The organism is Thermobaculum terrenum ATCC BAA-798, assembly GCF_000025005.1.
GTDB lineage: Bacteria > Chloroflexota > Chloroflexia > Thermobaculales > Thermobaculaceae > Thermobaculum > Thermobaculum terrenum.
Genome location: NC_013525.1, coordinates 1373185 through 1430855, shown reverse-complemented (window position 1 = coordinate 1430855; position 57671 = coordinate 1373185). Strand labels below are relative to the sequence as shown.

Sequence of the window (57671 nt, the reverse complement as noted above, 5' to 3'; positions counted from 1 at the left end):
AGCCACACCTCTCGAGCAGGCGCTCGTTACCAAGCTTATCTACAAGTCCTTCCAAATAGCTAACGGCCCTGTAAGCTAAAGGAAAGTAGTATGGTGAAGGGTGGAAAGTAACTCCAGGGGCGACGATACCTGCACCTGCAGGTGTGGCAGCTCCCTGTTCCATGGGGTCTATGATCGTTGGCGAGTGGCCCATCTCCGCGAGGAAGTAAGCGCATGCGGCCCCGACGACACCGGCGCCTATGATGGCCACATCGCTACTGAGTTGCCTCATGCTCCTGTGCCTCCTGGCGAGTAGCTTCTGCCAGCTTCTTCTTGAGCTGTGCTATCTCACGACGGGCTGCTGAGATCTCTGCATTGAGTTCATCTATCCAGTCAGGGTCTGTGGCCGCCTGGAGCCTGTCGAGGTTGTCGGCGACGCTTTTCGAGAGCACGTCTATCCTCTGGACGATCTTCTGTATCTCCTGCTGATTCATGTCCCCTCCCAGCGCTGTTACCAAGCATAGTCAGCTTGAACTCTGTCCATTATAAACTAGTCGCACTGTCACGCTAGTGCTCTCATAGGATACCCTATATACACCCTAACAACCAGGTATGATGGCAAGTATAATGCAGATGGATATGCTGGTTCCCCGCGTTAAATCTTGTTTTCCAGGAGGTTGTGAAGTTGGATACTCGACGTTTGGGCAACACAGACATGATGATCACTCCTATAGGATTCGGGGCCTGGGCGATCGGAGGTGGTGGTTGGGCTTCCGGTTGGGGGCCTCAGGACGACAATGAATCCATAGCTGCTATCCACAAGGCTCTTGATCTGGGCATCAACTGGATCGATACTGCTGCTGTCTATGGTCTCGGCCATTCTGAGGAGGTAGTTGCAAGGGCCCTAGATGGCATCTCTGATAGGCCTTACATCTTCACCAAGTGTGGTCTTGTGTGGGACGAGAGTGGGAGGATCTCCAACAGCCTTAAGAGAGATTCTATTCGTCGTGAGCTGGAAGCGAGCCTGCGGCGCCTGCGTGTGGAAGTGATCGATCTATACCAGATCCACTGGCCAAACCCTGACGAGGACATAGAAGAGGGTTGGAGCACACTGGCAGAGCTGCAGCAGGAGGGTAAGGTACGCTATATAGGTGTTTCTAACTTCAGCGTGGAGCAGATGCAGCGGGCGATGCGCATCGCGCCTATCTCATCCCTACAGCCACCTTACAACCTACTCAACAGGAGCATCGAGAAGGAGATACTGCCTTTCTGTCAGGAGCACAATATAGGAGTAATTGCCTACTCGCCAATGGCCTCTGGCCTGCTCACAGGTAAAGTGACTGCCGAGTGGGTGCGCAACCTGCCGGACGATGACTGGCGTAAACGCAGCCCTGAGTTCAACGAACCGAGGCTCTCACGTAATCTGAAGTTGGTCGAGAAGCTACGAGAGATCGGTAGCCGTCACGGGAAGTCCCCGGCCGAGGTAGCGATCGCCTGGGTGCTGAGACATCCGGCTGTAACGGGCGCGATAGTTGGAGCACGTAGGCCCGACCAGGTGGAGGGCATTATCGGTGCTGCCGATTTCAGACTCTCTCAGGAGGAACTGGATGAGATCGAGCAGTTCCTGACCGAGCTTGACTCTGTAGCTCAGACCCAATAGATCACGGAGGAACATCTCATGCCTAAAGTAGTCGTGACAGGCGGTAGTGGCAAGGCCGGCAGAGCGGTCGTTAGAGACCTCCTGGAACATGGATATGAGGTGCTAAGTGTAGATCTGGTGCCGCCAGCTGAGAGGCTTTGCCCCTCGCTCGTGGCCGATCTAACTGATCTTGGCGAGACCTACGATGCCTTCAAGGGCTATGAGATGGTTGTGCATCTGGCGGCCATCCCCGCTCCCGGTATTCGCACCGACGAGGTAACATTCCGCACTAACACGCTGAGCACCTACAACGTCTTCTCTGTGGCAAAGGATATAGGCATGTCCCGGGTAGTATGGGCTTCCAGCGAGACCACTTTGGGGTTGCCTTTCGACCGCGAGCAGCCAGCATATGCGCCTATAGATGAGAACCACCCTCTATATCCGGAGTCTAGCTATGCCCTGTCGAAAGTGCTGGGCGAGGAGATGGCACGGCAATTCAACCGCTGGACGGGTATCCCATTCATAGGACTGCGCTTCTCCAATATCATGGAACCCCAAGACTATGCGCAGTTTCCTACGTTCTGGGATGACCCAACGAAGCGAAAGTGGAACCTTTGGGGCTATGTGGATGCTCGAGATGTTGCTCAGGCATGCAGGCTGGGATTGCAGGCAGATATCAATAGTGCCGAGGTGTTCATCATAGCTGCGGCCGATACCGTCATGAACCGTCCAAGCAGAGAGTTGCTTGCCGAGGTATTTCCCAACGTGCCGCTCCACAAAGAGATAGGAGATTTCGAGACGCTGCTCTCGATAGATAAGGCGAGGCGCATGCTGGGCTATGATCCTCAGTACTCATGGAGGCAATATGTGGGTTTGTAGAGGGGGGCTCCAGAGGAGTATGGGATCTCCCTCTACCTCATACCCTTTCCTTTTGCTCGGTGTAATCTCGGTAGCTAGAAGTTCTTCGTTGAGAGGGACAAACCGTGTTAGGGGGAGGGAGGAGCCCTATCTATAGGGGGCTCCTCCCATATCTTGCCACCCCTTCATCTCTTTGCTACACTTTGTGTGAGGAAATTTGTGCCCGTAGTTCAGTTGGATAGAACGCTTGGTTGCGGACCAAGTGGTCGGGGGTTCGAGTCCCTCCGGGCACGCCACTCCATACCAGCCTGCTACTTAATCTCCGCTTGCTAGTAGATCTCTGCCCGCGTTACTGACTGCTTCAGCGCCCACTTCACGATCATGATCACTCCAAACGACACGCACAGCAGGATCGCTGAGAGCACCACTGCTGATTCCAGGTCGATGTTGAAGCCAAGGTAGATGGCGATGGGGATAGTCTGCGTGCGCCCTGGGAAATTGCCCGCGAAGATGATCGTCGCACCGAACTCCCCCAGTGCCCTGGCCCATGTCATGATTGCTCCACTGATCATCGCTACCCTTGCCATCGGGAATGTGATGCTCCAGAACAACCGTAAGGAGCCCGCCCCGTCCACCATGCCCGCCTCCTCCAGTGAGCTGTCCACCGATGCGATCCCGTTCATCGTCGCTCGTATATAGAAAGGGGCTGAGACGAAGGTTTGCGCGAGCACTACCGCCAATGGGGTGAATGGTATCTGCAAGCCCAAATCGGCAAGCCGCTCCCCCAGGATGCCATGTCTGCCGAATGTGAGCAGCAGGGCGATGCCAGCAGCCGAGGGGGGCAGTACCAGCGGCAGATCGATCAGGGTGTCGAGCATCTTCTTACCGCGGAAGCGATAACGCGCCATCAGATAGGCCAGCGGTGTGCCCAGCGCTACAGTCACACACGTAGTGGTTATTGTAGTGTAGGCGCTTAGCGCTATAGCCATCGATACCTGTTGGTCAGTAAGGTACGCGATCACTTCTTCCAGTGGTGCCTGAGCTACCAGCGCTATCATTGGAATCACCAGGAAGAGCATCATTGGAGCACTGGCGATGATGAGTGCTAGGTGCCTCGGATACCATGACCTTCGGTCTGTGCTCGGTGTGCATGCTACCTCGCTCGTACTGGTCTCATTGAGCTGCGTCTGCATCATTTCCCTGCTGCTCACTTGGTCTTGCCTGCCGGAATGAAGCCGTACTGTTTCAATATAGTCTGTCCCCTAGCCGAAAGCACGAACTCAACGTATTGCCTTGCGAGATCACCGTGCTTGCTATTTTTGACGATGGCTATGGGATAGCTGGCTGTTACGTTGTAAGCATCCGGGATCTCTATGGTGCTTACTTTGTCTCTGGGAGCTGTGGTTGCATCTGAACTGTAGACCACTCCTGCGTCTGCCTCACCCAAAGTCACTTTCTGCAGCACCGCCTTGACGTTATCCTCATACGATACTACATTGGCTAGTACTTTCTGCTTGAAATCATTTCCCAGTTGCGGATCACGGGATGCTAGATCCAGAAACTGCATCGTGTAATTGCCGACTGGTACTTCCTGGGATGCCAGCACTACCTTCACTCCAGGAGCTGACAAATCCTCAAGAGACCTTACCTTTTGGTCATCTCGAGGTGTGACCACCACCAGATGGTTGCGGACGAAAGTTCTGGGGCTGTCCTTCTCTACCAGTCCATAGTCTATGGCCTTCTGCATGTTCTTCCCGTCGGCAGATGCAAATACGTCAGCGGGTGCTCCTTGGTGCATCTGTTCCACCAGGTCCTGTGAGCCGGCAAAGCTGTTCACCACTTTCACGCCTTGATGGGCAGCTTCGAACTCTTTACCTATCTGAGTAAATGCACCAGTCAGGGATGCGGCAGCAAACACAGTCAGGGTCTGCGATCCGCTGCTTGATGAGCCAATCCCGCCTGCCCCGCATCCCAGCGCCAATACTAGCAACGCTGACAATAGCAGATACCTAAGCTGAGAGCACATCTCCTCCCTCCTTGCGGTTTATCATCTCACGGCAGGTGCTCAGCCATTCCATGATCGACCTCACCTGCTGCCTGCGGAACTCGAGCACCATCTGTTCATAGGTATCAACACCCGAGTGAACACTTTCCAAATCGCTCAACCACCTGCGGCACTCATTGTGCTGGGCGGCTATTAGCTCGCTGGCCGTTCCCTTGCGTGTTGCAAAGTACAGCTTGGCAAGAAACGTCAGTCTCATCTCCCTGGGCTTCCTAACGGGCTCGTACATCCATCGCGTGAAGGTCTCACGTCCTTCCCTCGTCAGGGCGAGCATCTTGCGCGGAGGCTTGGCATCCTGAGGCTCCAGCCAGCTGGTTAGCAGTCCCTCTTCTTCCAAGCGACCGAGTAGTGCGTAGGTGTGCCCACGCTTGATCCTCCAGACGTGTGATAGGGGGCTAGCTTTGATTAGCCTCTGATGCATCTCGTAAGGATGTGCAGGACTGTCCTCCAGCAAGCCCAATAGCGCGTACTCTATAGATAGAGGTTGTCTACCATAGTGGGCCATAAGTTCTCCAATACTTAGTAGTTAGACTTTTACTATTCAAACTTTGAATACAGTTGTGGCATGAATATATCCTTACTCAGCCAGTAAGTCAATACCCTAAAGTAGCTGCAGGCTGAGTAAGCTAGGTAGCACTATTCCTAAAGGTTGAGGGATTACAGCAACTCTGTAGTAAAGTACCTATGTGCAGCTATAGGGAGTGCCTGCGGAGGAAGAACCCCATCCACCCAAGGATAAGTCCCACTGCTGCGGCGACGATCGTGGCGCCCACTATCGTGAGCAGCACGGAGATACGTTGGCCCGTGAAGTTGGCGTCTGTGAAGCCGACCTTCATAGCGAACACGGTAAACCTAAGGGTCTGCATAGCTAGCAGCGGGGCTACTACGAAACCGGCAGCCACCGCGCCTGCAGCTAATGCTCCTCCCAGCCTGATGCTTGTGAAATAGCCGGCTAGGATGGGCATCACTATCCATATCAACAGCACGGCCCATGATGCTAAGGCTGGAGCTACTGTGCCAACTATGGGGGTAAGCACCAGCATCAACACTAGGCTAATGGCACCGAAAAGTAGCCCCATCCCTATACCTCGGGCTATACCTGACTCGCCCCTGGCCCTTATAGCAGTCATGACACTACTCCTTACACTTTTTCTACAGATACGTCCGCATAATACGTTCCATGAGGTCATATGTAAGAAGGCATAAAAATAGGGGGAGGTACGAGTACCTCCCCCGTGTGCTGGTGCTGCTAGGACATCAGCTTCTTGGCGATCTCTGCCAGCATCTCGGGATCGTATCCCGGGGCGAACTCCTCTGGCACATCATTTAGCTCAGGAATCTCACCTCCAGCTGGAGGGCCATCTACCACCGTCAGCTCACCACCGTCGGTGGGGTGAGTACCGGTCCAGATGCGTGTGACGTCCTTGTAGTCCTCAGGACTGAACCTGTACAGAGTCCTGTGTATGCCCTGCTCCTCGAACTTTCTGGCCTCAGGGAACTTGGCGTTCTCGATGTTGGGGACAGGCAGCATCTTCGTCACGTTTACACCTGTGAGCGTCTCGAGAGCTTTGGCATAAGCTACCTGGTGTACTCCACCCCTTACAAGCAAGTAACCGAGCATCTGCCGAGCCACGGGATTGTCCGTCATCTCGTATACACGCAGCTTCTGGAGGCGTGCGCCACACTCCAGGAAGAAGTTATGCAGCAGATCCAGGACCAGATCACCGCTGGCGAACACATAGTCTCCTCTCCAGGCTTCACCCATAGAATTGCCCACCAAGGCAGTCTGGCCGTTGACTATGAAGTGGTGGACGTTGCGGTAGTTCACCGCGGAGCCCAATGGCGCGTTCACGGGCTCGTCCGTCTTGGTGGAGCCTGTAAGCATCATATTGATAGTGGCTGCAACCAGCTCTATGTGTCCTAGTTCCTCAGTGCTGATGTTGGCTATAAGGTCGTAATATGGCTTAAGCTTCTTCTTGCCTCGAAAGTTGAAGGACTGATAAGTGTAGTTCATCAACGTTGACATCTCACCGAACCTGCCACCTAGCAGCTCTTGTACAGCGGCGGCGGCGTTAGGATCGGGATGCTCGGGTTGCGGTAGTTCCACCTGTAGCTTGTCTATCCTCAGATACATGCTCTCGCTCTCCTTTCTTAAGTGGTTTATATTTTGCCTTCAGAGGCCAAGAACCTGCGCTGCAATCTACATACCAGTAAGGGTATCTGAAGAAGAAGTGGAGAACATGTATCATCAAAATTTATGGACACTATAAGAGATTTAGATAGATTAATATCTTAAGTGAGTCCATTCGTAGCTAGAATATAAGGTCAGGCTAATACTTAGCGGCTCAGGTCATAGTAACCTTACTGTGTTATTACTAGCGATGGGGCTGCCGACTTTCCCTCTCCCTGCAGACTCGGCAGCGACCGAAGATTGCAAAGTGGGTAAGCAGGGCATCAAAACCATACTTCTGATGCAGATCCTTCCTCAGCCCCGCAAAGATCTCATCGCTTACCTCCTCTACGTGTCCACAGGACTGACATATCAAGTGGTGATGCTTGGCTTTATCGACCGGATGATACTGCACTCTGCCACCGCCGAGGTCGGTCTGAGTCACGAATCCCGCGTCGCGAAGCACCTCCATCGTCCTGTAGACCGTCGAGAAGCTGATATGTGGATACCTGCTTTTGACATGCTCGTACAGCTCTTCTGCAGTCACGTGATCTTCACTGGAGAGCACAGCCTCCAGGATCATGAGCCTCTGTGGCGTAAGCCTGTATCCCATTTCCTGCAGACTTTGAGCTGCCTTCTCTACAGTAATAGTGTCCGACACCCTAAGTACCCCCTATGCGACTAATAGCATTTCAATCATAACAGATATCCGATAGTAAATGCAAATGGATGCATATAATAAGCCGACCCATCAGCCCCATACTATTGCACAAATCTCCTTGATTCTGATATCCTGTAGAAGACAGTGGATGCGTTGGCATTGTTATTGCGAATTTTTGCACTTATAGATAGTATAGTTTGAGAGGCACATATCATGTATGGTGCGTATACTGTAAACGACCCAATCATCAACCTCGACAGGGCAGGTACTATAGAGTCGCCTTTGGACCTCATCGGCAACACGCCTTTGATCAGGTTGCGAAGCTTCGAGCGTGAGCTTTCTCCAGGCGTGGAGCTTTACGCCAAGGCCGAGTGGTTCAACATAGGAGGCTCCGTCAAGGACAGGCCTGCTCTGCGCATCATAGAGGATGCTGAGAGGGACGGCAGGCTCACCCATGACAAGATACTTATAGACTCCACAAGCGGTAACACGGGTATTGCCTATGCTCTGATCTGCGCTGTCAAGGGATACCAGTGCGAGATCGTCATGCCTGAGAACGCCAGTGAGGAGCGCAAGAGGATAATCGCCGCCTATGGGGCTAAGATTATCTATACCGATCCTTACGAGGGCTCTGATGGGGCCATTCGGTACGTGCGGGAGCTTGTCGCTAGGAATCCTGAAAAGTACTTCTACGCCGATCAGTACAACAACCCTTCCAACTGGAGGGCCCACTACGACACCACCGCTCCCGAGGTCTGGGACCAGACCGGAGGGCGAGTGACACACTTCGTGGCTGGGCTTGGCACTACTGGCACCATGACGGGCACCGGCCGCCGACTGAAAGAGCTTAACCCCGAGGTGCAGCTCATAGGTGTGGAGCCTGATGCGCCGTTTCATGGTCTGGAAGGGCTCAAGCACCTGGAGACGGCCATCGTACCAGGTATCTATGATGCCAGCGTCATAGATAAGAAGGTCGGCGTGAGTACAGAGGATGCCTACGAGGCTGCTCGGCAGCTGGCCCGACAGGAAGGCATCCTGGTTGGGCCAAGCGCCGGGGCAGCTCTGAAGGCAGCGCTTGATGTAGCACGCACCCTCCGTCATGGGGTTGTGGTTGTGCTCTTCCCAGATTCTGGCACAAGATATCTTTCCACCGAGTTGTGGAGGCTTCAGGGTCCAAGATAGTATCATTCTCTTCAAGAAGATTTTTGTAAAGACCATACCATCAAGGGGGATAACTCATGGCAAAGGTTGAGGTTCAGATACCAGGTCCTCTAAGGGTACATACTAACCAGCAGACCAAGGTAGAGGCATCTGGTAGTAATGTCTCAGAAGTATTGGCTAACCTGGCTGAGCAGTACCCAGGACTTAAGAGCCAGCTGTACGAGGCAGATGGCTCTGTTAGGAGGTTCATTAACCTCTTCGTCAATGGTGAGGATGTACGTGGCAAGCAGGGGCTTGATACTCCTGTGAATGATGGAGATAAGATTGGTATTCTGCCAGCTATGGCTGGTGGTGCCGAGCTCACCCCTGAGCAGGTCAGGAGGTACCACAGGCATATAATCATGCCGGAGATCGGTAGCAAGGGTCAGAGAAGGCTGATCAACTCCAAGGTACTCATCATAGGCGCCGGCGGGTTGGGGAGCCCAGCCGCTCTGTACTTGGCAGCTGCGGGGGTGGGTACCATCGGTATAGTCGACTTCGACGTGGTCGAGATCAGCAACCTGCATCGGCAGATACTTCACGGCGACGCTGATCTTGGACGCCCCAAGGTCGACTCCGCTGCTGATGCCATACACAGGGTCAATCCCACGGTCAACGTCGTCAAACACAATGAGCCGCTGACCTCGGAAAACGCCCGAGAGATAATCCGCCAGTATGACGTCGTGATCAACGGCTCGGACAACTTCCCGACCCGCTACCTGGTGAACGACGTCTCTTACTGGGAGGGCAAGCCTCTGGTAGACGGCAGCATCATGCGCTTTGATGGTCAGGTCACGGTCTACGCACCAGGCTATGGGTGCTACAGGGATCTCTTCCCCACACCTCCACCTCCAGGCTCTGTGCCGAGCTGCGCCGAGGCGGGGGTGCTGGGCGTGATGTGCGGCATCATCGGCTCCATACAGGCCATGGAGGCCATAAAGCTTATAGTAGGCATAGGCGAACCCCTCATCGGACGCATGCTGATAGTCGATGCTCTCAACACGGAGTTCAGAGAGCTGAAGCTGCGCAAGGATCCCAATTGTCCGGTATGTGGTGAGCACCCCACTATCACCGAGCCCATAGACTACGTTGAGTTCTGCGGGGTGCCTCACGAGACTGCCCTCATCGGGTAGTCCCTAAGCTTGGATCGCTGCAAGAGCAATCTTGCATGAGATTTGTTGCAAATGGAAATCAAATCGATAATTGAGGAGGAAAGACATGACCCAATCGGTGGAGCAGACTACTCAGCAGTACGCCAATCCTGACGCACTGGTAAGCACGGAGTGGGTGGCTCAGCACCTCAATGACCCCAACATCCGTATCATTGAGGTGGATGTAGATACCTCGGCTTACGAGCAGGGCCACATTCCAGGTGCCATCGCCTGGAACTGGAAGCAGGACCTACAGCAGCAGCCAGTCCGCGATATCCCCAATAAGGAGCAGTGGGAGGACCTGCTTTCGAGATCGGGCATCACTCCTGATACCACTGTAATCCTCTACGGTGACAACAATAACTGGTTCGCTGCCTTCGCTTACTGGCTCTTCAAGCTTTATGGTCACAATAACGTCAAACTCATGAATGGTGGCCGCAAGAAGTGGCTTGAGGAGGGGCGAGAGCTCACCAACGATGTACCTTCTTATCCTAGGACAGACTACAAGGCTCCTGAACCCACTCCACAGCTCAGGGCTCTAAGGGATGAGGTTATGAAGGTACTTGGAAGGCCAGATGTAGGACTGGTTGATGTCCGTAGCCCCAAGGAATTCTCTGGTGAGCTGCTGGCTCCTGAGAACCTGCCTCAGGAAGGTGCCCAGAGAGGCGGGCATATACCTGGTGCCAAGAACATTCCCTGGAGCACCGCGGTCAACGAGGATGGCACCTTCAAATCTCCTGAAGAACTACGCAAGATCTACCAGGATCAGGGCATTACACCCGATAAGGAGGTGGTCACCTACTGCAGGATCGGTGAGCGCAGCGCCCATACTTGGTTCGTGCTCCACGAGCTGCTGGGCTACAAGGATGTACGCAACTACGACGGTTCCTGGACCGAGTGGGGCAGCGTCGTAGGGGCACCCATAGAGCGCTAGGTAACGGTGTTATGGGAGGTGCGCATCGCCTCCCATAATTACTTTAAAGCTATAGGAGGTAGCGAAGATGCAGTCCCATGATGATCACGCCCACGGCATCGGCCATAGGGTTGGTTATGCATCGCCTGAAGAGGCCCTAAAGGCCCCGAGGGAAGAGATAGTCTATGTTGCCTCTCTGCACACTGGTACAGGAGTTGATGAGCCAGATTTTCTAGCGGTGGTGGACGTCAATCCCGATTCCGATACGTACGGTCAGATAATTCACAAGACATACATGCCCAATAAGGGTGATGAGCTGCACCACTTTGGATGGCAAGTATGCAGCAGCGCTTGCCACACTAACCTCAATCGCCAGTACATAGTGGTGCCCGGATTCCGGAGCACCAACGTCCACATAATAGATGTTATGACCGATCCCCGCCATCCTGAGATTGCCAAAGTGATACCTGGCGAGGAGATCAAACGGAAGACCGGCCTTTCGGCACCCCACACCGTTCACTGCATGCCCGGCGAGGTAGTCGTCATAAGCATGCTCGGCGATGAGAACGGCGATACTCCAGGCGGGTTCGCTGTGCTGGATGCTAAGAACTTCGACGTGCTTGGCAGGTGGGAGGCTAGACCCGGGGAAATACAGTTCAACTATGACTTCTGGTATCAACCTAGGAAGAACACCCTTATCTCTAGCGAATGGGCTGCACCCAAGACTTTCCAGGATGGCTTTAACCTGCAGGATGTCCAAGAGGGGAAGTATGGCCACAGCATACACTTCTGGGACCTATCTGAGAAGAGGGTCGTACAGAGCATCGATCTAGGCGAGGAAGGTTCGATCCCGCTCGAAGTCCGGTGGCTGCATAACCCAGATGCCGAAACAGGCTTCGTTGGCGCAGCCCTTAGTAGTGCCATCTGGCGCTGGTACAAAGAGGATGGTGAATGGAAAGCGCAGAAGGTGATTCAGGTTGAGCCAAAGGATGTCGAGGGCTGGCCTTTCCCGGTGCCGGGCCTTATCACCGACTTAGTGGTCTCTATGGACGACAGATTCCTTTACTTCTCTGACTGGTTGCATGGTGACCTGCGCCAATATGATATCTCCGATCCAGCCAATCCCAAGCTTACAGGACAGGTATGGCTCGGAGGAGTCCTGCAGCCAGTGTACATGAATGGTCGCAAGCTCGAAGGCGGCCCTCAGATGCTACAGCTATCTATGGATGGTCGCCGGCTGTACGTGACCAACTCTCTTTACTCCTCGTGGGATAACCAGTTCTACCCAGAACTTAAGTCTTGGATGCTCAAGATAGACTGCGATCCCGATGGCGGGATGAAGCTGGATGAGAACTTCTACGTTGATTTCGGCACAGCTCGGGCTCATGAGATGCACCTGCCCGGAGGCGACTGCACTACCGAGATCTTTCAATAGTCTATAGAGCTGAATTTTGTATCATGGGTATGATTGGGAGTGCCCAGTCATACCCATGTTTTGGGAGGTGAAAGTGTCCGTATTCGATGAGTTGCTTGCGAATAATCAGAGCTACGCTCAAAGTTTCAATTATGGCGATCTGCCTGCGCCCCCTAGGAGGCATATAGCTATAGTCACGTGCATGGATGCCCGCATCGATCCCATCAGCGCTCTGGGTTTAGATCTGGGTGATGCTCACGTGATACGCAACGCTGGAGGTCGCATTACCGAGGATGTGATAAGATCCCTGGTGATATCTCAGCAGTTGCTTGGCACTCGCGAAGTCGCGATCATCCAGCACACAAAGTGCGGTATGCTCAGCTTCACCAATGAGCAGCTTCGTGACAAGATCAAACAGGATCTAAATGTAGATGCCTCTGGGTTGGATTTCCTACCGTTCACCAGCCATGAGGAGAGCCTGAGGGAGGACATACGCAAGTTACTTGGCTCTGGTCTCCTGGCCAAAGACACGATCATTACGCCTGCCATCTATGATGTTGAAACGGGTAGAATTCATAAAGTTGAAATCTAAGCAGAGGATGTGTTGAGGGCGTATGGTAGAACTACCTAGAAAGATCTACGAAGCTATAGTCCAGCATGCACAGGAAGGTTGGCCTAATGAGATATGCGGACTTATAGCAGGCAACCCCGACCCAATACAGGTCTATAGAGTGAAAAACTCAGCTGAGAACCCTATGGCTATGTTTATCATGGACTCTCAGGAACAATTTAAGGTGATGATGGAGATCGAAGAGAAAGGGTGGGAGCTCTACGGCATCTACCACTCCCATCCCTCAAGCGAGGCGTATCCCTCTCAGATGGACAAGGATTTTGCCCGATTCTATCCGGATGTCCTACAGTTCATATGTAGCCTTGAGGATAGAGATAATCCCAGGCTACGGGCTTTTTACATAATTGATGGAGATGTTAGGGAACAGGGGATTAGAGTAGTCAATACTGAGCCAGGGGAAGAAAAGCCTATAGTTTGCTGCTAGAAACTTTACAGGAGGAAAAGACATGCCTTACCGTCTTGCAAAGGATGAAGAAGAAACTCAAGAACCGTTTGACCGCATACCTCCAGAGGAAGCTTACCGCATGGTCGAGAGCGGCGAGGCCGTCCTTATAGATGTGCGCGAGCAGAATGAGTGGGATGAGGGTCACATGCCCAAGGCCAGGCACGTGCCTCTTCAAACCTTCTTATCAGATCCCACCAAGTATGTATCTCCAGACCAGAAGGTGATATTTTCTTGCGCATCTGGCCAGCGGAGCGCAGTCGCAGCTGAGATGGCAGCCGCAGTTGGAGTCAGGCAGGCCTATAACCTTGAAGGTGGAATCAAAGCTTGGAGTGAGAAGGGCCTGCCGGTAGAGAAGTAACTATAAGGTTAGGTGATGGCAGGCGTTCCCAAATAAATGGGACCAGCCTGCCATCACCACACGGTTTCAAAGTCGTGCTACAATCCTCAAATGGAAAACTTTATCGGCGAAGATGTCACCGTCATACGCGACAGCCTCTACAGCCAAGTTCCGATCGGCGAACACGTACGTGCGCTCATATCTACCCCTCAATTCCTGCGGCTGCAGCGTATTAAGCAGCTTGGCTGGGTCTACATGGTTTGGCCCGGTGCCACCCACACTCGATATGAACACTCCCTGGGGGTGTATTACCTCGCCAGGAAGGCCTTGGAGCATCTGATACGTCTAGGGAAGAACGGTGGTCTAGAGGACCCTCAACCTGGCGAGATCCGAACTGTTCTTGCCGCTGCTTTACTTCATGATATAGGTCACTACCCGTATTCCCACGGCATCGAAGAGTTAGGTCCCCCGGTGCTTCCTCATGAGGAAGTAGGAGCCATGGTGATAGGCTCCACCGATGTGTCGTCTGTACTGTGGGATTGGGGAGTAGACCCGCATCGAGTTATAAGCCTGATAGCCCCTAGCAAATCCCCGGAACATGAGATCAACGGCAGATGGCTAATATACAGATCTTTGCTGTCAGGTGCACTGGATATAGACAAGATAGATTATCTGCCAAGAGATGCTCAGGCATGTAATGTTCCCTATGGCAGGGTGGATACTGAAAGGCTTATAGCGTCTCTGCGTGTCCTGCAATTTGAAGGCTCTCCACATCTGGCTATCACCGACAAAGGTATCAGCGCTCTGCATTCATTGATCCGTGCGCGTCAGGAAATGTTCGATAACGTATACTGGCATCATACTAATCGTGCCTGTATGGTGATGCTACTCAGAGCCGTACAGGACGCTATAGAGGCTGGGGTGCTGTCTTCCGAGGACCTAATAAACCATGATGATTACTCTCTAATAGCTTTGCTGCTTCGTTCGGACATGCCAGATACTACAAGGAGTTTGGTTGAGAGCTTAGTTGCAAGAAGGCTACACAAGCGAGCCATAGAGTTCTCTGTACAAGCAGGAGTGACTTTCCAGCGTCTTAATTCTCTTTTCTACCATCCAGGAAGTCGCAAGGAACTTGAGATCAGACTGGCTAGTATCTTGTCCGAACTTACTGGACTGGAGGTGATGCCCCACGAAATACTGATAGATATTCCTAAGCCTGAGCGTTGGGATGTGGATGCCTTGGTGGTATTTCGCAGGCCACCAATAGGTTTGAATCAAATAATGACCTGGAGCGAGGCCACAGGTATGCGCTCTCACGACCTCTCTGCCTATGAATCCTATCAGCGTAGGATTCGTATTGTCACCACGCAGAGATTGAGGGATAGAGTGTGGACTCTCAAGGACCGGTTAATAGGAGAATTGATGGCTCCGAGTAATAGGCCGGCAAGTTAGAGACTATTGTTAAATACCTTGCGGAGGGCCCTGGAGGTGTTTGAGGATTATTTCGCCCCTATAGCTTCCAAGTACGACCAATGGTACCAAGAACCTCTTGGTAACTATATAGATCAGTTGGAAACTAGTCTGGTTATGGCCCTGCTGGCACCACAAGCAGGCGAGACTATCGCAGATGTGGGAGCAGGTACCGGTAGGTTTGCTGCACAACTTGCTCGTATTGGTGTCAACGTTGTAGCTATAGAGCCATCTGGCCCCATGCGCGATATCGGCGTCCGAACTACTCGAGATCTGTCTGTGCGCTGGATCAACTCAACAGCAGAGCACATGGCGCTGGCAGATAACAGCGTCGATGCCGCGGTTGCAATAACAGTACTTGAGTTCGTCAGTTATCCAGAGATCGTAATCTCCGAGATGAAGCGCATAGTTAGGCCTCATGGAAGGATAGTACTGGGTGTACTTAACGCTCTTTCGCCTTGGGCGGCGCTATACAGATACCTTGGAGATTTGGATATACCTCCCTGGCCACATGCCAAGTTCAAGAGTCGGGAAGATATCGGGAGGCTATTGGGGATAGAATCCGAGGAAGTCAAAGGATGCGTGCACCTGGCGCCTGATGCTCGCCCCCCATTTGATGAAGCGGACAAGGCTGGAGTCAGGGCAGGTAATCAACCAGCATTTTTGGTAGCCAAAAAGGAGGTAACATGAAGGTAACGGCCCTTGTAGCAGTTTATCCCATAGGACAGCAGGACTATACCCCAGTCGATGCGGCTATAGATGCTCTTCGTGAAAGCGGTCTAGAGGTTCAAGTCTTCCCAACGCACTCTACGGTTAGTGGGGATATCGACGCCCTTTTTGCTGGCCTCAAGGCAGCCTATCAGAAAGCGGCCGAGTATGGAGGCACAATTATGACCACGACCGTGACGAATATTTGCCCTGATATGAGTAGATATGAAGGCTGAGAGACCGCGCTTTGATTCTGGGCTTTCAATCTGCTCTCAACCAATGATAAGGACCACAACTAAAACAAAACTAGATCTAGGGATTGGCACTAAACTTCAGAGTGATATAATCGCGTTCAAGCATCAAGAAGAAAAATAGGAGATGAAGCTAGCCTATGAAGATAGTACTTCCACTTGCAGGACTTGGAACAAGGCTCAGACCTCATACGTATACTCGACCCAAGGCACTGGTAAGCCTCGCGGGTAAGCCACTCCTGGCTCACATCATAGATCGTCTCTCCCCTCTGCCTTGTGAGGAGATGATATTTATTACTGGATATCTTGGCGAGCAGATAGAGGAATATATAAAGACTCACTACAGCTTCAACTCTCGTTTCGTGGAACAGAAGGAACCTAAGGGGCAAGCGCATGCTATCCAGCTTGCACGGGAGTGGATAAACGGTCCTACATTCATAGTCTTTGCTGATACCATCTTTGAAACAGATGTGACTAGACTCTTGCAGGTAGAATCGGATGGCCTCTTGTACGTTCATCAAGTAGAGGATCCTCGTAGGTTTGGCGTTACCGTTCTCGACGGCAAGTATGTAAAGAAGATAGTTGAGAAGCCCAAGACCCCTGTGAGCAATTTGGCAATAGTAGGTCTGTATTATTTCCGCTATGGAGAACAGCTAATTGAGGCCATAGATGAGCTAATATCCTCTAACAAGCAAACCCAAGGTGAATTTTATCTGGCGGATGCTATTCAAATAATGATAGATAAGGGTGCTAAGTTTGAGACCGAAGAGATTAACCTCTGGCTCGACGCTGGTACTCCGTCTGCATTGTTAGAGACGAATCGATATCTTCTCAGCAAGCATCCACAGCATGAGTACAATTTCCCAGGTAGTGTCATTAGGTCCCCTGTTTACATCCCGGAGACTGCTAGGATTGAAGACTCCATTATTGGTCCTTATGTGAGCCTGGATGAAGGTGCTGTGGTAAAGTCGTCCATAATTCAGGACTCCATTCTAGGCCAAGAGTGCACAATAGAGTTTGCAGCTCTCTACCACTCTCTGATCGGCAACAGCGCAGTAGTGCGGGGCAGCCATACTACCCTTAATGTCGGGGATAACTCTAGCATAAGTCTTGGACAATTCGATGAACTCTAAGCACTTCTAAAAACTTAGAACTATGTTTATAATTCCGCCACAGGCGAAAGGTGGTGGAAAGATGACCAGGGCTCGATATATCTCTAGCTCCATAGCTTTGTATCTGCTGTGGAGCTTCTTTGTTCTTTACCCCAATCCAGCAATGTTCTTCTCTTCAATCCCAAGGGCTATATCTCCGCCTATCGACGAACAAGCTGTGGCAGATATGGCCTCGAAGTTGCCTGATGATCCGGCAGCTATCGAGAGCGCCGTGAATAGCTACATTCGTTACGAGGTCCCGTGGCAAACCTATAATGTTCCCTGGTATTTTCCTACTGTGAGTGAAGCTTTGGCTAACAGGGCAGGAGATTGCCAAGCACGTATGATCGTCTTTGCTAGCATCCTAGAATACAAGGATATGCCTTACAAGCTGCGTTATTCTCTCGATCACGCATGGGTAGAGTACCCTAGAAAGAAGCCCAACCTGCTTGAAAAGAGGTCCCTTTCTGTCATGGTCAGTGACGGCAAGAGTATGAAGCTGAGTATTCCAAAGCAGGTGCAATGGAAGGAGACTTACAGGATTCGCAAGCAGCTGTGGTGGGATTATATGCCCATGGAGAAGAGGATCCTGATGCTGCTAGGGTTGCCGGTTGTAGTCTTTAGGCGCAAAATCTATGTATTGTTTGGCAGAGCTTCGAGAGCATTTATATCCATGCCTCGTTGGGTCAAGATAACCAACCGCTTGTGATCGATGGGCCTGGGCTTAGAGGGTATGCCATGATCAAGGCGTTTAGCACTCTGATTGGATTCTGTTTTACCTTGTTGGGTGTTATGGGGGCCATACCCGTGATTCATGCTCCTTGGCCTGACTCTGCACCTGACTTGATCATCGAGAATGCCTATGGGTATCTGTTCGGCATTTTACCCAGAAACTTACTCTTAAATGCACTTCATATAATAATCGGAAGCGTCATTTTGTATGCATCCAGGAGCGATTACACCGCCTACATGTCGCTCAGATTCGCGGCAATTATGTTCTTCCTGCTAGCCTTGCTGGGATTGTTTCCCTTTACTGAGACTCTTTTCGGGTTTATGCCTCTCTTTGGCCCCAATGTACTCCTGCATGGTCTTACTGCTATCGGTAGCTTTATCTTTCTGATATCGGTAGATATGCCACATCCAGGTCGTGGTGATAAGTTGATATTCTCAAGATGCCCACAGCTTGTATCCACATTACTTGCGTTTGGGGCTGGCTATTTCCTGGCGGTAACCTTGACAGATCTAGCTTATTGGTGGTCCTCAATGCCGTGGTATATATCACCCGAACACAAGGCATTCTACGTACGATTTTGGTCCGAAGCATCTTTCTGGTTAATACTTGCTGGCGTCTGCACATTTACAGCAGCAACTGTTCTTTCTATAGTACAGACCAAGCTGCAAGGTATTAATAACCTCTATCCATCGATTATTTGCTTGATTGTGGGCGTGCTCAACCTCATGATTCGCATCCCTGATTTCTCAGCTGTGATAATTCCTTGGGGTGTCTGCATTTCCTTGCTTACCTCAGCAGCTGCTATCATAGCCTATGCTCGTCAATTTGGAGCGACAAGATCCAATCCCAATAGTTTATTTGTGGACGGTGTATGAGCCATGTTGAGGCACCCACTTGTGACCTCCATAGTGTCGGCAACAGCTTTCGTGCTCTTGGTAGGTACCCCTACGGACGTTATACCGAATCCCTTATTCACTCGTATGACACCAGTGAGATTATTCGATTACCTGTTGTTGTGCGTGAACGCCTTGCTGTTTGGCATTTGGGTTTATCTCTCTACCAGAAAAGGATGCTCTCTAAACTCCATACACAGGCCAACTATAAGTGCGATGCTCTCCTTCCTTGCGATAGGATGCCCAACATGCAATAAGCTGGTACTGCTCTTGGTAGGTGCAAGTGGAGCCCTAAACTTCTGGGCTCCAATACAACCTGTTGTGGGATCTGTAGCTACTGCTTTAATGGCCTCAGTTGTCATTTGGGAACTCAGGAGATTGAAGGCCCATAGCTAACCACAGACTCTTCTCTATCTAATAGATAGCTATCAACCACAGTAGATAAACTGTCAGGGATATACCTGTAACAGCGCTCAGACGCATTACCTGCTTGTAGTTGCTGATGATTGCTCTCTCGTCGAACCTTCTGGACCAATAAGTTAGGAGGATTGCCTGGAGAGCAGTGCCCGCCAGTGCAATGCCCGCATACCATCCGCTATACGATTTTGCTAGCACATAAGCCAGCAGCGATCCACCAATGGTCTGTAAGCTTATAGCCCATATGAAGCATTTGGCAGGGCCAATGGCCACAGCAAGCGTCCTGTCGCCTCGTTTTGTGTCCTCCTCTATCTGGTATATCTGTGTAAGTGGATATAAACCTAGTATGATAAATATGGCTGTCATGGCTCCTATAGTACCTCTGATCGACATGACACCAGATAAGTCCCCTCTTTCTGCCAGCCATCCTGCTAGGAACACAACTAACCCTTGCCCAAGGCCGATAGCGGTAGTACTGCTCCACGGAGAGCTCTTCAACCTTATACGGGGATGGGAATAAGCCACAGACAAGGCGGCAAACACTATGTATGCCAGAGCAAATCCAGGACTAATCGTACAGGCTATAAGGAAGCCGATGAGCTTGCAAGCCAGTGAAAATGGCAGGAGATATCCACTCACAGGAGGTGGATGAAGCAAGCCTCCTACTGGTCCTGTATCACGATCGTAATAGGAGTTAAGAGCCGTAGCTCCTCCATACAGGAATACGTGCAGCGCTATATATCCGAGGCATTGATCCCAGCCTAAGCTTCCTCCAGCAAGCAACCAACCCCATAGGTATACAGGTGACAGCAGTATCTGGAAGTGCAGCCGCAAATGGACAAACAAATCCCGATAGGGGATTAGAGAAACTGATCTAATCATGATGTAGTTTATCCGACATAATATTACTGACCTAATGATAGATCTGCGATCAGAGGAAAGTGATCGCTAGGGAAGATTGGAGGCTCACCGGTTCGATCGAGGTGGAAACTCCTGATGTACCACCTGGCATTTCCATCTCTTACCAGTATCCAATCTATCCTGCCAGAGTGCGTAGGCTTGCCAGTAAATCTGTGAAACGTGAACCCCTCCTTATCTTCCATGCAACCAGCCTCCAAATAGGCATCCTTAAAGCCCGCATCCATAAAAAGCTTGTACGGTTCGGTCTCGGGGGTGCAGTTGAAGTCTCCAGTTATCAGCACAGGAAATCTATTAGGGACTATAGATTCTATTTGAGAGAGCAGTTTCTTTGTCCCTTCTACTCTTGCAGTGCGGCCTTCGTGATCTAGATGGGTATTGAAGTGAAAGAATCTCAACCCACTAGCTTTATGCTCGAAAAGGCACCAAGTGGCCACGCGGATGCAGGCGGCATCCCATCCAAGTCCCATCTGAGTGCAATCCTCATTGAGCCAGAACCCGCCTGAATTGATCCTTTCCAGCTTATCCTTTTTCCAGTAGATGGCGGCATACTCCCAAGGTTCTCTAGCGCCATACTGCAGCCCAATGTACTTATCGTAGTCTCTCATCTCTTGGTACTTTTGTAGATTACCTTCCTGCACTTCTTGAAAGCCTATGAGATCTGGATTATTAGACAGAATAGTTCTTAAGTTCAGCGATGCTCTATGATCCCAAGCATTCTCACCGTCTTTATGGACAGCGCCTCTGACGTTAAAGCTCATCACTCGTATATCAGCCGACTTGACAGATATGTTTGCCTCCAACTTCTCTCTCCTTGGTGTCTGTCAAAAGCATTGTAACGAAGTTATAGTAAAATGTGCTCGCTCTCATTGGAGGAGGTTATGAATATCGATATTGAGGCTATAGAAAACTGGGTTGAGGAAACTAGACATAGATGGAAAGTCCCTGCCATTGGTTTGGCACTAGTCATCAATGGTAAAGAAGAGTTGCTCAGAGGTTTTGGACAAAGAGATCTTGACCTTGCACTACCAGCAACGGAATCCACTCTGTTCGCTATAGGCTCCTGTACCAAAGCCTTCACTGCTACTGCCCTGGCTTTGTTAGTAGAGCGTGGGCTGATGCAGTGGAATGTCCCGGTCAAGGAGTACATACCGTCATTCGAGCTATATGATAGGGATGCGTCTGCAAAGATCACTCCAGTCGATCTGCTTATTCATAGTTCTGGTTTGCCAAGACATGACCTGGTGTGGTACAGTGCCCCTCAATTATCCCGGAAGGATCTACTGTCACGTCTGCGGTATCTCGAACCTAGTAAAGACTTGCGCGCTGCCTGGCAATATCAAAACCTAATGTATGTTGTGGCAGGCTGCCTGATCCAGGAACTTACAGGAATGACTTGGGAGGATTTTGTTCTCACGCACATCTTGAAGCCTTTGGGCATGAGCAATACCAACTTTTCAGTGCGGGCGTCACAGCTATCGACTGATTATGCTCTGCCCTACGTGCAGGAGAACGAAGCAGTAAGAAGAACCGACTTTTTTGATTTGGATGCTATGGGGCCAGCAGGATCGATAAATTCGTGTGTAAGAGATATGGCTAAGTGGTTGCTATTTCACTTGGGATATTCCACTCATGAGATTTTTGGATCGACAAGCTCCCTGGAAAAGCTGCGTACTCCCCACATGCCCATAAGCACTCCTCCAAGGTATAAAGAACTATCTTATCAGGATTATTGTCTTGGATGGGTATCACAGACTTATAGGGGACGTAGATTGCTTTATCATGGAGGCAATATAGATGGGTTTTCTGCTCTGACCAGCTTCTGTCCCGAGTTAAGTATCGGCCTGGTGGTGCTGTCAAATATGGGGCAGAGTCCAGCTCCACAAGCAATCACTTTTGGTATCTACGACAGGCTTTTTGGTATGAGCCCACTGGACTGGAATGCTAGGCTTGAATCTGAGCAGGAACAGTCTAGGAAAATGACAACTCTGGGGCGCGAGGTCAGAGAAAAGGGCAGGAAGCCTGATGCAGCCCATTCACACAGCTTAGAAGACTATACCGGTACCTATAGCCACCCTGGGTATGGGACCCTGCAGATTTCCCAAGAGGAGGATGGAAGCCTATCAGTGCGCCTGAATGAACTTTCAGGAAAGGGTGCCCACTATCACTATGATACTTTTCTACTAGAGTTTGAGAAGTTACCTAGCCCCTTGCCTGCTACCTTTACAGCTAATTCCAGGGGAATCATAGATAGAGTTAGTATTCCTCTCGAAGCATCTGTCTCTGAGGTAGTCTTCAGACGTCGAGCTGCAGAAGAGTTATACGACCGATCGTACCTGCAGAGCTTTGTCGGTGATTATATCGCAGAAAGTAAGACAGTCGCCGTAACTCTTGATCGAGATGCATTACGCCTTGTGATCCCCGGCGAGTTGGATATATCGATGATACCCGAGAACCTCAACACTTTCGTTGCTATAAACACGTCATCCATATATGCTGAATTTGCCGTGTCCGAAGAAACTACGAGACTTATCCTTGCAGGACCTGAGTGGGCCATTGAGGCGCAGCGCACTACTGCATAGATATTCAGGAGTTGCTTATGAAGCTGGCTATCAGAGAAGGAATGATACCAGGAGACTCTCTACGCAAGAAGCTGGAATGGCTATCAAATATAGGCATAGAAGGTGTTGAGCTGCATGGCGCATCCTTAAGCCTGTCTGTATGGGAGCTTCGTTCAATATTTGCCAACAGCCCCATATCCGTTGCCAACATCTCTGGTACTGCTGACCTGCTCTCTCCGGATTCTGCTGTAAGGAGAGCTGCCATGGATCTTGGCAAGAGGAGACTACACCTTGCTGCTGAATTGGGTGCTACTGGAGTGCTGCTCGTACCTCAGTTCGGGACCAAACCGCTACTGCCTGACCTCTCTCCATATAGGAATGCTATGGAGCTGGAGAGAGAGTTGTTTATAACGCAAATGAGGGAGCTCTCGGAACTAGCTGAGACTGAAGGCACGATTATATTCCTCGAGCCACTCAACCGATATGAAGCACATCTGGTCAACACTCTTCAAGATGCTTGCAACTTGGCTCGGGAGATAGGCCCAAGAGTCAGGATAATGGCAGATTTCTTTCATATGAACATAGAAGAAGCAGATATAGCCCAGAGCATAAAAGCTGCGGCAGACCAAATCGTCTACGTGCACGTAGCGGATAGTAATCGTCTACAGCCTGGCAAGGGACACATAGATTTCACTCAAGGTTTTAGAGCGCTAAAAGAAATAGGATATGACGGTTATCTGGGCATAGAATGCCGTATAGCAGGTGAGCTTGAAGCTGCCCTGCAAGAGTGTGCACACCTGCTTCGAGAATGGTGGCAAGCAGCCTGATTCGAAAGATCTCTGTAATCAAAGAACGGACGGGACGCTAAGGGAATATTATTCCCAGTTTGATCGCTCTATCTGGATGCTCATCTATCAGCTTATATGCCTCGGGAGCATCATCAAAGGGCACTACAGGCTGTATTATCCCCTCAACTCGAAGCTTGCCTTCTGTTAGCCACTTGAGTGCCAGGCTAACATATCGATCGAGATTCCAGCGAGGATATTCCCTCATAGGCAGGCTCTCTGAGCGCGCTGATATGAGCTCAATACGGTTAATGTGGAATTCATCACCCAGGTATAAGCCGCTGGCATCTCTGCCATAGAAAGAGAGCACACATACCCTGCCACCAAATCCGGTTGATCTAATAGCCTGCTGTAGTGCTATAGTGTTGCCGCTAACCTCGATTGATACGTCCACGCCGGAGCCACTCCTGTCTTGGGATGCGCTTCTGTATCCCCCTATAACTCTCCTAGGGGATGTGCCTTCGATAGGGGCGAATGGTGGCGTAAGCTCGCGTATTTTTACTCCGACATCGCCGACTGTCGGATCCAGCGTGACATCGGCTCCCAAGGATTCAGCTAACTTCCTTCTGGTCTCAACGGGGTCTACTCCTATTACCATATCTGCTCCCGCAAGTCGGGCCATCTGTACCGTCATTAGGCCTATAGCACCAAGCCCAAATACTGCCACCCTATCTCCAAGATCTATTCTGGCGTCCCTAATCGCCATAGCCATCACAGCGGGGTCAAGGCATACTAACGCCTCATCGGATATCCCTTCGGGGACTGCATCTACCTCCGATTCATCCACCGTATGCGTCTCGCGTATGGGCAAATGGCCGAATACTCTGTCACCGACCCTAAACCTAGTTACCTCACTGCCTATCTCAGTGACGGTTCCCACTGCCATATTCCCTAGTCTAAATGGGAACCTCTTTAGGCCTTCCTCGGACGATATTGGCTTGACCACGCCTGCATCAGGGTCATATGGACGGTTTGCTTCTGGATCGTTCCTGTACGCTACCAGTTCCGTACCGTGTTTCGGGGATGCGAACTCAGTGCGTATGCGTACTTGCTTAGGACCAAGGGGCGGGTCATCATACTCACGAATAGCCGGTGTTCTGGGCGCAATGGCAATAAGTTCTCTCGGCATGTGCTCCTCCAAGTAAAAGGTGCTACACAGCAATTTATCAGAAAATAGCGTATGACTCACAAGGTGTGGGTTGTCCTAACATGGACTCTTACATCTTAGGTCGGATATTGTGACTTTTCATTTAGTCCTTGCATAGTCCTCAAAGTGTAAGATAGTTTCGGGATATATTTTGGCCTGAGGAGTGTGAGTTGAAAAGGATATTAATTGTGGGAGCCAGCCTGGCAGGTGGTAGGGCAGTGGAAGCTCTTCGTCAGGAAGGATTCGATGGAGAGATAATTCTCGTGGGTGAAGAGGCTTACAGACCTTATGAACGTCCTCCACTATCAAAGGCGTTCATGAGAAGCGAGGTAAGTGAGGATAGTCTCTATCTACAATCTGATCAGTTTTATGATGATAACGAGGTTAAGCTGATACTTGGTAAGCGAGCCGTGGAACTTCACCCTCGCGAGAGAATGCTCGTGTTGAACGACGGCAACAGGATCACCTACGACTCCGTCCTGCTATGTACGGGCGCTACTCCCAAGAAGCTGGAGGTACCTGGCAATGACCTAGAGGGCATATTTTATCTGCGTAGTTTGGATGATGCCGGATGTATAAGATCTGAGGCAGGAAAAGCCCAAAGGGTTGTCCTTGTAGGTTCTGGCTTTATAGTTTGTGAGCTCGCAGCTTCCTTCATACAGATGGGTCTCGAAGTGATAATCGTGGGGCTGCAATCCGCGTTAATGAAGAAAGCCTTTGGGCAAGATATTGGAGCTACATTTACTGAGGTGCACCGGTCTCATGGGGTACAAATACACCTAGAGGAACATGTCACGGGTTTCCGAGGTGCTGGCAAAGTAGAGCAGGTTATCACTAGTTCAGGCAAGAAGCTTGATTGTGACTTTGTAGTGGTAGGAATAGGCGTGACTCCGGCTTGCTCTTGGTTAGCAAGCTCAGGCGTTAAAATGAGTGATGGTGTTCTGATAGATGATTACTGTAGAGCCTCTGTCCCAGGGGTGTTTGCTGCTGGTGATGTGGCTAGGTGGTTCTATCCCCGTGTCGAGAAATTCGTGCGGGTCGAGCACTATGATAATGCTCAGAACCAAGGAGTTGCGGCCGCCCGAAGTATCCTAGGTAAAGGTGAGTCCTATTCTCCGGTGCTCTTCTTCTGGTCTGATCAGTACGATTTGCATATCCAGTATGTTGGATATGCAGAAGACTATCAGCAGATAGTCCTTAGAGGAGATAAAACATCAACCTCCTGGTGTGCATTCTATATTTCGGGCGATCGTTTGGTGGCTACGCTTGCTGTGAACAGACCTCGAGAACTTTCTGTGTCTAGGAGAATCATCTCAAGGGGTATTCCTGTAGACCCCAAGCAGCTTGCAGATGAACAATTTGAACTGCGATCCCTTCTAGGTAGTAAATAGCAAAAGTGTCAGGTGGGTTTTACCATGAGGCTTAACCCTTCAGGAATCTTGCTGGTGGAGATCAACTTTGTTCAAGATAATGCTTTCTAAAGAAGGTAGTGAGTTAGTTCCCAATATAAATATCGAAGACATAAGCGATGTCATATCTCGGGAAAATAACCTGCTGTGGGTAGATGCGATCTCTCCCAGCAAGAACGAGATGGAAAAGCTTCAGGAAGAGTTTGGCTTCCATGAACTCTCGATAGAGGATGCGCTCAAACCTTGGCAAAGGCCTAAGATTGATCAGTACGATAGCTATTACTTTATCGTTATTTACACCGCCAGATTTATTCCGGAGCAAGTGGACATACAGGAGGTAGAGTTAGATATATTCCTAGGTAGGAACTACATCGTCACGGTGCATGGGGAGGAAATATCTGAGCTCAATGATGTAGCTCGGAGATGGCAGCAGAACATCTCCAAGCTCAAACCCTCTGCAGGAGTGCTGCTGTATAGCATAATTGACTCAATTGTCGATAGCTACTTCCCACTAGTTGATACCTTGGGCGATCACATAGAGAGATTTGAAGAAACTATCTTCTCGGGAAGACAGATCACGCTTCAGGGAGAGGTGTTCAGACTACGTAAGGAGCTGCTACAGCTAAGGAGGGTGCTTGGTCCCCAGAGAGATCTGCTTCTTCATCTTAGCCGGATGGAATCAGCATTGCTTGAAGGAGATGTCCGGACATACTTTCAGGATGTGTACGATCATATCATGAGGGTAACGGATACTATTGATCTATATCGTGATCTGCTCAATAGCGTGCTCGAGTCCTATTTGACCGTAGCTTCCAATAACTTAAACATAACTGTACGAACACTCACATCATGGTCGATCATATTGATGACGCTCGCGCTCATTGCGGGTATATACGGTATGAACTTCGAGCACATGCCTGAGCTGCATTGGCGCTATGGCTATCCGGGCGTGCTTCTTATAATGTTATTGATTACTGTTATTTTGTACTACTACTTCAAGCGCAGGCGGTGGCTTTAGCAGATCGTAACTGTCTGCTCATGGATAGCCTGCTCTTAGAGCATTTATCTCTGACCATAGCTTTTCAGCTCTAGCTCTGATCCCATCTACAGGGCCATGAATTATCGATCGAGAGACGTTTATTACTACAGGACCTGAACGGGAAGCTCCTACTGCCGCAACGAGGTCCCCTCCTTGTGCACCTATGCCCGGAATAAGTAGTGGGTGCTTAGGGGCGATCCTTCTTACTTGTTCCAGCTCATCAGGCGCAGTTGCCCCTACTACTAGCCCTACATCGGCCGCATAGTTATCTCTTGTTACCATAGATGCCACAAGCTGGTACAAGGGCGTATCGTCCACTTCCAGCAATTGGATATCAGCTCCCCCTGAGTTCGACGTTCTGCATAGGACCCAAACCCCTTTCTCGTGGTAGCCGAAGAACGGCATCATCGAGTCTAGCCCCATATAAGGATTCACAGTGACAGAGTCAAATCCCAATACTTCGAATATGGCCTTGGCATACATTCTGGAGGTGTTGGGGATATCGCCTCTTTTGGCATCTGCTATAGTCACAACCCCAGTTGGGATAAGTTCTAACGTCGATTGCAGAAGGTTGAAGCCATCGGCACCCATAGCCTCATAGAAAGCAAAGTTGAGCTTGTAGGCACAAACCAGATCTGAGGTTGCATCTATCACAGCACGATTAAAGTCGAGCACACCCCTGTGAGATCTCTCAAATCCCTCTGGAAGGAAATCAAGCTCAGGGTCCAGTCCTACGCATAGCAGAGTATTGTGGGCCTCTTGGATCCGCTTCAGCTTGTCCATGAATCTCATAGCTCTATTCCTCTTCAACACGAATATAACACCTATCAACTAGAATGACTTTCTAAAGATCAAGGTGGAAACCTAGCAATATGCTATTCACTTTGTAGTTATCAACGTAAAAGTTTTTTTATAAGGAGGGAGGATACATCTTAGTAACTATAGTACAGGATAAAACGTTCTTTATAATGCGGTACAAGTGGTTATTAGTCACCATTTTCCGAAAGGCGAGAATTATGCAATACAGTCAAGCTAACTTCTATGCCAGGGTCTGTGCTTTGCTCTGCATCTTAACATTGACAGTAGCAATAGCTGGACAAATTAGTCCAAGCCGTGCGGCTGGCAATGATCATATTGAACAGAATCTGAGGTCATTGCGACAGAACTTGAACGAAGTCAAAAGTCAGCTGGTAGTAGTCTTTTCGTCGCGGATATCTGTTGAGCAAGCCAGGAACAAGATTAGAGCAACCGGGGGTAAGATCACTAAAAGCTCTACTAGGTTTCGTAGGACTTATCTTGCAGTTTATCCAGACGCACAGGCTGCCAGCCGGGCGTATAACCTCCTCAAGGCAGACAGCAATACTGTTAATATTTTTTTCAACAGAAAAATAAAGGTTCCTAGTGATATACCAGGTTTGCCTGTATCTATAAGCAAGCAAGCTAGAAGGGACTTTTCATCTACTAAGCCAGCTTGGGAGAATCAAGGAGCCAGTGAGACCCTGTCACCACAAGCCATACCAGGCAACCTTGGGACATTCCAGTGGAGCCTTCAAAGAATAGGCTATGACCTGGCTCCCAGCCCGACCTCTAATGCACCAGTAGTAGCGGTGATAGATACAGGAGTAGATTATAATCATCCCGACATAGAGCCCAATTATATGCCCTGCCCGGCTGCTTTAGCTCAAGCAGGTTTCTACTGTGATGTTATCGATCAGGATAACGATCCGATGGATGCCGTCGGACATGGTACCCATGTAGCGGGGATAATCGCCGCTGCCGATGACTCGTTTGGGACTACTGGTGTTTCGCCTAAGAGCAAGATATTGGCTGTTAGGATCTTTGATGATCTCGGTTATACGGACCTTATGACGATATTTGCGGCTCTGGATTACGTACGCCTCGCTAAAACCCAAATTCCCGATCTAAAAGTAGCCAATATGAGTTGGGGAGGCTATGCGGATATAGGCTCGCCAGAGTATCAAGAAATGGCTGCTCGCATATCTGCACTCAGAAATAGTGGCATACTGCCAGTTGCCTCTGCTGGTAATGATAGCGACAATCCATCTCAGTACCTTGCAGTGGTTTCAGGTGAAAAGATCGTTCCTATTCCTGCTGCGCTCCCTGGAGTCCTATCTGTGGCTGCAACAGATTACAATGATTACAGAGCGTTCTTTAGTAACTACTCTACTCCAATTAAGCTGAATGACTGTCAGAAGATAATTCCTCCCGGCGACTATGATCCAGGATTCGTGCAATGCTCTCCGGATAATACCTATACTAATTTGACCTACAACCTGGCCCAGATAGCAGCTCCTGGATGGCAAGTGCTTGCTCCCACACTACGTGGCCAATATGTGGAGTTCTCTGGAACATCTATGGCTTCTCCAATGGTCGCAGGAGCTGCTGCTAGGGTAATGAGCCAATATCCGGCTATGACCGTAGGACAGGTTCAGGATAGGCTTATTTCTACTGGGCAATCCTTGGGCATCTCCAAGGGCTTCCCTATAGCCACCCCGAGGCTTGATTTACGAAGGGCATTAGGAGTATCTGGGACCGGTATTACCGGGCGGGTAGTAGATGGGTTTACAGGTATACCTATCGCAAATGCTACCGTGTCTATCAAGTACGGTAACACCCAACTTGCTACTACCACGACCGACAAGGCTGGATTCTATACATTTAGTGGCCTTGCAGGCAGTCGAACCTACACGATAACAGCTAATAGGGCAGGTTACATCGCGAACAGTAGGAATGCTAATACTGTATCGGGCCAATACCTTGATCCTGGTGATCTTAGCCTCGCTCCACTCCGAAATGATGGTTCCTATACCTTTATGTTGGAGTGGAACAATGTGGCTACAGGTTTCTATGAGTGGCAGTCTGCGTATTTCCTTGCAAGGGGTTATCCGTGGCCCGTCAACCCGGCCAGTATGCCTATGGCTCTTCTAGATACCTACATCAGCGTACCCGCTATTTCCGAGCCCAATGATGTGTTCGTCTATAATCCTCTAAACAAGGGCACAACTGCTACTTACCCATACGTCAAAGTGCTACATGATAGCGAATATGATATCACCCCGCATGAGGGGGCCATAGTTCGACAATTATCACCATCTGGCAAGATCAGATACGGAGTCGAATGGCTATCTCCCGGCGGTTACACACGTCCTAATGCGATGGTTAGTATCTACCGTAACGGGGTACTACTGCGCAGAGCACAACTTTCCCTGTCTAATGCCCCAACCGATGGTACAAGCGCGAACGCCTCGAGAAGGTATGCTCATTGGGCTCTCTATGCCATCAATAGCCAGGGGAATTTGTCCAATGCGTTTGGCGAATCTAACGGTCAGCGTAGCAGCTACCACTACTGGGTGTATCGAAACGGTAATATACCTGGAGTTCCTGGTCCTGGGGTTGGCCAGCCGCTCACGGCTTACCTAGAGCTTGCAGATGGTGTTTCTGGCGGCCCTCTGCCCGGGTGTAATGGAGATTGTGCCGATGTCTACAGATACAGGATGGTAGAAGGCAGGACTTACTCGTTTACTTTGTCAAGACCTGCAAGCACCAGCTTCCAACTGGAGCTTTACGCTCCCAATGCTACTTCTATTGCAGAGACTATACCTATCAAGATAGGAGAGGAGAATGGGGATACCGTTACTTTACAGTACACGGTGCCAAGAGGCAGAACAGGCACATACTATCTTGCGGTAGTGGATTACATGGGAAGTGGTCCATATACGCTGGTCAGACAAAGATAAATAGCATCTTTTGTGAGCTGCTTACTTGGATCCCAGGGTGTTCTTCAATACCCTGGGATCGTTATTGTGCTATATATTTAGTTACTGCTTAATCGAGCTAGAGCGGGGGTAGATTATAATGCCAAAGAGACAGCCTAGACTTACTTCAATATGTTTGTCCCTTATATGTTTCCTGCTTTTGATCTCGTGCGGTCAACAGACAACAGGACCTAGTCTGGGAGGTACTCCAGCAGCTTCTCCGAGTAGCCCGAGCCCGTCTGCTAGTGCCCAACCGAGTCCTAGCCCCACTTCTGGTAGCCAATCCCAGAAGAATATCAAACTCGTTGTCTGGGATACGGCTACTTCAGGCGTGCAGAAAGAGATTATAGAGACCCTGGCGAGAGAATTCGAGAAGGATAACCCTGGAGTCCAGATAGAGCACGAGGGTTATCCATTTGATGAGCTGCAGAAAACACTACAGAGGGCGATTACCTCTGGTAAAGGCCCTGATATAGCGCAGATAAACAATGGAGAAAGTAGCATGGGCCCCCTGGTGAGAGCCAAGCTACTTATACCTCTAACCAAGTATGATAAGCAGTATGGCTGGTCTAAGAAGTTTGCGCCTGCATTGCTTGCGAGGAATATGTACACAGAAGATGGTAAAACCTTTGGTAAAGGTGTCCTCTGGGGAGTTTCTCAGACCGGAGAGCTGGTGGGATTCTATTACAACAAGAAAATCTTCCAGCAAAACGGCATACAGGTTCCTAAGACGTTTGATGAGTTAGAGCAGGTAATGCAAACTCTCAAGGACAAGGGTGTGACTCCACTTATCTTTGGGAATCTGGATAAATGGCAGGCTATTCACCTCTATGGAGAGATACTGGGGACCATGACTAACAGGGAATACTTGGATGGTTTAATTTACCGCCAAGGGAACAAGTCTTGGGATACTCCTCAGATCAAGCAGGCAGCTGCTAAGCTTCAAGAGTGGGAATCCAAAGGCTACTTTATAAAGAACTACGCTGCTTTGCATTCTGATGATGCATGGAAGCTTTTTGCTGCTGGCAAGGGTGCAATGCTTTTGCAGGGGAGCTGGCTAACCGGGGATATACAGAAGGCTATGGGGAGCAACGCTGGTTTCTTCGCTATGCCACCCAGAGGTAATAAGACTGTACTCCACGTGGGGGGTGTTGGTATACCATATGGCATCATCAAGACCACTAAATACCCGGACGTAGCTGCTAAGTTCATCAATTTCTTGGTATCAGATAGAGCAGTTCAGTTGCTGCTTGAAAATGGCCAGCTACCAGCGATAAAGGTTCCTCAGTCTTATATAAAGCCTAATACGGTATCTGGAGATCTCTACAAAGCTTGGAATAAGGTCAATGACGAAAATGCTCTGGGACATTACTTGGACTGGGCTACTCCTACTTTCTATGACACCCTAACTGCTCATCTCCAACTTCTACTAGCACACAAGGAGAGCCCTGATCAGTTTGCAAAGGCGCTTGAGGCTGATTATTCCAAGTTCCTGCAGCAAGAACAAAAGTAGGTCATCACAGAGTGAAGTACAGCATGTCTGGACGTAGCAGGAGATACGGCTCAGCTTTAGAGCCGTATCTCTACCTACTGCCTTCATTAGTAATATTTACTCTGTTCGTTGGCATACCTACCTTGGGTGCTGTGGTGCTCAGCCTGCTTTCTTGGGATGGGTACACAGCACCCAGGTTCGTGGGACTAGCTAATTACGTGCAGGCTTTCTCGGATCCTATATTTTGGCTGTCTCTTTGGCATAACGTTGTACTAATTCCTTATTACGTTTTATTGCCAGCTGTGTTAGGGCTGGCACCTGCTGCAGTTGTTCATCATCTCAAGCTGAGAGGTAGTTCTATCTTCCGTGTAGGTTTTTTCCTGCCTTACATCATGCCTGGAGTGCTTATAGGCGTGGTGTGGAGATGGATGCTAAACCCTGCCTTTGGTCCTGTAAATAGCCTACTGGGGCTGGTGGGTATACAACCATTAGGTTGGTTGGGCGACTTCAACCTCGCTCTACCTTCTGTGGGGCTTATAGGAGCATGGGCTACCTATGGCTTTTGTTATGTAGTTTTCCTCGCGGGTTTGCAGAAGATCCCTCAGGAACTCTATGAGGCTGCCCGGATTGACGGAGCTTCTGGCTGGCAGGAATTTCTAGCGGTTACCCTGCCAGGACTGCGTGGGGAGATAGCAGTGGTGATAGCTGTTAACCTAATAAATGCTCTCAAGGTCTTTGACGTAATATGGGCTACTACTAGAGGCGGTCCGGGAAGATCTACTAGCGTAGTGGTGCTCTATATGCTCGAGAACGCATTTAACATAAACAGAGTAGGCTATGGTTCCGTGCTGGGAGTTATCATAGCTGTTCTAACTCTAGGTTTGACCTTGGTCACGCTAAGGCTATTTGGAGAAAGCAGTGATTAAGAAAGGTTTGATCTATCTAGCCTTAATAGTTGGCCTGATAGTAGCCATAGGCCCTTTTATTATCACCACTTTAGCATCGTTTAAGACCGACATAGAACTTGTCCAAGGAACTTTTTCCCTTCCTAGTAGGTGGCAGTTTGAAAACTATGTTACTGCCTGGACACAGGGAGGATTTAGCCGCTTCTTTATAAATAGCTTGATAGTTGCGGTGGCGGTGGTGATACCTTCGATCATTCTGTCTTGTATGTCAGGTTATGCTTTCTCCCGTTTCAATTTCAAAGGTGCAAGGTTTCTCTTTGCTTTCCTGCTACTGGGATTGATAGTCCCCTTACAAGCAATAGTGGTACCACTTTTCTACGTCCTTAAGACTATGTACATGCTGAATTCTTATTGGGGGTTGATACTGCCTCAAATCGCGCTCAGCCTATCTTTTGGAACCTTGCTGCTGAGGCAGGCCTTCAGCAGCGTTCCCAGAGATATAACGGAGGCTGCAATAGTGGATGGGGCTAGCTCGTGGAGGATACTATGGTGGGTGCTCGTGCCGCTTATTCGTCCAGTCATAGGCACCCTAGGGTTACTGTTCTTTATATGGACATGGAATGAATTTTTGCTGCCGTTTGTGGTGACAACAGATCCTCAGTATCAGACTTTACCAGTCGGCCTGCTGTACTTCCAGCAGCGCTGGACTACTAACATACCAGTTACCGCAGCGGGGGCTACAATCATCTACGTACCGCTCACAGTGATTTTCCTGATATTTCAGAGGCAACTTATCCAAGGGCTTACCACAGGAGCTGTAAAGGGCTAGAATGACTTTGTTTTCGTAGGTGTGGAGAGATGAGCTTTACCTTATTACAATCAATTACTATGTTCGCAACACATATAGCTTGATTTATTATATGGGGAGGTGCCCTTGTGGGTTCTAGCAATAATGCTAGTTACGATGTAGCGGTAGTAGGGCTGGGGGCAATGGGAAGCGCTACTGCCTATATGCTAGCGTCTCGCGGATACAGAGTGATAGCTTTCGACACTTATTCGCCTCCGCATTCTCTTGGTTCCAGCCATGGTGAAAGTCGAATAATTCGTGAGGCGTACTTTGAATCACCTCAGTATGTACCCCTTGTAAGACGATCTTACGAACTGTGGAGATTACTGGAAGAAGATGCTAATACTCGATTGCTTACTATAACCGGAGGATTATATGTAGGGCCTCGTGACGGGGAACTTATCAGTGGTGTGCTGTCCAGTTCCCAACAGTGGAATATTCCTTGTGAACTGTTAACTAGTGATGAACTAAGACATCGTTATCCAGAAATACATGTGCCAGAGAATTTGGAGGCCATACTCGAACCTGGTGTAGGAGTCCTGCAGCCTGAAGCTTGTATATCCTCTTTCCTTCAGGGAGCGGCAGCTCGTGGGGTGCACCTGCACATGAGAGAGAAAGTTTTGTCCTGGAGGACTGAAGGCTCGGGGTTCAGGGTATTTACATCTCTTTCGCCTAGCGGTTATCTAGCAGAGAGAGTCATCCTGACCGTGGGGCCGTGGGCGCCTGAAATTCTTGCAGACATAGGCGTTCCCTTACAGGTTCTAAGAGTGTTTGTGGCCTACTTTAGGCGTGGGGATGAGCGTGATGGTATAGATGGACATAACTTGCCAGTACACTTGTGGCAATTGCCTGAGGGAACGTACTATGGCATGCCTTACAACAAGCGTGTGGGCATGAAGTTTGGTCGTCATGATGACGGCACTCCTTGCACCCCAGATACTATCGCCAGGGGAGTTACACCGGACGAGATAGAACGATTAAAAAGCATAGTTGCTAAGCTAATTCCTTCCATATCTCACCCAGTAGATGCCTCCACATGTATGTACACCATGACGCCGGACCAACACTTTGTTGTGGATCATCATCCATTCCAAAGCGGGGTAGTGCTTGCTTGTGGATTCTCAGGGCATGGGTTCAAATTCGCTCCAGTAATTGGGGAGATCCTGGCGGATCTTGCTATTGAAGGACGCACATCTCACCCAATAGACTTTCTATCTCTAAAAAGGTTTACCCCATCGGGAGCTACCCAGCATGCCTAGTAGAGACAACCTTAGAATCTTCTGGCCGAGACAGAAAATACCGGCCGTCCTGCTAGTAGATGATCCTGTCCCTTGTCGTAACCCTGCATGGTATGAGTTCCCTCATGATGGTCATGAGCCTGTAGCGCCAATTTCATTCCTTGAGGCTTTTGCTGATATGCTCGATCAATATGATGTAAAAGGCAAATTCTCTCTGATCCCTTGCCCAGGAGCTACTGGCAGAATAGATAATTGCTTGCCAGGAATTGGTAGAGATGAATTAGAGCTCTTTCTCACTGTAGTTAGGGAGAGAATTGCGAGAAGGTGTGATATCTCCCCTGAATTGCTGACTCACAATTACGCTATGGATATCACTGCGTGGCAGCCACTAGATGAGCGTGAGGATGTATGGTTTGATCGACAGGATTTGGACACAATGGTTAGTTATATAAGCACTGCATTAGAAATACTTACCAACGTTGGATTATCTCCCAATGGTGTTACATCACCTTGGAGGTTAGGAGCAGCCGTTGAAGATCTATACTGTGAAGCCATCAGGACTTCGCTTAAGGCTGTTACTGATACAAACCACGGATGGTATTTTGTCCACTGTGATGATACCTCCGAGGTCGTATCTCCAAGACTTTCCATGTGCGGAGATGGTGAATCTTTGGTCAGTATAGTCTCGGGTACATGTATGGATTTCGCTTGGCACACCCAGAAAGGGCGTGATCCAGACGTTGACTTGTGGATTACAGAAGATGGCCTGAATGGGAGGTTAGGATTTCTCTTATGTCATCAAAGTCCCCTAGTAATGACCACTCATTGGCAATCTTTGTTTTCAAATGGCTCATGGAAGGGCCTAGAAGGCTTGCGAGAAGTAATAAGGCGTATAGACACTGTATGGAGAAAAGATATCATCTGGATGACCCCCAGCAAGCTTGCTAGCTATTATGTTGCGATGGAAACCGCTGTCTATAAACAAAGTACACCGCTGGATGGGGAAATTACCTTGTCCATAGAAATTGCCCAAGGAATTGATTGTCATGACTTTACATTTCAACTAACCCCTGGATTTGTGCCTACTAAGGTTTTTGTTGACGGTGTGATACTAGAACGTGTTCAAACCTGTACGCTGACAAGTAATACATGGTATTACGATGAAGCTCACAATACTTGCACGATATGTTGTGATATATCTAATAAAGCTGAATTAAGTTTACAATAATGGCTTCAAGCTAAGTTTATATAGTAATTTTTACATAGCAGTCTACTCGTGTATTTTCAGTGTAGATACCTCACCTGTGCTGAAATCTACAATTCTAATAGCGTGATTATTGGTGTCGGCTACGTAAAGATAGCGAGATGTGGCAGAAAGGCCACCCGGTTCAGCAAGACTAGCATCCTGCCTGGTACCATCCCTTAGCTCCTGTTTGCCTGAACCAACCCAGGTTCGACACTCACGTGTATGCGGATCTAGAATTTTGATCTTGTTGTTGTAGCTATCGGCGATGTACAACTTTCCAGCATGCCATTCAACATCAAGGGGGTGCTGAAGTCTAACCATTCCGCCTACACCGTCAACATCTCCGAACTCAAATAGGTCTATGCCTACCAGAGTCTCTACTCTTCCACTAGCTGGATCTAGAAGACGAATAGAGCTAGTTTCACTGTCGGCAAAATATAGTAATTGGCCATCCGTAGTAAGCCCGCTTGGCTGAGCTAACCATGCTGCAGAAGCTGGCCCATCCTTAATGCCTTCCCTGGCCGTGCCGGCAAGAGGGCGCACTACTCCTGATGGCATCTCCATAGCCCATATTTGATGGCACCCTGCCATAGCTATATACAGTACGTCGTTGACTATCTCTAGATCCCAGGGTGAGTTTAGCTCTGTGTACTTTCCAATTGATGGTTGGAAAGAGATTGGATATCCCTGTTCTCCAGTACCGGCTATAGTTTCGACTTTACCTTCGTTTAGATGTAGTAGACGCAAGGCGTGGTTTTCTGTATCTGCAACGTACAGTTCATTCCCACGTATCGCCATGCCCTGAGGGTGATTAAACTTTGCCTCTGAGGCAGATCCATCTACCAATCCTTCCTCACCATTTCCCCAGATTCGGCGTATCTTTCCGGATAGCGAGCACTCTAGGATACGGTTATGGTTTGAATCAGCTATATATAGGCTATCTTCATCTTCCAGAGCTAGCACTTTGCCGGGGAAAGCGAGTATTCCCTCTGGAGCCCTCTCTGCATTGAATCTTATAGGGGTCCGGTCGAGAATGCCTAATGAGTCATACTCCTGGATCATCTGCGAGATGATGTTATCAAGCTCAGGGAACCTTATCTCGCCTTCGTGCATACCCACTATTCGACCGGTAGGGTCAATGAAATAGAGAGTAGGCCAGGCTCGTACGGCATATTCACTCCAGATTTGGAGATTGGCATCATTCACAACTGGATGCCTGACTGAATATCTCCTAATAGCATTTCTTATCCCCGTGTCTGATCTTTCAGCCATAAACTTAGCTGAATGCACTCCTATTACTACCAACTCATCTGGATACTTCTCCTCGAGTTTTCGCAGGTGAGGTAGTATATGCATGCAGTTGATGCAACAGTAGGTCCAGAAATCCAGTATAACTATCTTTCCCCTCAAATCTGCCAGGCTTATGTGCCTATCTGTGTTGAACCACTTAAGACCACCTGGGAAATCCGGGGCCCTTATTTTCCCCTCAAATCTTCTATTTGCCATTACTCACCCCTGAATACTTTCTTTTGCTCAAAGCAAACCAGTAGTTACATATAATTACTGTCCGCTATCATCAACCATGCCAAAGACGCCCAGCCTGCTGAATTCTACCCTATATATGAAACTCAAGAACGCACATTATAATTTCTTGCCTAAACGCTTAATTCCAACCACTGTTGTTAGATGCTAGACTGCATGTTACTCTTGAGAAGAGTATGCAAATTGCAAACATTTTGGTATTTCCGAAATGTTAGATATCAGTATATAATTATTTGGAGGACTAAAGGTATGGAAGAAGAAAACCTTGCTAGATTCCGAAGAGCATATTGGAAGGTAGTACACCTGGTAGATGCGCTTAGGCTAAGGTTATGGGAAGACAAAGGGTTGACACTCCCCCAACTCAGGGTGTTGTTTATATTGAGAAGGCATCCAGGGGCTACAACTAACTTTATATCCCAGCAGTTAGGAGTAACTGTATCTACTGTTAGCGGTTTGGTGGATAAGCTTGTCAGAGCTGGATTAGTTGAAAGGCTGCAAGCTCCTGATGACCGCAGAGTGATACCCCTTAGGTTGACACCCGAAGGAGAATCCGTTGTGGGTGATATCCGACAGATCAACAGGGAGTATCTGGCAAATATAGCTAGTGCATTAGGTGATGATCTTGAAGAGGTCACTCAGGCTCTAGAGAAGCTTGGTAGTGCTGCTGAAACACTTCCCCCACCGTCAAACCCATTGGAGGTGTCTGTTGAGCCTGAGCGCTAGTATAAGGCGGACATTTAGCGCGCTGTCTGTCTATAACTATAGAGTATTTTGGCTTGGGCAGCTTATATCACTGTCCGGCACTTGGATGCAGACCATAGCTCAATCATGGCTGGTTCTTCAGCTTACTAATTCACCAAGTGCTTTAGGTTTCGTAACGATGTTGCAGTTCTTGCCCATTACCGTCATGGCTCTTTTTGGAGGGGTACTTGCCGACAGATTACCAAAACATAGGGTCCTAATCATAACCCAATCTTCAGCTGCTATCCAAGCCGGCATTTTGGCAATCCTTGTGATATCGCATCATGTTCAACTATGGCATGTCTATGTATTGGCATTTTGCTTAGGGGTAATCAATTCTATTGACAATCCCACAAGACAAGCATTTGTAGTGGAGCTTGTAGGACCAGATAAACTTGCTAATGCTGTAGCCCTTAACAGCATGCTCTTCAACTCCGCTAGGATAATCGGTCCTAGCATAGGGGGCCTAATGATAGGATGGCTAGGTACCGGTGGGGCTTTTGCTGCTAATGCTCTTAGCTTTCTCGCTGTCATATTGGGTCTTCTTATTATGCGTACTGACGAATTTGTCGCTGTAGCACGTTCACCGAGAGGACGTGTGCTTACTCAAGTTGCCGAAGGAATCAAATATGCCTTCAGTCACTCAGACATATTGCTTGTGTTATTGCTGATGGCATGCTTGGGTATATTTGGTTACAACTTCACCGTCATGCTTCCTCTTATAGATAAGTACATACTAGGGGCCGGGCCCGAAGTGTTAGGTATACTGACATCTGCCATGGGCGTGGGTTCTGTGCTAGCTGCATTAGCTGTGGCCTATGCTGGTAAGGCTAGAGTAGGAGTTATGCTCGCGGGTGCACTAATATTCAGCTTTTCCTTATTGTTAGTAGGGGTATCTAGGCTGTACCCACTAACACTTCTAGGGCTATTTATCCTGGGTTTCGCCAGTGTAACCTTCAGCTCCAATGCCAACACCAGGCTCCAGCTGCTGGCGCCTGACCATCTGCGTGGCAGGATCATGAGCCTGTATTTTCTTGTCTTTGCCGGTAGTACGCCTTTTGGTGGTGTAATAGTGGGATCCCTTTCAGCTTTGATCGGTGTATCTCTTACTTTACAGCTCATGGCAATTATCTGTCTGGCTGGTACGTTGGTAGCCATCTTGTTTGTTTACATACGCCTGCAGAGGAATGCAGAGCGCAAAGCTGAGAGCCTTGTTGGTGTAGGTGGTAGCAGTAGCGATAGGAGGTCGTTGGATGCTTAGGGGGGCAGGAGGTGGCGGGGGTGGATTTCGAAGAGCACTTATGGCTGAGAAACCTGAGAAGCCTGTAAGGGCTGGCACCGCTAGGCGGGTCGTCAAGTTCTTTGCTCCGTACAAGCTACATGTGCTGCTAGTGCTTATAGCGATACTTATTATCTCCGTAGTCGGCTTGGCTAACCCCTATCTTCTCAAGCTGATAGTTGATGATGCCATACTCAAGCGAGACATGGATAAACTCATCTTGTATGCGGTCCTAATGATCGTTATTCCCGTGGTGAATGGTCTTATCGGTGTATGGCAGACATACCTCAACAATTTGATAGGCCAAAGGGTAATGCGCGATCTTAGGAACGAGCTGTACAGGCACATGCAGAGGATGTCTTTGAGGTTCTTCTCCGAGACCAAAACTGGAGAAATACAATCAAGGCTAGGTAACGATGTCAACGGAATACAGGACGTCATTACTAACACCGCTTCGAGCATAGTATCTAATATAACTACTGTTGTATCTACAATTACTGCAATGTTTCTGCTCTCCTGGCAGCTAACTTTGCTTTCTCTGGCATTGTTACCTCTATTCCTATACCTGACTTACAAAGTCGGTAGTATCAGGCGAGAGCTTGCTAAGAACACTCAGAAGAGCCTTGCTGATATTAGCGCTCTAATTGAGGAGTCTCTATCTGTGTCTGGCGTTTTGCTGACCAAGACCTTTGGCAGGCAGCGTGAGTCTATCGATAGGTTCTCACGCGAGAATCAGCGCCTTGCTGATCTTCAGCTACGCCAGCAAATGGTTGGTAGATGGTTCTTCATGATTACCTCTACGTTCTTCTCTATAACCCCTGCACTGGTCTACTACTTTGCAGGTAGAACGATCATACATACTCCTCCTGACCAGGTGCCTCCGATAACGGTTGGAGGGATAGTAGCTTTCACAACTCTACAAAGTAGGCTTTTCTTCCCCCTGGGACAGCTCCTGACCGTGCAGGTTCAGATTCAAGCAGCGTTAGCTTTGTTTGATCGCATATTTGAATACCTAGATCTTCCAGTAGAGATTACCGATAGGCCAAATGCTATTGAGCTTGACCCACACGACGTAAAAGGCAGGATAACCTTCGACCATGTATACTTCAGCTACAGCCGCACAGGACGGCCTATGAATCTATATGACATCAACTTTGATGCCCCGCCAGGTTCTCTCGTGGCCTTGGTAGGTCCAACCGGGGCTGGTAAAACCACCATAGCCTATCTGATAGCTCGCTTGTATGATGTTACTAAGGGCAGAGTGCTTATAGATGGCATTGATGTACGTGACATAAGATTGGCGAGTCTTCCCCAGATAATAGGCATGGTATCTCAGGAGACATATTTGTTTCATGCATCTGTGCGCGAAAACCTCCTATTTGCTAAGCCAGATGCTACCGAGGAAGAGCTTATAGCCGCTACAAAAGCTGCTAATATCTATGACCGTATAACTGAGCTGCCTGAAGGTTTTGATACCATCGTGGGAGAAAGGGGCTATCGGTTTTCGGGGGGTGAGAAGCAGCGTATAGCTATAGCAAGAATAGTCCTCAAGAATCCTCGCATACTTATACTAGATGAAGCTACTAGTGCGCTTGATACTCGTTCAGAGCGACTTGTCCAGCGAGCCCTAGCTACTTTAATGCAAGGTAGGACAACAATAGCTATAGCTCATCGCCTATCCACTATTTTGTCCGCTGACCAGATACTTGTTATAGACAGAGGCAGGATTGTAGAAAGAGGTACACATTCCGAGTTACTTGCTGCCGAGGGACTATACGCAAAGCTTTACAGGGAACAATTCTTACACGCCCCTAAGGATACCTCTATAGCAGCAACGGGTAGCTAGGCTTCTTTAGAACTGCCTAAATTGGAGACAAGAAAGCACCTACAGCTTGTATGGGCTGTTGTGTTTATCGCTTTAACACCCAATGCCGAGGTTATGAAACGGTCCTAACTTCATCCGTGGACTCATGTGGGGCTAACCATTCGTGGGCCCACCTTGATACTGCTTCCACTATCTCCGCCAGGTCTTCTCCCTTGGGTGTCAGCTTATACTCTATCCGTACCGGCGTCTCCGGATAGACGTGGCGCTCTACTATGCCTTCCTCCTCCAACTCTTTCAAGCGCTCGGAAAGCATGCGATCGCTAAGGTCAGGTATAGACTCTCGCAGATCTGAGAACCTGTTCACCCCGGAGAGCAGTGCTCTTATGATGGCTCCAGTCCACCTGCGTCCGATCAATTCGATCGTCTTCTGGTAGTACGGACAGAATACATCGTGTTTGATTCTGTGATCCTCCATCCTAATACAATTGTAAACATTATGTGCCTCCTTGACAACGGTTTACATGGACAGATAAAATTGATTATCAAAAATAAGTTACTTATAAGGGGGAAGCATGTTAATAGAAACCGGTGCAAAGGTTCGTACCGCTTGGGTGATCGATTCCGCACACTCGGTTATAGAGTTCTCTGTGCGTCATATGGTGGTATCTACGGTCAAAGGTTACTTTCGTAGATTTGAGGGAATCATCCATGCTGATGAGGATCAGCCAGAGAACTCGCAGGTAGAAGCGAAGATAGAAGCTAGCAGCATAGACACAGGTGACAGTAAGCGCGATGAACATCTGCGTTCGGATGATTTCTTCAACACTGAGAGTTTTCCTTATATATCGTTCTCAAGCACTAAGATTGAACGGACAAGCGAGAACACAGCCGATGTGCATGGTAACCTTACTATCCGGGACGTAACTCTGCCGGTAGTGTTGCATACTACATTTGAGGGGCAGCTAATCGATGCATATGGCAAGCAGAGAGCAGCCTTTAGCGCTGAAACGGAAATCAATCGCAAGGATTATGGGCTTCGTTGGAATGCCTTGCTTGAAAGTGGTCAAGCAGTTGTAAGCGATAAGGTCAAGATTACCTTGCATATTGCTGCCGTGAAATCAGAATAAAAACTGCTTTTTGGATCAAATTGTGAGTCCCTGGTACTTTGACTGATAAAAGGTACCAGGGACTTCTTCTTTATCGCTGGAGGTTAGATCTTCAGTTCGTTTATATATTCAGTGTCAGATATAATGAACTTGACTTACATAATGGTGTGATTGGGTTGGAGTTATGGGTGAGTTCAAGATAATATCTGACCTTCGGCCTGTAGGTGATCAGCCCAAGGCTATAGAAGCCTTGGTGGAAGGCGTTAGAGCCGGGATGAGGCATCAAACGTTGCTTGGGGCAACAGGAACCGGCAAGACTTTTACAGTCGCTAACGTTATAGAAAGGCTTCAGCGTCCAACTCTTGTTATAGCTCATAACAAAACCCTGGCAGCACAGCTATATGCTGAGTTCAAAGAATTTTTCCCCAACAATGCTGTAGAGTACTTCGTTAGCTATTACGATTATTATCAACCTGAGGCCTACATCCCGCAGACCGATACTTACATAGAAAAAGACACTGAGATAAATGATGAGATAGACAAGCTGCGTCATGCCGCTACAATGGCTCTTTTAGAAAGGCGAGATGTCATAATCGTTGCCAGTGTGTCCTGTATATACGGACTTGGATCTCCTGAAGAATACAGCAAGTTTGTTATATCCCTCAAACGTGGCGATACTGTGCGGCTCAGTAAGGTCATCCGTCGTCTTGTAGAGGCTCAATATGAGCGTAATGATCAATCTTTGTCGAGAGGTACGTTTAGAGTTAGAGGCGATACTCTTGAGATACAGCCTGCTTATGATGAGGTTGCGCTAAGGATTGAATTCTTTGGAGACGAGATAGATAGAATTACCGAGATAGATCCTCTTACTGGCGAGGTGCTTATTGAGCGCACCAAGGCGGATATATATCCACGAAAGCATTTTGTGACCTCTCAAGAGAGACTCCAAGAGGCTATCAAGGCTATTAGAGAAGAGCTCGAGGAACGCTATAACTGGTTTATCGAGCAAGGTAAGATAGTTGAAGCTGAAAGGCTCAAGCAGAGGACCTTATATGACCTTGAGATGCTCTCTGAAGCTGGTTACTGTTCAGGTGTCGAGAACTATTCCAGGCACCTGTCGGGACGTAAACCTGGGGAGCCCCCCATAACGTTGCTTGACTATTTCCCTGACGATTTCCTGCTTATAGTTGATGAGTCTCATATTACGCTGCCTCAGATCAGGGGCATGTATGCAGGCGACCGGTCGCGGAAAGAGGTGCTCGTTCAGTATGGATTTAGGCTGCCTTCAGCCCTGGATAATCGTCCATTAACTTTCGATGAATTCCAGTCTCATATAGTCAATGCTATTTACGTTTCAGCCACCCCTGGCCCATGGGAAGAGGAACACTCAGAACAGATAGTCCACCAGATCATCAGGCCTACCGGTCTGCTTGATCCGGAGATCAGCGTTCGTCCTACGGAAGGTCAGATAGACGACCTCCTGGAGGAGGTGCACGAGAGGGTATCCAAGGGGCAGAGGGTGATCATAACTACGCTCAACAAGCGTATGGCCGAAGAACTGTCTGATTACCTGAGCGAAATGGGTATCAAGAACCGCTATATCCATCACGAGATAGATACTTTGGAGCGTGTTGAGATACTTCGCGATCTACGCCTTGGAGTCTATGATGTAATAGTGGGCATAAACCTTTTGAGGGAAGGACTGGATCTGCCGGAAGTCTCCTTAGTAGCTATTCTAGACGCTGATAAGGAAGGCTTTTTGCGTTCCGAGAGGTCGCTTATACAGATGATCGGTAGAGCTGCTCGTCATGTTGAGGGCAAGGTTATCATGTACGCAGATACCATCACGGAATCTATGCAAAAAGCTATAGATGAGACGAATCGTAGGCGGGCTATCCAGATGGAATATAACCTCAAGCACAACATAGTGCCCGCGAGCATTGTCAAGGAAGTGCGTGATATTACTGAGAGAGTCAAGGCTATCGCTGAGTCTAAGGAGCAATATCGAGCGGACGGTGCTGTGAATCTGTCCAAGGATGAGATATTCAGGATGATAAAGGATCTGGAATCTCAGATGAAACAGGCTGCCAAGGCGTTAGAGTTTGAGAAAGCAGCTATCTTGCGTGATCAGATAGCTGAGCTTCGCAAGATAGCTATGTAATCGAGGAGCAGTTCTATGCTATATGTGATTACAGTTCTGATAATAGTTCTAGCGTTATTGGTACGTGCTTCTTTACGGGTGACTCAGGAGTATGAACGCGGAGTCATCTTCAGGCTGGGAAGATTTGCCGGTGTAAGAGGCCCTGGGCTGATCCCTCTCATTCCTCTCATCGAGCGCATGGTGAGGGTAGATCTACGTGTGGTTACTATGGATGTTCCCGCTCAGGAAGTGATAACTCGGGATAATGTCTCAGTAAGAGTCAATGCGGTAGTCTACTTCCGGGTGTTTGATCCTAAGATGGCGGTCATTAATGTTGTAGATTACATAAAATCTACGTTCCAAATCGCACAGACTACACTTAGAAGTGTCCTGGGACAATCCGAGTTAGACGAGCTTTTAGCACATCGAGAGAAGATTAATGATACTTTGCAGAAGATAATTGATGAGCAGACTGAGCCTTGGGGAGTCAAGGTAAGTATAGTAGAGGTAAAGGATGTCGAGCTGCCGGAAGGTATGCAGCGTGCTATGGCTCGCCAGGCCGAAGCTGAACGTGAAAAGAGAGCTAAGATCATACATGCTGAAGGCGAGTACGAATCTTCGCAGAGACTAAAGGATGCCGCAGCTATAATGGCGCAAGAACCTATAAGTTTACAGTTACGTTACCTGCAGACTTTGACCGAGATAGCGGCTGACCAAAATTCTACATTGATATTCCCAGTACCTGTTGACCTTCTTAGAGAGTTCTTGCACAGGGATTCCAATCCTGCAGATAGTAGCTACAGCAAAGATAATCTTAAGTAGAGTTTTTTCTGTTAAGCTTTTGAGCCCTTCCGGGGAAATGTCTCCGTGATACCTATCCTTGTTTTATCCCAGTTCCTATTGTTCTGTAAGAATAGGTATTGACTACTGGCTCCAACGGTAACTATAAATAGGCCAATTATAGTCATCGTCTGTAGTATACCTATATGGTCTGCTATGCTACCTGCAAGCAATATAGGGAAAAAGGATGCCGCATTAGAGACTGTGTAGAATGTCGACAGGACTCGAGCTCTGTTGTAATCGTGTGACTTTTCCTGAAGTACTGTCTGCGCAGGTATGGCCACAAAAGCTGCCGAGAATCCAAACAACATACTTAGTAATACTGCAATAAAAGTCGTTAACCAAGAAGGTGTAATAACTGACGCGTTCTCCGCTATGAGATTCGTGATGGGAGTAGTGATCGCTAGTCCTACCACACTAACTCCCACACCCATTAGTCCAAAGTGTATCATCTCATGCCTGTTGCTAGGTTTAGCCAACTTATTGACCAATATTATTCCCAATAAAGTGAAGAGTCCTGCAGGTGCAAGTAGTAACCCTAAATCTTCTGATCTTATATGCAGTATGTTTGTTACAAACGAGGGTCCTAATGTACCTAGCATCAAGTAGCTGGAGTTGGCGATAGACAAGTGTATAATGGTGATCGCTAAGGATCGCCTTTCAATAATAAAGTGCCAGCCTTCTCTTAGATCCTGCCATATCTTTTCCAGACTGATTCCTTCGTCTGTCCTTGCCCGAATGTCGGGAATGGGCAGAGTTGCGATTACTATTGCTGCAATAGCGTACAGAACGGCTATGAGTATGAATACGTTCCTAAGCCCCATGAAGCGTATGAGCAACCACCCTATTATGGTAAATCCTAGGAATTGAGAAGCCATGAAAGTCAAGTTATATAACGAGTTTGCAGTTATTAATGCTCGCTTTCCTACTATCCTCGGTATAACAGCTCCCTCTGCAGGGGCAAAGAATTGAGCTGCAGAGGCCAACACAAAGCTGGCTAAGTACACTCTAGGCATATCCGAGCTGTCGTTGACGAATATGTAACTTGCTACAGCAAATGCTCTTATTATATTGCTGGCTGCCATCACCGCACGCTTGTTCCAATGGTCAACCAGGACGCCAGCTACGCTACTGAAGATGACAGCTGGTAAGCTGAAGGATAGTATTATGAAGCTTACGTGAGCTGTTGACCCAGTTATGGTTTGTGCCAGAATTAGCAGGGCGAAGTTGATTACGTTTTGAGAGGTCTGAGTAAGAGCCTGCATGGCCCACAGCGTAAGGAAAACAGGATTAAGTATGCTTTGCTCTATTTCTGGCCTTCTCAGCGATGTGGATATATTACTCACGTGGTTTCCTCAACTGAGGGGGCTGGGATCCTCTTCTTTACTCGCTTTTCCAGCTCGCTTCTAGGCATCAGCACCTTTCGACCACATTCGTGACACCTTATACCTATATCGGCCCCTAGTCTTATAACAGTCCAAGTATGGCCACCGCACGGGTGTGGCTTCCTTAACTCAAGTATGTCTCCTATCTCGAAGTCTATGGGTTTAGGCATGGTGTTATCCCTTACTAAGATCTGTCGTTCACAGATCGATACGAAGAATTCTAGCAAACACTATTCAGTTTATACTTCCAATGCTGTAGCATATATCTCATTTGTTTATACTTCATCTATCCAGGGAGTAAAATAACACAGTAGTCACTGAAAGCAGGTAACTCTAGGGAATGCAGTTTGCGTTACCGGTTCCACTTGATCCACAAAGGGCCTCTAATCTGAGGCTTCCATGGACCAGTCTTCTTTCCCGGGAAGATTTAGTGCAACATGTTGCTAAATACCCAGGTATGTCATGGTATGTGCCTGGTACGAATGCGTATCTTATAGCAGGTCCATGGAGGAACAGAGATGACATAGTTGAGATATTAGAATCCAGGGGCGACAGATATAGGCCAGCTTTGTGGACATCTCTTATGGAATCCATAATCAACACTGCTGGAGCAATTATTGTAGACCCTACCGAATACAAATCAGCTGCTCACTTCTATCATACCGTCAAGGTTTCTTGCTTGGAAACAGTATTGGTGCTGAGGAACACTCATATACCTGGGCCTGAGTTAAGTGTGGAATTGGAAATACAATCAGTGCTCAAAAGGGGGATAGCTGAACTAATAGCAATAGATTGGGACTCTTTTCCATGGCTCTGGCGGAACTCCCGGAGGGAATTTGAAGAATATCTTGATTCCCCTGGAGTTCATGCGTGGGTGGCCTACAAATCTGAAGAACCTATTGGCTATGTAAGTCTGACTCTCTATGACGATTGGGGGCATATAGATAGGTTAGCTGTTAGGCCAAACTTTCAAGGTAGGGGATATGGGGCGCAACTACTATCCTGGGCTCTTAGGCAGCTACATGTCATGGGAGCTAAGTATGCGCAGCTAAGCACTCAAGAAACTAACGAAAGGTCTTTCAAACTATATTCGTCATTCGGTTTCAAATTATGCAGAGGTGGTTACAAGATATACGGAAAGTATCTAGGATAAAAAAACTAGCGCCTCTTAAACCTGTCTCTAAAATCCCTAGACGAGCCATTAAACCTGTCTATCATGTTATCCCAAGGACTGCTATCATCCACAGGCCTGCCTCGCCATAGCTTCTCAGGTCTATCTTGAGGTCTCCACCTTAGAGCACCGAAAACGCTTGGTAGTAAGAAGAGGATTGCACCGATCACGGCTATCCAATCCTGGATAACACCAAGCCCTGAGAGTAGTGTAGACGATATAAAGATTAGTAGCACGCCTGATATCAGCAGTTCGCTATCCCTTAAGCCTGAACCAAGCCTACCTGCTACCTTATTCATGATTGCTGAAAAAGACATTCTACGGCGCGGCAGCACCGGGGGGATATCCCTATAAGTCTTGGAGGTTGTGCGTCTTGGGGATTCTTTGGATTCAAGTCGTGCTATTATTTCCTCTATTTCCTTCTCGTACTTATGCATCTTCGTCCCCCGAAATAACCGCCTTTCTAGCAATTTATAGTCTAGTTAGGAGGGGTTGTCAATATCTGCGCAGGGGATTTATTGATTAGCATGGCGTACGAGAACACTTTGACACCGGCTGTTGTAAATCAGTAAAATGCCTGTTGGCGTTCTTTTCGTGTAAAAACTCTTATCTTCACACAAAAGTTGGCTAAAACATTCTTAATACTAGGAGTGTGATTTCGATGTCCCAAGAGGTTCTAGCTTCTGTTGCTCAACAGCAACTAAGATCTGATATACCGGACTTCGGTCCTGGTGATACTGTGCGCGTCCATGCTCGAGTTGTGGAAGGTAACCGTGAGAGAATTCAGGTGTTCGAAGGCGTAGTGCTTCGACGCAGAGGTAGTGGTATAGCTGAAAACTTTACCGTAAGAAGGATCGCTTCCCATGGAATTGGGGTCGAGCGCAACTTTCTGTTGCACTCGCCGCGCATCGACAAAATTGAGGTTGTAAGGCGCGCTAAGGTGCGTCGCGCTAAGATCTATTATCTAAGAAATCTTCGTGGTAAGGCTGCTAGATTAAAGGAGAAGCGCACTCAGTAGAGTAAGTGCTATGTGCGCTTCAATAGCCCCTATAGAGGAAAAGGGATTTCACCCATTCGAGCCTACTCTGTGGCGCCAGGGTTATGCTTACGTGGCTGGTCTAGATGAGGCCGGTCGAGGTGCCTGGGCTGGGCCAGTATTTGGGGCTGTAGTGGTACTTCCTCCTGACCTCAGCACTTTAGAGTCCCTTGCTGAGGTCGTTAGGGACTCTAAAGTGCTATCACCTAACAGAAGGGAGTTAGCTTACGAAGCCATAAAAGCATCGGCATTATATATCGGCATTGGCGCAAGTACTCCTGATGAGATCGATACTTTGGGTATATCTAGGGCTACTGAGCTGGCTTGGCTACGCGCCTTACGAGATGCCGATTTACCAGATGTACTTTTGATTGATGCGTTCAAGATTAGGGCTTGTTCTATTAATCAGGTAGCGATAGTTGATGGTGATGCTCTCTGTTTATCTATAGCTGCTGCTTCTGTGGTAGCTAAGGTTTTGAGAGATCGATACATGGCAGATCTTACAGAATACGTCCCAGGTTTCAGCTTTCATAAGCATAAGGGTTATGGCACACGCGAGCATCAGGCTGAGATAGCTATCTATGGTGTTACCCCTCAACATAGGCGCTCATTCGCTCCCATAAGCACTGTGCTAGGTGCACAACATGAGTAAATCTCTTGGGCGTATTGGGGAGGATTATGCCTGTAATTTCTTGTTATCAAAGGGATATAAACTTATTGCGCGAAATTGGCGATGCCGACAAGGCGAGATAGATATTATCTTCCAGGACAAAGATGAAATCGTATTTGTCGAGGTCAAGACCCGTTCCAGCCTAAGTTTGGGTACTCCTGAGGAATCTATAGATATGCATAAAGCCAGGCAGTTACTTACCCTAGCTAAGATATGGATTTTTGAATGTTATGACGGGGAGAAGGATCCGCCGGTGAGGTTTGATGCAGTGACTGTTACGATCTCTCGTAGCGGGCGAGTAATAGACTCAAATCATATACAGAATTGTATTATGCCCGGCGACTACGACTAGCACAACACAGCTCTTCCATTCCTGTCGGTATGTACCTCGTATATATTGTCCCTAGCCTTCAACTTGACTACGTATCCTGGCGTTATTACCTGCATATACATCATTCCGGGTTCTGGGCATCCGAGGGAGCTATCGCTCCAGTTCCGAGATGTAATACTTACTAATTCGATCTCACCTAACTGCAGACCCTTCTTGCTAGCCAGCTCTCTCTTGGCAGCAATGATAGCTCTTTCTTCAATAGGTGAACCACCCACGTTGGGGTTTTTGCTCTCATCTTTACTGCACATTACTGCGTTCCCGTTCTTATCGGTATGAACTTCAAATCTTTGGTTGTCGTATTTGAGTAAGATTATATAGCCAGGAGTCATGACTTGATTATATGACTTATCTTTTTCGGCACAACCTAAGGATGTATCTGGCCACTCCTTGGGAATAACTTGTATTACTCTAATAAGTCTTGGATCTGTGTTAAGTCTCCGACTAAGATAATCGACTGCTGTAGCTACTGCCAGCTGCTGAGCGGAAGGGGTAGCCTCCACTGGTATCGTTGGTGTAATTGCGGTGGTTATAGCAGGGACAGGCGTGTTTGTCGGGGAGATCTGGGCCGTTTTCCAACTGGTTTCCTGTGTGGCGTTGTATCCTGTTTTGCTGACGCCACAAGCCATACAGAGCAAGGTCAAGCAGATGAAAGCTACGGTATTTAGTCTTACTATACTCATCTCTATTTATGACGTGACCGATAAGTCTAGTGTTTCATCATTTGGAAGAGAACGTGTCTGGCATTGTACACATATCTTAGGCCGCTTGTGATGGTAAGAATAACCGCTATATACATTATGAAATAGGCAAATATCTGCACTGGCGTTACACTTGAGATAGACATATTCGCAGGTAGTTCACTTCCAGCGAAAGCTAGGAAAAGCATGAATATAGCAGCGTTTGTGACGAGTGTCTTGTGTTTTCCCCAAGCTGCAGCAGGTATTATCAAACCCTCTGCCGCGGCCACTGTTCTCAGTCCGGATACTATAAACTCTCTAGTTATAATAAGGGCTGCCGGCCATGTAGGGAGTATTCCCAAGTCCACAAAGACTAAAAGTACACACGAGGTCAGTATCTTGTCCGCCACCAAGTCGAGATATATACCCAATGTGCTAGCCTTGCCTGATCTGCGCGCAACGTAGCCATCCAGCAAATCAGAGATGGCTGCTATAAGGAATATGGCAGCCGCTGGAACAAAGAGAGAAGGAGGATGCCACAGTACAAATCCTAATATTATAGGAACTGCTAGAATTCTCGCTATACTGATGGCGTCGGCTAATCGAACTGTCTGACCTATCACGAGCATCTATAGTAATTGCTTGGAAAGTAGTAATAGGCAATGACACAACCTGGGCATCCATACTGATCTAATGTCTTGGCACTGCAACCATTCACAGATACTAGAAGATTTTGGGCATTATTAGAGTATATATATAGCTGATTGTATGCGCCGAAGTCTTTCTCCTGGCCTGGTTTCATTGTTCCAGAGAAAACTACATCCCCATCTGCCCTAACTACCACGTTGCCAATAGCTAGGGTCTTAATATGCGCTATAACGTTTCCAGCGACCTTTTTTTTCGATTCTTTGCGTGTCTTATGAGAACGCTGATTTTTCCTTTTATCTGTACTTCTTTGGTTATCAGCGCTCTGCCTTTTATCCTCATTATTTCCTGCTGTTTTCTGACTGTTGTTAGGCGTTGACGTTGGTGTTGGGCTAGGCTGAACAGTAGGGGTGGACTTAGATTGACTAACGAGAGTTGGTGTGGGTACGTTGACTATTCTTGATACAGTCGGAGTGGGAGTAGTTGGTGGAATAGTTGGGAATATACTAGGTGTAGGTATTACTTCTGCAACATGCTTGTTCCTTGGACTAACTACTACCCCGTATGCGAGTACAGCTATGGCGGCGATTAGTACAAGCGCTACAGCTATAGCTCCAAAACTTGGGCTAATATGGCCTTTGCTCACGGTATTTGCAGCTGCCGATATATGTTGTTCATGAGCAGCTTCTAGCTCGTTGAAAGACTCCACTAATGCATCAGAATCCAGCCCAAGAAAGTCCGCATATCGACGCAGGAAGTTCTTAGCATAGAACGCCCCGGGCAGAAGATCAAACCTGTTTTCCTCCATAGCTTTGAGGAATTCGGGACGTATCTTTATAATTTGCGATACATATTCGTACGTTAGTCCTTTGGAAAGCCTAGCATCCCGAAGAGCTTCCCCTATGTCTTGCATAGGTCCTCCAGATGATTTTCTCTGACTGCCTATTATAGTGATGTTTAGGGCACCAGGGCACTAACCCTATCAGGAACCCTAAATCCCTGATTTGCTATCTTTTGCTTGAGTACTTCTATTGCTTTCTCGAACTGAGGACCACTTGTACCGTTATCTTGTTCTGTACTTTTTACTATATAATCCGGCGTTAACCCTTTGCCGTTTATATCTTTCTTATCGGGTGTAAGCCAGTGGGCTACAGTAATATGCACGCTCGAGCCATCCGCCATAGTATGGACCCTTTGCTCTGATCCTTTCCCAAATGTTTTTTCTCCAACGAGTTCTGCTCTACCCCTGGCTTGCAGTGCTCCAGATACTATCTCGCTAGCACTTGCGGTGCCCTTGTTTACAAGTACGACCATAGGAAGATCATACATACTTACTTTGCCAGTGATGACATCCAGCGGGTGTTCTCCGCCTGGTCCCTTGGTGGTATCTTCATACATAGCTACCCCGCCGTTGAGAAATCTGCCTAGCATTTCTCTAGCAGCTTGTACCCATCCACCACCGTTATCTCTTAGGTCCAATATTACCCCTTTAACCTTATCCTTTTTGGCTTGATTTATAGCCTTATCTAGCTCTGATGTAGTATTGTCTCCGAATATAGTTACTCTAATGTAACCGATATTTCCATTTACTAGTTGATAGCTAACTTGTGGGACTTTGATGTCTGCTCTGTAAATTTTCACATCGAAAGTCTTATCTCCTCTCTTGATCGTAAGAGTTACTGGTGTTCCCTTAGGACCTCTGATCTTGCTTATTACTTCATTGCTATCCATCTTTGAAACGTCTTCACCATTGACTGCTACGATGATATCTCCTCTTCGTAGCCCAGCTTTTTCAGCCGGAGAGTTGTCAATTGGTGCAACAATCACGGGTTGCTTGCCATTGAATTCTACGTAAACACCGATCCCTTCGAATTTACCGCTCATCTCTTGTTGGAGATACTCAGCCTGTTGTGGTGGTAAGAAGGTGCTGTAGGGATCACCGAGGGTGCCTACCATTCCCTCGGCTGCTCCATAAAGTAGCTTCTTGCTGTCTACGGGTCTGCCATAGTATTCCTGGTTTATAAGTTGATAGGTTTCTTGGAGTACTTTCCAAACTTGGTCGGTCGACTGATCCTGCGGCTTATTGTCTGTAAATAAAGACGCAATATTAGTGAGTCTGCCGCCTCTTTCTGAATAAACATAGCCCGTAAATATGCCCATAAAGAATATAAGTAGGACTAATAACGTGGTGGTAACACCTATAAGAAAGCTCTTCCACTTGCTTGACATGCTTTCCCCTTTCATCGATTTATGTTGCTCTCCCTACATGATACCCCTATTCTTAGGTAACTTCTAAGCTAGAATATCCACAGGAAATTGACTCTTGAGGTGCAATACTCACAGCTAAGGATAGGCTTCATTGGGGCAGGTAAAGCTGCCTCAGCCTTGGCCATGGCGCTTTATAGATCCGGGTGGCAAGTTAGTGCTATCTATAGTCGATCTTGGAATAGGGCTGTTGACCTATGTAAGAGCGTGTCAGCGAATTTGTGCCTTACTACTTACGATGTTCTTCTACGCGCGGATGTCGTTTTCATATGTATTCCAGATAGGTTTATACAACAAGTTGCCTATCAATTAGCCAGATGTCCAAGCTCTCTTGAAGGTAAGTGCATAGTCCATACTAGCGGTACCCTTGACATTGATGTTCTCGAACCTGTACGTGCATCTGGCGGATTGATCGGTATATTTCATCCTTACCAGACCTTAGCCTCAAGAGACTCCTGGAAGTTGTTATCTAAATCCTTTGTGGGAATTGATGCTCCCGATCCTGTCTTTCAACTCCTATCCGATATTGTCAGGAGCATAGCTCTCGATTTCTTTGACCTCCGTAATGTGAGTAGAGTTCCATATCATATATCGGCTGTCATGGCCTCTAACTATCTGATTGCTTTATTGCTAGAATCTAGATACTTACTTGAGAAGGCAGGCATACCACAAGATCAGGCTTATAGAGCAGTTATCTCGCTCGCTGTTGGTGCTCTGCAGAACGCATCGGAGCTGGGGTTGGAGAATGCCATCACAGGACCACTATCAAGAGGGGACATTATAACTCTACATAAGCATTTGCAGTACTTGGAGAATGCTGAACTATACAAAGCGCTCACGGCCTACAAATCGCTTGGACTATTACTTTTGGAGCATATTAAAAAAGGCAAAGGTAAACACATACCTATAGATCAACTTGATAGTTTGTTAGGATTATGAGAGTCTTTGAAACAGTAGATGACATTCGATCCTTTAGAAGACGCCTCACTGGCACGGTTGGTTTTGTCCCTACTATGGGTTATCTGCATCAAGGCCATGTTTCGTTAATAAGAAAGTCTAAACAGCTTTGTGATCATACGATAGTTAGTATTTTTGTTAACCCAACTCAGTTCGGTCCTAGCGAGGACTACGATAGTTATCCCCGGGATATAGAAAGAGATATTCGTATCTTGTCTTCGGAAGGCGTTGATGCTGTATTCTCCCCGAGTGTACAAGAGATGTACCCACTGGGAATGGATGTCATAGTTGACCCAGGACCAATAGCTAATAAGCTTGAGGGAGCAAAGAGGCCTGGACACTTCAAGGGCGTAGCCACAATTGTATGCAAGCTGTTTAACATAATAGGGCCAGATATGGCTTTCTTTGGGCAGAAAGATGCTCAGCAAATAGTTGTATTGCATCGTGTTGTGACAGAGCTTCATATCCCTGTCAAGTTGGTACCTTGCCCTACGGTGCGGGAAGATGATGGCCTTGCTATGTCCTCTAGAAATGTATACTTGACGCCTGAAGAGAGATTAGTCGCTCCTACCTTGTATCAAGCTTTGATGCTAGTAAGGGATAGATGGCTGGCGGGCGAAACTTCTTGTGACAATCTAAAGAATGCTGCTCGCGAACTCCTATCACAGCAGCCTTTGATACGCCTAGAGTACATCAGTATTGCCGATCCTTACACACTTGAAGAGCTTGATTCCTTAGCTGGTAATAAGGCTTTAGTTTCACTTGCTGCACATATAGGTCGGGCGCGATTGATAGATAATATAGTTCTAGGGTTTGAAGAAGAAGTAATAGATCTCGATAGGCGGTAAATTATGTTCATGGCCATTGATGTAGGCAACACGAACGTAGCCATAGGAGTACATGACCACTCTAGATGGATCGCTCGTTGGCGTATTAGTACTAGCAGTACGCGTACTGCAGATGAATGGGCAGCGGTCATAAGCGAACTACTTCATCTTGCAAATTTAACTACTGATCACATTGACCATATAGGTATTAGCAGCGTGGTGCCAAGCGTTACTACCGAACTAAGAAATATGGCTGTTTGTCATTTTCACTTAGATCCCTTTGTGGTAGCTCCCGGCGTGCGTACGGGTATCCAAATCCTTACTGATAACCCTAAGGAAGTTGGTGCTGATCGCGTGGTCAATGCCCTAGCTACCAGAGAGAAATACGGGGGACCAGCAATTGTTGTTGATTTTGGCACAGCAACTACCTTTGATGTGATATCTAAAGAAGGAAATTACATAGGTGGTGCTATAGCGCCAGGGATAGTGATATCTGCTGAAGCTCTAAGAAGGTTTACTGCTAAGCTGCACGAAGTAGAGCTAGTGCCGCCACCTAAACCTATTGGGAAGAATACTGTTGAGGCTATGCAATCAGGCATTGTGCTGGGCTATGCAGCTATGGTAAATGGCCTTGTAGCAGCGATTCATGAGCAGGTGGGACCATGTAAAGTAATAGGTACTGGTGGACTTGTGGGTGTTGTCTCACAAGCTACTAAGATCTTTGATTACATAGACCCAGATCTCACCATCGATGGAATTAGGTTCATGTATTACCTCAACACTCCCAAGCCGGAAGAGTCTTTGCATGAGTAGATTTCAAGGCAAGAAGGTAGTATTCGGTGTTAGTGGAAGTATCGCCGCTTATAAAGTCGTTCAAGTGGTGCGTGACCTTGCTTTGCTAGGTGCGGATGTGCATGTGATAATGACCCGATCTGCTACGAGGTTCGTTACTCCACTCACCTTTCAGGCATTGAGCAAGAACCGAGTATATACCTCGGCTTGGGATGCATCTCCTGACCACCCCGAGATACATGTTGAACTGTCTCGTAATGCCGACCTGATGGTGATCGCCCCTGCTACTGCTAACACTATGGGGAAAATAGCCTTAGGGCTTGCATCAGATATTGTTAGTCTGACTGCTCTCGCCTGTAATGCCCCTCTTATTGTTATTCCTGCTATGAACGATCAAATGTGGACGAGCAGCGTCGTTCAGTCCCACGTTCACAGGCTGGTGGAGCGTGGTGTGACGGTAATGCAGCCGGGCTATGGTGATCTGGCCTCAGGTGATGTCGGGTATGGGAGACTTCCTGACCCAGAAGATATCTTGGGGGCTATTAGGTGGCATCTAGGTCGGAAAGGCCCTCTGCAGGGCAGAAAACTGGTAATTACAGCTGGTGGTACCAGAGAGCCTCTTGATCCAGTCAGGTATATAGGCAACAGATCATCAGGTAAGATGGGTTTGGCTCTATCCCAAGCAGCGATCGATATGGGGGCTGATGTAACTCTTATTGTCACGAATTCAGTGCAAGAATCATTGCCTTGGGGGGCAGAGGTAGTAAGAGTCGAGACATCTGCTGAGATGTTAGAAGCGGTAAGTTCTGCTGTCTCCGATGCAGCCATGCTTATCATGGCTGCCGCAGTTGCCGACTACGCACCTGCGCAGATAAG

General features: G+C 48.2%; 60 protein-coding genes and 1 tRNA gene (2 of these 61 only partly in view). 40 read left to right on the top strand and 21 right to left on the bottom strand.

Translation table 11 applies throughout. From position 1 onward, the window contains the following. On the bottom strand, window positions 1–271 hold the beginning of the coding sequence (locus TTER_RS06725) for an NAD(P)/FAD-dependent oxidoreductase (RefSeq protein ID WP_012875266.1). 857 nt of this gene lie to the left of the window's left edge; the window shows 271 of its 1128 coding nt (coding positions 1–271); it begins with the start codon at window positions 269–271; its stop codon lies beyond the left edge, outside the window. After that, window positions 255–473, bottom strand: a complete 219-nt coding sequence (locus tag TTER_RS06720) for a hypothetical protein (RefSeq protein ID WP_012875265.1) — start codon at window positions 471–473, stop codon at window positions 255–257. The genes TTER_RS06725 and TTER_RS06720 overlap by 17 nt, the downstream gene beginning before the upstream one ends. Window positions 474–664: 191 nt before the next feature. Between TTER_RS06720 and TTER_RS06715 the strand changes: the two genes are divergently transcribed. From TTER_RS06715 to TTER_RS06705, 3 genes are all read left to right on the top strand, one after another. Then, window positions 665–1639, top strand: a complete 975-nt coding sequence (locus TTER_RS06715; protein WP_012875264.1) for an aldo/keto reductase — start codon at window positions 665–667, stop codon at window positions 1637–1639. Window positions 1640–1657: 18 nt separating this feature from the next. Continuing rightward, the gene (locus tag TTER_RS06710; RefSeq protein WP_012875263.1) at window positions 1658–2497 is read left to right on the top strand and encodes an NAD-dependent epimerase/dehydratase family protein; all 840 of its coding nucleotides are present in this window, start codon (window positions 1658–1660) and stop codon (window positions 2495–2497) included. A 198-nt stretch (window positions 2498–2695) separates the two neighbouring features. Next, window positions 2696–2772, top strand: a tRNA-Arg gene (locus TTER_RS06705). A gap of 33 nt (window positions 2773–2805) precedes the next feature. On the opposite strand, the gene TTER_RS06700 is transcribed toward TTER_RS06705, so the two are convergent. From TTER_RS06700 to TTER_RS06675, 6 genes are all read right to left on the bottom strand, one after another. Then, window positions 2806–3687 carry an ABC transporter permease gene (locus tag TTER_RS06700; protein ID WP_241215196.1) on the bottom strand — a complete coding sequence of 294 codons (882 nt, stop codon included), beginning with the start codon at window positions 3685–3687 and terminating at the stop codon, window positions 2806–2808. Beyond that, on the bottom strand, window positions 3684–4502 hold the full coding sequence (gene modA, locus TTER_RS06695; protein ID WP_012875261.1) for a molybdate ABC transporter substrate-binding protein: 819 nt from the start codon (window positions 4500–4502) through the stop codon (window positions 3684–3686). Before modA ends, TTER_RS06700 begins: the two co-directional genes overlap by 4 nt. After that, on the bottom strand, window positions 4486–5043 hold the full coding sequence (locus TTER_RS06690; RefSeq protein ID WP_012875260.1) for a PadR family transcriptional regulator: 558 nt from the start codon (window positions 5041–5043) through the stop codon (window positions 4486–4488). The genes modA and TTER_RS06690 overlap by 17 nt, the downstream gene beginning before the upstream one ends. A gap of 187 nt (window positions 5044–5230) precedes the next feature. Continuing rightward, window positions 5231–5668 carry a hypothetical protein gene (locus tag TTER_RS06685; RefSeq protein ID WP_041424406.1) on the bottom strand — a complete coding sequence of 146 codons (438 nt, stop codon included), beginning with the start codon at window positions 5666–5668 and terminating at the stop codon, window positions 5231–5233. Between the two features lie 119 nt (window positions 5669–5787). After that, window positions 5788–6672 carry a manganese catalase family protein gene (locus tag TTER_RS06680; protein ID WP_012875259.1) on the bottom strand — a complete coding sequence of 295 codons (885 nt, stop codon included), beginning with the start codon at window positions 6670–6672 and terminating at the stop codon, window positions 5788–5790. A gap of 241 nt (window positions 6673–6913) precedes the next feature. After that, complete coding sequence (locus TTER_RS06675) at window positions 6914–7369, bottom strand: Fur family transcriptional regulator (protein WP_012875258.1); 456 nt, start codon at window positions 7367–7369, stop codon at window positions 6914–6916. A 213-nt stretch (window positions 7370–7582) separates the two neighbouring features. Here TTER_RS06675 and TTER_RS06670 point away from each other — a divergent pair, with 213 nt between their 5' ends. The 13 genes from TTER_RS06670 to TTER_RS14720 all read left to right on the top strand — a co-directional run bounded on the left by TTER_RS06670 (window position 7583) and on the right by TTER_RS14720 (window position 18648). Further along, window positions 7583–8551, top strand: coding sequence for a PLP-dependent cysteine synthase family protein (locus TTER_RS06670; RefSeq protein WP_012875257.1), 969 nt, complete (start codon window positions 7583–7585; stop codon window positions 8549–8551). A gap of 56 nt (window positions 8552–8607) precedes the next feature. Beyond that, window positions 8608–9702 (top strand): ubiquitin-like small modifier protein 1, encoded by a 1095-nt coding sequence (locus TTER_RS06665; protein WP_012875256.1) that lies wholly within the window; start codon window positions 8608–8610, stop codon window positions 9700–9702. 85 nt (window positions 9703–9787) lie between these two features. After that, complete coding sequence (locus tag TTER_RS06660) at window positions 9788–10654, top strand: sulfurtransferase (protein WP_012875255.1); 867 nt, start codon at window positions 9788–9790, stop codon at window positions 10652–10654. 67 nt (window positions 10655–10721) lie between these two features. Beyond that, window positions 10722–12068 (top strand): selenium-binding family protein, encoded by a 1347-nt coding sequence (locus tag TTER_RS06655; protein WP_012875254.1) that lies wholly within the window; start codon window positions 10722–10724, stop codon window positions 12066–12068. Window positions 12069–12141: 73 nt separating this feature from the next. Further along, complete coding sequence (locus TTER_RS06650) at window positions 12142–12639, top strand: beta-class carbonic anhydrase (protein ID WP_012875253.1); 498 nt, start codon at window positions 12142–12144, stop codon at window positions 12637–12639. A 22-nt stretch (window positions 12640–12661) separates the two neighbouring features. After that, window positions 12662–13102: a M67 family metallopeptidase gene (locus TTER_RS06645; protein WP_012875252.1), complete on the top strand. Its 441-nt coding sequence runs from the start codon at window positions 12662–12664 to the stop codon at window positions 13100–13102. A gap of 22 nt (window positions 13103–13124) precedes the next feature. Beyond that, entirely contained in the window at window positions 13125–13481 is a 357-nt protein-coding gene (locus tag TTER_RS06640; protein ID WP_012875251.1) for a rhodanese-like domain-containing protein, read from the top strand. 90 nt (window positions 13482–13571) lie between these two features. Beyond that, window positions 13572–14912, top strand: coding sequence for an HD domain-containing protein (locus tag TTER_RS06635; RefSeq protein WP_012875250.1), 1341 nt, complete (start codon window positions 13572–13574; stop codon window positions 14910–14912). A 36-nt stretch (window positions 14913–14948) separates the two neighbouring features. Then, window positions 14949–15620, top strand: coding sequence for a class I SAM-dependent methyltransferase (locus TTER_RS06630; RefSeq protein WP_012875249.1), 672 nt, complete (start codon window positions 14949–14951; stop codon window positions 15618–15620). Next, window positions 15617–15874 carry a YkoF family thiamine/hydroxymethylpyrimidine-binding protein gene (locus TTER_RS06625; protein ID WP_012875248.1) on the top strand — a complete coding sequence of 86 codons (258 nt, stop codon included), beginning with the start codon at window positions 15617–15619 and terminating at the stop codon, window positions 15872–15874. Before TTER_RS06630 ends, TTER_RS06625 begins: the two co-directional genes overlap by 4 nt. 155 nt (window positions 15875–16029) lie before the next feature. Continuing rightward, on the top strand, window positions 16030–17022 hold the full coding sequence (locus tag TTER_RS06620; RefSeq protein ID WP_012875247.1) for a sugar phosphate nucleotidyltransferase: 993 nt from the start codon (window positions 16030–16032) through the stop codon (window positions 17020–17022). A gap of 61 nt (window positions 17023–17083) precedes the next feature. Then, a complete protein-coding gene (locus tag TTER_RS06615; protein ID WP_012875246.1) occupies window positions 17084–17749 on the top strand; it encodes a transglutaminase-like domain-containing protein in 666 nt (221 codons plus the stop codon). A gap of 29 nt (window positions 17750–17778) precedes the next feature. After that, window positions 17779–18648, top strand: a complete 870-nt coding sequence (locus TTER_RS14720; RefSeq protein WP_012875245.1) for a DUF4383 domain-containing protein — start codon at window positions 17779–17781, stop codon at window positions 18646–18648. Between the two features lie 432 nt (window positions 18649–19080). Here TTER_RS14720 and TTER_RS14715 read toward each other — a convergent pair whose 3' ends face one another. Both TTER_RS14715 and TTER_RS06595 read right to left on the bottom strand, forming a co-directional pair. Further along, the gene (locus tag TTER_RS14715) at window positions 19081–19965 is read right to left on the bottom strand and encodes a UbiA family prenyltransferase (RefSeq protein ID WP_012875243.1); all 885 of its coding nucleotides are present in this window, start codon (window positions 19963–19965) and stop codon (window positions 19081–19083) included. Between the two features lie 23 nt (window positions 19966–19988). Continuing rightward, window positions 19989–20804, bottom strand: a complete 816-nt coding sequence (locus tag TTER_RS06595) for an endonuclease/exonuclease/phosphatase family protein (RefSeq protein WP_012875242.1) — start codon at window positions 20802–20804, stop codon at window positions 19989–19991. Between the two features lie 78 nt (window positions 20805–20882). On the opposite strand from TTER_RS06595, the gene TTER_RS06590 reads away from it, so the two are divergent. After that, the gene (locus TTER_RS06590; RefSeq protein WP_012875241.1) at window positions 20883–22583 is read left to right on the top strand and encodes a serine hydrolase; all 1701 of its coding nucleotides are present in this window, start codon (window positions 20883–20885) and stop codon (window positions 22581–22583) included. A 17-nt stretch (window positions 22584–22600) separates the two neighbouring features. Then, window positions 22601–23389, top strand: a complete 789-nt coding sequence (locus TTER_RS06585; protein WP_012875240.1) for a sugar phosphate isomerase/epimerase family protein — start codon at window positions 22601–22603, stop codon at window positions 23387–23389. Window positions 23390–23426: 37 nt separating this feature from the next. Here the strand turns inward: TTER_RS06585 and TTER_RS06580 are convergent, their stop codons facing one another. Then, complete coding sequence (locus tag TTER_RS06580) at window positions 23427–24536, bottom strand: zinc-dependent alcohol dehydrogenase (RefSeq protein WP_012875239.1); 1110 nt, start codon at window positions 24534–24536, stop codon at window positions 23427–23429. 188 nt (window positions 24537–24724) lie between these two features. Between TTER_RS06580 and TTER_RS06575 the strand changes: the two genes are divergently transcribed. Continuing rightward, window positions 24725–25945, top strand: a complete 1221-nt coding sequence (locus TTER_RS06575) for an NAD(P)/FAD-dependent oxidoreductase (RefSeq protein ID WP_012875238.1) — start codon at window positions 24725–24727, stop codon at window positions 25943–25945. 67 nt (window positions 25946–26012) lie between these two features. Beyond that, window positions 26013–26981 carry a magnesium/cobalt transporter CorA gene (gene corA / locus TTER_RS06570; protein WP_012875237.1) on the top strand — a complete coding sequence of 323 codons (969 nt, stop codon included), beginning with the start codon at window positions 26013–26015 and terminating at the stop codon, window positions 26979–26981. An 18-nt stretch (window positions 26982–26999) separates the two neighbouring features. On the opposite strand, the gene pyrF is transcribed toward corA, so the two are convergent. Then, window positions 27000–27794 carry an orotidine-5'-phosphate decarboxylase gene (pyrF, locus tag TTER_RS06565; RefSeq protein ID WP_012875236.1) on the bottom strand — a complete coding sequence of 265 codons (795 nt, stop codon included), beginning with the start codon at window positions 27792–27794 and terminating at the stop codon, window positions 27000–27002. Window positions 27795–28018: 224 nt separating this feature from the next. Between pyrF and TTER_RS06560 the strand changes: the two genes are divergently transcribed. The 6 genes from TTER_RS06560 (at window position 28019) to TTER_RS06535 (ending at window position 36488) form a co-directional block, all read left to right on the top strand. Beyond that, window positions 28019–30760, top strand: a complete 2742-nt coding sequence (locus tag TTER_RS06560) for a S8 family peptidase (RefSeq protein ID WP_012875235.1) — start codon at window positions 28019–28021, stop codon at window positions 30758–30760. A 349-nt stretch (window positions 30761–31109) separates the two neighbouring features. Further along, the gene (locus TTER_RS06555) at window positions 31110–32291 is read left to right on the top strand and encodes an extracellular solute-binding protein (RefSeq protein ID WP_049822972.1); all 1182 of its coding nucleotides are present in this window, start codon (window positions 31110–31112) and stop codon (window positions 32289–32291) included. A gap of 23 nt (window positions 32292–32314) precedes the next feature. Beyond that, window positions 32315–33196, top strand: a complete 882-nt coding sequence (locus TTER_RS06550) for a carbohydrate ABC transporter permease (protein ID WP_041424864.1) — start codon at window positions 32315–32317, stop codon at window positions 33194–33196. Beyond that, the gene (locus tag TTER_RS06545; RefSeq protein WP_012875232.1) at window positions 33189–34004 is read left to right on the top strand and encodes a carbohydrate ABC transporter permease; all 816 of its coding nucleotides are present in this window, start codon (window positions 33189–33191) and stop codon (window positions 34002–34004) included. Before TTER_RS06550 ends, TTER_RS06545 begins: the two co-directional genes overlap by 8 nt. A 107-nt stretch (window positions 34005–34111) precedes the next feature. Further along, window positions 34112–35281 carry an N-methyl-L-tryptophan oxidase gene (solA, locus tag TTER_RS06540; protein WP_012875231.1) on the top strand — a complete coding sequence of 390 codons (1170 nt, stop codon included), beginning with the start codon at window positions 34112–34114 and terminating at the stop codon, window positions 35279–35281. After that, window positions 35274–36488 carry a hypothetical protein gene (locus tag TTER_RS06535; protein ID WP_012875230.1) on the top strand — a complete coding sequence of 405 codons (1215 nt, stop codon included), beginning with the start codon at window positions 35274–35276 and terminating at the stop codon, window positions 36486–36488. The genes solA and TTER_RS06535 overlap by 8 nt, the downstream gene beginning before the upstream one ends. Window positions 36489–36530: 42 nt before the next feature. On the opposite strand, the gene TTER_RS06530 is transcribed toward TTER_RS06535, so the two are convergent. Next, a complete protein-coding gene (locus tag TTER_RS06530; protein ID WP_012875229.1) occupies window positions 36531–38012 on the bottom strand; it encodes a thioredoxin-like domain-containing protein in 1482 nt (493 codons plus the stop codon). A gap of 285 nt (window positions 38013–38297) precedes the next feature. Between TTER_RS06530 and TTER_RS14710 the strand changes: the two genes are divergently transcribed. Genes TTER_RS14710 through TTER_RS06515 form a run of 3 tightly spaced genes read left to right on the top strand, consistent with a single transcriptional unit; the run spans window position 38298 to window position 41914 of the window. After that, window positions 38298–38771 (top strand): MarR family winged helix-turn-helix transcriptional regulator, encoded by a 474-nt coding sequence (locus TTER_RS14710; protein WP_012875228.1) that lies wholly within the window; start codon window positions 38298–38300, stop codon window positions 38769–38771. Continuing rightward, entirely contained in the window at window positions 38755–40050 is a 1296-nt protein-coding gene (locus tag TTER_RS06520; RefSeq protein WP_012875227.1) for an MFS transporter, read from the top strand. Before TTER_RS14710 ends, TTER_RS06520 begins: the two co-directional genes overlap by 17 nt. Beyond that, the gene (locus TTER_RS06515; protein WP_012875226.1) at window positions 40043–41914 is read left to right on the top strand and encodes an ABC transporter ATP-binding protein; all 1872 of its coding nucleotides are present in this window, start codon (window positions 40043–40045) and stop codon (window positions 41912–41914) included. The genes TTER_RS06520 and TTER_RS06515 overlap by 8 nt, the downstream gene beginning before the upstream one ends. A gap of 91 nt (window positions 41915–42005) precedes the next feature. Here TTER_RS06515 and TTER_RS06510 read toward each other — a convergent pair whose 3' ends face one another. Further along, on the bottom strand, window positions 42006–42368 hold the full coding sequence (locus TTER_RS06510; protein ID WP_012875225.1) for a winged helix-turn-helix transcriptional regulator: 363 nt from the start codon (window positions 42366–42368) through the stop codon (window positions 42006–42008). A 97-nt stretch (window positions 42369–42465) separates the two neighbouring features. On the opposite strand from TTER_RS06510, the gene TTER_RS06505 reads away from it, so the two are divergent. The 3 genes from TTER_RS06505 to TTER_RS15950 all read left to right on the top strand — a co-directional run bounded on the left by TTER_RS06505 (window position 42466) and on the right by TTER_RS15950 (window position 45961). Beyond that, a complete protein-coding gene (locus TTER_RS06505; RefSeq protein ID WP_012875224.1) occupies window positions 42466–43020 on the top strand; it encodes a YceI family protein in 555 nt (184 codons plus the stop codon). 163 nt (window positions 43021–43183) lie between these two features. Next, complete coding sequence (gene uvrB, locus TTER_RS06500; protein ID WP_012875223.1) at window positions 43184–45160, top strand: excinuclease ABC subunit UvrB; 1977 nt, start codon at window positions 43184–43186, stop codon at window positions 45158–45160. Window positions 45161–45175: 15 nt separating this feature from the next. Continuing rightward, the gene (locus TTER_RS15950; RefSeq protein ID WP_012875222.1) at window positions 45176–45961 is read left to right on the top strand and encodes a slipin family protein; all 786 of its coding nucleotides are present in this window, start codon (window positions 45176–45178) and stop codon (window positions 45959–45961) included. An 11-nt stretch (window positions 45962–45972) separates the two neighbouring features. Here the strand turns inward: TTER_RS15950 and TTER_RS06490 are convergent, their stop codons facing one another. Together TTER_RS06490 and TTER_RS06485 are read right to left on the bottom strand one after the other, a co-directional pair. Next, window positions 45973–47325 carry an MFS transporter gene (locus TTER_RS06490; RefSeq protein WP_012875221.1) on the bottom strand — a complete coding sequence of 451 codons (1353 nt, stop codon included), beginning with the start codon at window positions 47323–47325 and terminating at the stop codon, window positions 45973–45975. After that, window positions 47322–47534 (bottom strand): DUF951 domain-containing protein, encoded by a 213-nt coding sequence (locus TTER_RS06485; RefSeq protein ID WP_012875220.1) that lies wholly within the window; start codon window positions 47532–47534, stop codon window positions 47322–47324. Before TTER_RS06485 ends, TTER_RS06490 begins: the two co-directional genes overlap by 4 nt. A 260-nt stretch (window positions 47535–47794) precedes the next feature. Here TTER_RS06485 and TTER_RS06480 point away from each other — a divergent pair, with 260 nt between their 5' ends. Next, a complete protein-coding gene (locus TTER_RS06480) occupies window positions 47795–48517 on the top strand; it encodes a GNAT family N-acetyltransferase (RefSeq protein WP_169302640.1) in 723 nt (240 codons plus the stop codon). A gap of 5 nt (window positions 48518–48522) precedes the next feature. On the opposite strand, the gene TTER_RS06475 is transcribed toward TTER_RS06480, so the two are convergent. Beyond that, complete coding sequence (locus tag TTER_RS06475) at window positions 48523–48972, bottom strand: hypothetical protein (protein ID WP_012875218.1); 450 nt, start codon at window positions 48970–48972, stop codon at window positions 48523–48525. A 224-nt stretch (window positions 48973–49196) separates the two neighbouring features. Between TTER_RS06475 and rplS the strand changes: the two genes are divergently transcribed. From rplS to TTER_RS06460, 3 genes are read left to right on the top strand one after another with little or no spacing between them, the layout of a single operon-like run. Further along, window positions 49197–49553: a 50S ribosomal protein L19 gene (gene rplS, locus TTER_RS06470; RefSeq protein WP_012875217.1), complete on the top strand. Its 357-nt coding sequence runs from the start codon at window positions 49197–49199 to the stop codon at window positions 49551–49553. A gap of 10 nt (window positions 49554–49563) precedes the next feature. Then, window positions 49564–50223, top strand: coding sequence for a ribonuclease HII (locus TTER_RS06465; protein ID WP_012875216.1), 660 nt, complete (start codon window positions 49564–49566; stop codon window positions 50221–50223). After that, entirely contained in the window at window positions 50216–50593 is a 378-nt protein-coding gene (locus TTER_RS06460; RefSeq protein ID WP_012875215.1) for a YraN family protein, read from the top strand. Before TTER_RS06465 ends, TTER_RS06460 begins: the two co-directional genes overlap by 8 nt. Here the strand turns inward: TTER_RS06460 and TTER_RS14705 are convergent. Genes TTER_RS14705 through TTER_RS06440 form a run of 4 tightly spaced genes read right to left on the bottom strand, consistent with a single transcriptional unit; the run spans window position 50590 to window position 54183 of the window. Next, window positions 50590–51312, bottom strand: coding sequence for a hypothetical protein (locus TTER_RS14705; protein WP_012875214.1), 723 nt, complete (start codon window positions 51310–51312; stop codon window positions 50590–50592). The two genes, TTER_RS06460 and TTER_RS14705, sit on opposite strands and share 4 nt — an antisense overlap. 26 nt (window positions 51313–51338) lie before the next feature. Beyond that, window positions 51339–51938 (bottom strand): CDP-diacylglycerol--glycerol-3-phosphate 3-phosphatidyltransferase, encoded by a 600-nt coding sequence (gene pgsA, locus TTER_RS06450; RefSeq protein ID WP_041424400.1) that lies wholly within the window; start codon window positions 51936–51938, stop codon window positions 51339–51341. Next, on the bottom strand, window positions 51929–52867 hold the full coding sequence (locus TTER_RS06445) for a helix-turn-helix domain-containing protein (RefSeq protein WP_012875212.1): 939 nt from the start codon (window positions 52865–52867) through the stop codon (window positions 51929–51931). Before TTER_RS06445 ends, pgsA begins: the two co-directional genes overlap by 10 nt. A 44-nt stretch (window positions 52868–52911) precedes the next feature. Then, the gene (locus TTER_RS06440; RefSeq protein ID WP_012875211.1) at window positions 52912–54183 is read right to left on the bottom strand and encodes a S41 family peptidase; all 1272 of its coding nucleotides are present in this window, start codon (window positions 54181–54183) and stop codon (window positions 52912–52914) included. 99 nt (window positions 54184–54282) lie between these two features. Between TTER_RS06440 and TTER_RS15340 the strand changes: the two genes are divergently transcribed. The 4 genes in view from TTER_RS15340 to coaBC are tightly spaced (at most 3 nt apart) and all read left to right on the top strand, a layout consistent with a single transcriptional unit that may run on beyond the window. After that, window positions 54283–55158, top strand: a complete 876-nt coding sequence (locus tag TTER_RS15340) for a Rossmann-like and DUF2520 domain-containing protein (RefSeq protein WP_012875210.1) — start codon at window positions 54283–54285, stop codon at window positions 55156–55158. Next, window positions 55155–56024 carry a pantoate--beta-alanine ligase gene (panC, locus tag TTER_RS06430; protein ID WP_012875209.1) on the top strand — a complete coding sequence of 290 codons (870 nt, stop codon included), beginning with the start codon at window positions 55155–55157 and terminating at the stop codon, window positions 56022–56024. The genes TTER_RS15340 and panC overlap by 4 nt, the downstream gene beginning before the upstream one ends. A gap of 3 nt (window positions 56025–56027) precedes the next feature. After that, window positions 56028–56816 (top strand): type III pantothenate kinase, encoded by a 789-nt coding sequence (locus tag TTER_RS06425; RefSeq protein ID WP_012875208.1) that lies wholly within the window; start codon window positions 56028–56030, stop codon window positions 56814–56816. Beyond that, on the top strand, window positions 56809–57671 hold the 5' portion of the coding sequence (gene coaBC / locus TTER_RS06420) for a bifunctional phosphopantothenoylcysteine decarboxylase/phosphopantothenate--cysteine ligase CoaBC (protein ID WP_012875207.1). The gene runs 331 nt beyond the window's last position; the window shows 863 of its 1194 coding nt (coding positions 1–863); the start codon lies at window positions 56809–56811; its stop codon lies off the right edge, out of view. The genes TTER_RS06425 and coaBC overlap by 8 nt, the downstream gene beginning before the upstream one ends.

Bases quoted from the DNA above. Each gene is read 5' to 3' on its own strand.
- TTER_RS06720 (WP_012875265.1), bottom strand. From the start codon at position 473: ATGAATCAGCAGGAGATACAGAAGATCGTCCAGAGGATAGACGTGCTC.
- TTER_RS06710 (WP_012875263.1), top strand. From the start codon at position 1,658: ATGCCTAAAGTAGTCGTGACAGGCGGTAGTGGCAAGGCCGGCAGAGCG.
- modA (WP_012875261.1), bottom strand. From the start codon at position 4,502: ATGTGCTCTCAGCTTAGGTATCTGCTATTGTCAGCGTTGCTAGTATTG.
- TTER_RS06690 (WP_012875260.1), bottom strand. From the start codon at position 5,043: ATGGCCCACTATGGTAGACAACCTCTATCTATAGAGTACGCGCTATTG.
- TTER_RS06685 (WP_041424406.1), bottom strand. From the start codon at position 5,668: ATGACTGCTATAAGGGCCAGGGGCGAGTCAGGTATAGCCCGAGGTATA.
- TTER_RS06680 (WP_012875259.1), bottom strand. From the start codon at position 6,672: ATGTATCTGAGGATAGACAAGCTACAGGTGGAACTACCGCAACCCGAG.
- TTER_RS06670 (WP_012875257.1), top strand. From the start codon at position 7,583: ATGTATGGTGCGTATACTGTAAACGACCCAATCATCAACCTCGACAGG.
- TTER_RS06665 (WP_012875256.1), top strand. From the start codon at position 8,608: ATGGCAAAGGTTGAGGTTCAGATACCAGGTCCTCTAAGGGTACATACT.
- TTER_RS06660 (WP_012875255.1), top strand. From the start codon at position 9,788: ATGACCCAATCGGTGGAGCAGACTACTCAGCAGTACGCCAATCCTGAC.
- TTER_RS06655 (WP_012875254.1), top strand. From the start codon at position 10,722: ATGCAGTCCCATGATGATCACGCCCACGGCATCGGCCATAGGGTTGGT.
- TTER_RS06645 (WP_012875252.1), top strand. From the start codon at position 12,662: ATGGTAGAACTACCTAGAAAGATCTACGAAGCTATAGTCCAGCATGCA.
- TTER_RS06640 (WP_012875251.1), top strand. From the start codon at position 13,125: ATGCCTTACCGTCTTGCAAAGGATGAAGAAGAAACTCAAGAACCGTTT.
- TTER_RS06635 (WP_012875250.1), top strand. From the start codon at position 13,572: ATGGAAAACTTTATCGGCGAAGATGTCACCGTCATACGCGACAGCCTC.
- TTER_RS06625 (WP_012875248.1), top strand. From the start codon at position 15,617: ATGAAGGTAACGGCCCTTGTAGCAGTTTATCCCATAGGACAGCAGGAC.
- TTER_RS06620 (WP_012875247.1), top strand. From the start codon at position 16,030: ATGAAGATAGTACTTCCACTTGCAGGACTTGGAACAAGGCTCAGACCT.
- TTER_RS06615 (WP_012875246.1), top strand. From the start codon at position 17,084: ATGACCAGGGCTCGATATATCTCTAGCTCCATAGCTTTGTATCTGCTG.
- TTER_RS14720 (WP_012875245.1), top strand. From the start codon at position 17,779: ATGATCAAGGCGTTTAGCACTCTGATTGGATTCTGTTTTACCTTGTTG.
- TTER_RS14715 (WP_012875243.1), bottom strand. From the start codon at position 19,965: ATGATTAGATCAGTTTCTCTAATCCCCTATCGGGATTTGTTTGTCCAT.
- TTER_RS06590 (WP_012875241.1), top strand. From the start codon at position 20,883: ATGAATATCGATATTGAGGCTATAGAAAACTGGGTTGAGGAAACTAGA.
- TTER_RS06585 (WP_012875240.1), top strand. From the start codon at position 22,601: ATGAAGCTGGCTATCAGAGAAGGAATGATACCAGGAGACTCTCTACGC.
- TTER_RS06580 (WP_012875239.1), bottom strand. From the start codon at position 24,536: ATGCCGAGAGAACTTATTGCCATTGCGCCCAGAACACCGGCTATTCGT.
- pyrF (WP_012875236.1), bottom strand. From the start codon at position 27,794: ATGAGATTCATGGACAAGCTGAAGCGGATCCAAGAGGCCCACAATACT.
- TTER_RS06560 (WP_012875235.1), top strand. From the start codon at position 28,019: ATGCAATACAGTCAAGCTAACTTCTATGCCAGGGTCTGTGCTTTGCTC.
- TTER_RS06550 (WP_041424864.1), top strand. From the start codon at position 32,315: ATGTCTGGACGTAGCAGGAGATACGGCTCAGCTTTAGAGCCGTATCTC.
- TTER_RS06535 (WP_012875230.1), top strand. From the start codon at position 35,274: ATGCCTAGTAGAGACAACCTTAGAATCTTCTGGCCGAGACAGAAAATA.
- TTER_RS06530 (WP_012875229.1), bottom strand. From the start codon at position 38,012: ATGGCAAATAGAAGATTTGAGGGGAAAATAAGGGCCCCGGATTTCCCA.
- TTER_RS14710 (WP_012875228.1), top strand. From the start codon at position 38,298: ATGGAAGAAGAAAACCTTGCTAGATTCCGAAGAGCATATTGGAAGGTA.
- TTER_RS06515 (WP_012875226.1), top strand. From the start codon at position 40,043: ATGCTTAGGGGGGCAGGAGGTGGCGGGGGTGGATTTCGAAGAGCACTT.
- TTER_RS06510 (WP_012875225.1), bottom strand. From the start codon at position 42,368: ATGGAGGATCACAGAATCAAACACGATGTATTCTGTCCGTACTACCAG.
- TTER_RS06505 (WP_012875224.1), top strand. From the start codon at position 42,466: ATGTTAATAGAAACCGGTGCAAAGGTTCGTACCGCTTGGGTGATCGAT.
- uvrB (WP_012875223.1), top strand. From the start codon at position 43,184: ATGGGTGAGTTCAAGATAATATCTGACCTTCGGCCTGTAGGTGATCAG.
- TTER_RS15950 (WP_012875222.1), top strand. From the start codon at position 45,176: ATGCTATATGTGATTACAGTTCTGATAATAGTTCTAGCGTTATTGGTA.
- TTER_RS06485 (WP_012875220.1), bottom strand. From the start codon at position 47,534: ATGCCTAAACCCATAGACTTCGAGATAGGAGACATACTTGAGTTAAGG.
- TTER_RS06475 (WP_012875218.1), bottom strand. From the start codon at position 48,972: ATGCATAAGTACGAGAAGGAAATAGAGGAAATAATAGCACGACTTGAA.
- rplS (WP_012875217.1), top strand. From the start codon at position 49,197: ATGTCCCAAGAGGTTCTAGCTTCTGTTGCTCAACAGCAACTAAGATCT.
- TTER_RS06465 (WP_012875216.1), top strand. From the start codon at position 49,564: ATGTGCGCTTCAATAGCCCCTATAGAGGAAAAGGGATTTCACCCATTC.
- TTER_RS06460 (WP_012875215.1), top strand. From the start codon at position 50,216: ATGAGTAAATCTCTTGGGCGTATTGGGGAGGATTATGCCTGTAATTTC.
- TTER_RS14705 (WP_012875214.1), bottom strand. From the start codon at position 51,312: ATGAGTATAGTAAGACTAAATACCGTAGCTTTCATCTGCTTGACCTTG.
- pgsA (WP_041424400.1), bottom strand. From the start codon at position 51,938: ATGCTCGTGATAGGTCAGACAGTTCGATTAGCCGACGCCATCAGTATA.
- TTER_RS06445 (WP_012875212.1), bottom strand. From the start codon at position 52,867: ATGCAAGACATAGGGGAAGCTCTTCGGGATGCTAGGCTTTCCAAAGGA.
- TTER_RS06440 (WP_012875211.1), bottom strand. From the start codon at position 54,183: ATGTCAAGCAAGTGGAAGAGCTTTCTTATAGGTGTTACCACCACGTTA.
- panC (WP_012875209.1), top strand. From the start codon at position 55,155: ATGAGAGTCTTTGAAACAGTAGATGACATTCGATCCTTTAGAAGACGC.
- TTER_RS06425 (WP_012875208.1), top strand. From the start codon at position 56,028: ATGTTCATGGCCATTGATGTAGGCAACACGAACGTAGCCATAGGAGTA.